At 68.8% G+C, this 40,966-nt stretch carries 44 protein-coding genes and 4 pseudogenes; 29 read left to right on the top strand and 19 right to left on the bottom strand.

All coding sequences use genetic code 11. The annotated features are described in order from the left end of the window. The 7 genes from ASF60_RS15765 to ASF60_RS15740 all read right to left on the bottom strand — a co-directional run. On the bottom strand, nucleotides 1–1,070 hold a 1,070-nt coding region (locus ASF60_RS15765; RefSeq protein WP_056186864.1), incomplete at its 3' end, for an IS91 family transposase. Nucleotides 1,071–1,074: 4 nt separating this feature from the next. Then, entirely contained in the window at nucleotides 1,075–1,983 is a 909-nt protein-coding gene (locus tag ASF60_RS15760) for a tyrosine-type recombinase/integrase (protein ID WP_056186845.1), read from the bottom strand. A 497-nt stretch (nucleotides 1,984–2,480) separates the two neighbouring features. Further along, a complete protein-coding gene (locus ASF60_RS26250; RefSeq protein WP_056186859.1) occupies nucleotides 2,481–2,708 on the bottom strand; it encodes a DUF6894 family protein in 228 nt (75 codons plus the stop codon). A gap of 373 nt (nucleotides 2,709–3,081) precedes the next feature. Next, the coding region (locus ASF60_RS26245; protein ID WP_443136768.1) for a helix-turn-helix domain-containing protein at nucleotides 3,082–3,365 on the bottom strand (284 nt) is incomplete at its 3' end. Between the two features lie 259 nt (nucleotides 3,366–3,624). Beyond that, nucleotides 3,625–3,959: Crp/Fnr family transcriptional regulator (locus tag ASF60_RS25350; RefSeq protein WP_210168781.1), on the bottom strand; the 335-nt coding region annotated here is incomplete at its 3' end. Between the two features lie 146 nt (nucleotides 3,960–4,105). Continuing rightward, entirely contained in the window at nucleotides 4,106–4,351 is a 246-nt protein-coding gene (locus ASF60_RS15745; protein ID WP_056186839.1) for a DUF6894 family protein, read from the bottom strand. 293 nt (nucleotides 4,352–4,644) lie between these two features. Then, nucleotides 4,645–4,902, bottom strand: a complete 258-nt coding sequence (locus ASF60_RS15740; protein WP_056186835.1) for an alpha/beta fold hydrolase — start codon at nucleotides 4,900–4,902, stop codon at nucleotides 4,645–4,647. Nucleotides 4,903–4,980: 78 nt separating this feature from the next. Between ASF60_RS15740 and ASF60_RS15735 the strand changes: the two genes are divergently transcribed. Next, a complete protein-coding gene (locus tag ASF60_RS15735) occupies nucleotides 4,981–6,261 on the top strand; it encodes a flavin monoamine oxidase family protein (protein ID WP_056186832.1) in 1,281 nt (426 codons plus the stop codon). A gap of 17 nt (nucleotides 6,262–6,278) precedes the next feature. Here ASF60_RS15735 and ASF60_RS15730 read toward each other — a convergent pair whose 3' ends face one another. Continuing rightward, the gene (locus ASF60_RS15730; RefSeq protein WP_056186829.1) at nucleotides 6,279–7,172 is read right to left on the bottom strand and encodes a LysR family transcriptional regulator; all 894 of its coding nucleotides are present in this window, start codon (nucleotides 7,170–7,172) and stop codon (nucleotides 6,279–6,281) included. A gap of 130 nt (nucleotides 7,173–7,302) precedes the next feature. Here ASF60_RS15730 and ASF60_RS15725 point away from each other — a divergent pair, with 130 nt between their 5' ends. From ASF60_RS15725 to ASF60_RS15695, 7 genes are all read left to right on the top strand, one after another. Further along, nucleotides 7,303–7,698 (top strand): (R)-mandelonitrile lyase, encoded by a 396-nt coding sequence (locus tag ASF60_RS15725; protein WP_056186826.1) that lies wholly within the window; start codon nucleotides 7,303–7,305, stop codon nucleotides 7,696–7,698. 44 nt (nucleotides 7,699–7,742) lie between these two features. Then, entirely contained in the window at nucleotides 7,743–8,945 is a 1,203-nt protein-coding gene (locus ASF60_RS15720; protein WP_056186824.1) for an MFS transporter, read from the top strand. 39 nt (nucleotides 8,946–8,984) lie between these two features. Beyond that, a complete protein-coding gene (locus ASF60_RS15715; protein ID WP_056186821.1) occupies nucleotides 8,985–9,746 on the top strand; it encodes an SDR family NAD(P)-dependent oxidoreductase in 762 nt (253 codons plus the stop codon). A 10-nt stretch (nucleotides 9,747–9,756) separates the two neighbouring features. Next, the gene (locus ASF60_RS15710) at nucleotides 9,757–10,251 is read left to right on the top strand and encodes a cyclophilin-like fold protein (RefSeq protein WP_244478452.1); all 495 of its coding nucleotides are present in this window, start codon (nucleotides 9,757–9,759) and stop codon (nucleotides 10,249–10,251) included. Nucleotides 10,252–10,325: 74 nt separating this feature from the next. Next, nucleotides 10,326–11,291: an SMP-30/gluconolactonase/LRE family protein gene (locus tag ASF60_RS15705; RefSeq protein WP_244478451.1), complete on the top strand. Its 966-nt coding sequence runs from the start codon at nucleotides 10,326–10,328 to the stop codon at nucleotides 11,289–11,291. 35 nt (nucleotides 11,292–11,326) lie between these two features. Further along, the gene (locus ASF60_RS15700) at nucleotides 11,327–13,744 is read left to right on the top strand and encodes a membrane-bound PQQ-dependent dehydrogenase, glucose/quinate/shikimate family (protein WP_082507992.1); all 2,418 of its coding nucleotides are present in this window, start codon (nucleotides 11,327–11,329) and stop codon (nucleotides 13,742–13,744) included. Nucleotides 13,745–13,823: 79 nt separating this feature from the next. Continuing rightward, on the top strand, nucleotides 13,824–14,570 hold the full coding sequence (locus ASF60_RS15695; RefSeq protein ID WP_156634141.1) for an SDR family oxidoreductase: 747 nt from the start codon (nucleotides 13,824–13,826) through the stop codon (nucleotides 14,568–14,570). A 10-nt stretch (nucleotides 14,571–14,580) separates the two neighbouring features. Here the strand turns inward: ASF60_RS15695 and ASF60_RS15690 are convergent, their stop codons facing one another. Then, a complete protein-coding gene (locus ASF60_RS15690) occupies nucleotides 14,581–15,474 on the bottom strand; it encodes a LysR family transcriptional regulator (RefSeq protein WP_056186815.1) in 894 nt (297 codons plus the stop codon). A gap of 271 nt (nucleotides 15,475–15,745) precedes the next feature. Here ASF60_RS15690 and paoA point away from each other — a divergent pair, with 271 nt between their 5' ends. The 6 genes from paoA (at nucleotide 15,746) to ASF60_RS15660 (ending at nucleotide 23,038) form a co-directional block, all read left to right on the top strand. Next, on the top strand, nucleotides 15,746–16,339 hold the full coding sequence (gene paoA / locus ASF60_RS15685) for an aldehyde dehydrogenase iron-sulfur subunit PaoA (RefSeq protein WP_056186812.1): 594 nt from the start codon (nucleotides 15,746–15,748) through the stop codon (nucleotides 16,337–16,339). Beyond that, nucleotides 16,336–17,286, top strand: coding sequence for an FAD binding domain-containing protein (locus tag ASF60_RS15680; protein WP_056186804.1), 951 nt, complete (start codon nucleotides 16,336–16,338; stop codon nucleotides 17,284–17,286). The genes paoA and ASF60_RS15680 overlap by 4 nt, the downstream gene beginning before the upstream one ends. Before the next feature lie 3 nt (nucleotides 17,287–17,289). Beyond that, a complete protein-coding gene (gene paoC, locus ASF60_RS15675; RefSeq protein ID WP_056186798.1) occupies nucleotides 17,290–19,509 on the top strand; it encodes an aldehyde oxidoreductase molybdenum-binding subunit PaoC in 2,220 nt (739 codons plus the stop codon). Between the two features lie 48 nt (nucleotides 19,510–19,557). Next, nucleotides 19,558–21,768, top strand: coding sequence for an aldehyde oxidoreductase molybdenum-binding subunit PaoC (gene paoC / locus ASF60_RS15670; RefSeq protein ID WP_056186796.1), 2,211 nt, complete (start codon nucleotides 19,558–19,560; stop codon nucleotides 21,766–21,768). Nucleotides 21,769–21,884: 116 nt separating this feature from the next. After that, complete coding sequence (locus ASF60_RS15665) at nucleotides 21,885–22,283, top strand: (R)-mandelonitrile lyase (RefSeq protein WP_244478453.1); 399 nt, start codon at nucleotides 21,885–21,887, stop codon at nucleotides 22,281–22,283. 35 nt (nucleotides 22,284–22,318) lie between these two features. After that, nucleotides 22,319–23,038, top strand: coding sequence for a RibD family protein (locus ASF60_RS15660; protein WP_082507990.1), 720 nt, complete (start codon nucleotides 22,319–22,321; stop codon nucleotides 23,036–23,038). A 576-nt stretch (nucleotides 23,039–23,614) separates the two neighbouring features. On the opposite strand, the gene ASF60_RS25750 is transcribed toward ASF60_RS15660, so the two are convergent. Continuing rightward, nucleotides 23,615–23,755 (bottom strand): helix-turn-helix domain-containing protein, encoded by a 141-nt coding sequence (locus tag ASF60_RS25750; RefSeq protein ID WP_274533561.1) that lies wholly within the window; start codon nucleotides 23,753–23,755, stop codon nucleotides 23,615–23,617. Between the two features lie 199 nt (nucleotides 23,756–23,954). Between ASF60_RS25750 and ASF60_RS15655 the strand changes: the two genes are divergently transcribed. From ASF60_RS15655 to ASF60_RS15645, 3 genes are read left to right on the top strand one after another with little or no spacing between them, the layout of a single operon-like run. Continuing rightward, nucleotides 23,955–26,105, top strand: a complete 2,151-nt coding sequence (locus ASF60_RS15655) for a M48 family metalloprotease (protein ID WP_056186788.1) — start codon at nucleotides 23,955–23,957, stop codon at nucleotides 26,103–26,105. Between the two features lie 10 nt (nucleotides 26,106–26,115). Continuing rightward, nucleotides 26,116–26,619 (top strand): hypothetical protein, encoded by a 504-nt coding sequence (locus tag ASF60_RS15650; protein WP_056186785.1) that lies wholly within the window; start codon nucleotides 26,116–26,118, stop codon nucleotides 26,617–26,619. Nucleotides 26,620–26,673: 54 nt separating this feature from the next. Next, nucleotides 26,674–27,024, top strand: coding sequence for a hypothetical protein (locus ASF60_RS15645; RefSeq protein ID WP_056186781.1), 351 nt, complete (start codon nucleotides 26,674–26,676; stop codon nucleotides 27,022–27,024). A gap of 3 nt (nucleotides 27,025–27,027) precedes the next feature. Here ASF60_RS15645 and ASF60_RS15640 read toward each other — a convergent pair whose 3' ends face one another. The 3 genes from ASF60_RS15640 to ASF60_RS15630 are packed head-to-tail and all read right to left on the bottom strand — an operon-like array spanning nucleotide 27,028 to nucleotide 28,604. Continuing rightward, entirely contained in the window at nucleotides 27,028–27,720 is a 693-nt protein-coding gene (locus ASF60_RS15640) for a hypothetical protein (RefSeq protein WP_056186778.1), read from the bottom strand. Between the two features lie 52 nt (nucleotides 27,721–27,772). Next, entirely contained in the window at nucleotides 27,773–28,291 is a 519-nt protein-coding gene (locus ASF60_RS15635) for a hypothetical protein (protein ID WP_056186775.1), read from the bottom strand. Beyond that, nucleotides 28,278–28,604: a hypothetical protein gene (locus ASF60_RS15630; protein ID WP_056186772.1), complete on the bottom strand. Its 327-nt coding sequence runs from the start codon at nucleotides 28,602–28,604 to the stop codon at nucleotides 28,278–28,280. The genes ASF60_RS15635 and ASF60_RS15630 overlap by 14 nt, the downstream gene beginning before the upstream one ends. Before the next feature lie 361 nt (nucleotides 28,605–28,965). On the opposite strand from ASF60_RS15630, the gene ASF60_RS15625 reads away from it, so the two are divergent. The 6 genes and pseudogenes from ASF60_RS15625 to ASF60_RS24560 all read left to right on the top strand — a co-directional run bounded on the left by ASF60_RS15625 (nucleotide 28,966) and on the right by ASF60_RS24560 (nucleotide 32,372). Beyond that, the gene (locus ASF60_RS15625) at nucleotides 28,966–29,424 is read left to right on the top strand and encodes a hypothetical protein (protein ID WP_244478449.1); all 459 of its coding nucleotides are present in this window, start codon (nucleotides 28,966–28,968) and stop codon (nucleotides 29,422–29,424) included. A 109-nt stretch (nucleotides 29,425–29,533) separates the two neighbouring features. Next, a pseudogene (locus ASF60_RS26095) lies at nucleotides 29,534–30,034 on the top strand (hypothetical protein). Nucleotides 30,035–30,036: 2 nt separating this feature from the next. Beyond that, complete coding sequence (locus tag ASF60_RS23830; protein ID WP_082507989.1) at nucleotides 30,037–30,645, top strand: hypothetical protein; 609 nt, start codon at nucleotides 30,037–30,039, stop codon at nucleotides 30,643–30,645. Nucleotides 30,646–30,698: 53 nt separating this feature from the next. Then, nucleotides 30,699–30,977, top strand: a complete 279-nt coding sequence (locus ASF60_RS15610) for a hypothetical protein (protein WP_056186769.1) — start codon at nucleotides 30,699–30,701, stop codon at nucleotides 30,975–30,977. A gap of 10 nt (nucleotides 30,978–30,987) precedes the next feature. Further along, nucleotides 30,988–31,641, top strand: a complete 654-nt coding sequence (locus ASF60_RS15605) for a hypothetical protein (RefSeq protein ID WP_056186766.1) — start codon at nucleotides 30,988–30,990, stop codon at nucleotides 31,639–31,641. 11 nt (nucleotides 31,642–31,652) lie between these two features. Then, a complete protein-coding gene (locus tag ASF60_RS24560; protein WP_056186763.1) occupies nucleotides 31,653–32,372 on the top strand; it encodes a hypothetical protein in 720 nt (239 codons plus the stop codon). 423 nt (nucleotides 32,373–32,795) lie between these two features. On the opposite strand, the gene ASF60_RS15590 is transcribed toward ASF60_RS24560, so the two are convergent. Next, entirely contained in the window at nucleotides 32,796–33,194 is a 399-nt protein-coding gene (locus ASF60_RS15590; protein WP_056186758.1) for a hypothetical protein, read from the bottom strand. 144 nt (nucleotides 33,195–33,338) lie between these two features. On the opposite strand from ASF60_RS15590, the gene ASF60_RS15585 reads away from it, so the two are divergent. Both ASF60_RS15585 and ASF60_RS15580 read left to right on the top strand, forming a co-directional pair. After that, nucleotides 33,339–33,605, top strand: a complete 267-nt coding sequence (locus tag ASF60_RS15585; protein WP_056186754.1) for a hypothetical protein — start codon at nucleotides 33,339–33,341, stop codon at nucleotides 33,603–33,605. Further along, nucleotides 33,602–34,195, top strand: a complete 594-nt coding sequence (locus tag ASF60_RS15580; protein ID WP_056186752.1) for a hypothetical protein — start codon at nucleotides 33,602–33,604, stop codon at nucleotides 34,193–34,195. The genes ASF60_RS15585 and ASF60_RS15580 overlap by 4 nt, the downstream gene beginning before the upstream one ends. A 205-nt stretch (nucleotides 34,196–34,400) precedes the next feature. Here ASF60_RS15580 and ASF60_RS15575 read toward each other — a convergent pair whose 3' ends face one another. Continuing rightward, nucleotides 34,401–35,654, bottom strand: coding sequence for a DUF3829 domain-containing protein (locus tag ASF60_RS15575; protein WP_056186749.1), 1,254 nt, complete (start codon nucleotides 35,652–35,654; stop codon nucleotides 34,401–34,403). Between ASF60_RS15575 and ASF60_RS26035 the strand changes: the two genes are divergently transcribed. After that, on the top strand, nucleotides 35,653–35,787 hold the full coding sequence (locus ASF60_RS26035; protein ID WP_274533560.1) for a hypothetical protein: 135 nt from the start codon (nucleotides 35,653–35,655) through the stop codon (nucleotides 35,785–35,787). The genes ASF60_RS15575 and ASF60_RS26035 overlap by 2 nt on opposite strands. A gap of 455 nt (nucleotides 35,788–36,242) precedes the next feature. On the opposite strand, the pseudogene ASF60_RS26240 reads toward ASF60_RS26035, so the two are convergent. Both ASF60_RS26240 and ASF60_RS24555 read right to left on the bottom strand, forming a co-directional pair. Beyond that, nucleotides 36,243–36,480, bottom strand: a pseudogene (locus tag ASF60_RS26240) (IS91 family transposase); the annotation flags it as partial. 1 nt (nucleotide 36,481) lies between these two features. Continuing rightward, a pseudogene (locus ASF60_RS24555) lies at nucleotides 36,482–36,657 on the bottom strand (transposase); the annotation flags it as partial. Here ASF60_RS24555 and ASF60_RS24550 point away from each other — a divergent pair. After that, on the top strand, nucleotides 36,638–37,030 hold the full coding sequence (locus ASF60_RS24550) for an MBL fold metallo-hydrolase (protein WP_056186747.1): 393 nt from the start codon (nucleotides 36,638–36,640) through the stop codon (nucleotides 37,028–37,030). The pseudogene ASF60_RS24555 and the gene ASF60_RS24550 sit on opposite strands and share 20 nt — an antisense overlap. A 578-nt stretch (nucleotides 37,031–37,608) precedes the next feature. On the opposite strand, the gene ASF60_RS15565 is transcribed toward ASF60_RS24550, so the two are convergent. Next, nucleotides 37,609–37,989: a hypothetical protein gene (locus tag ASF60_RS15565; RefSeq protein WP_056186744.1), complete on the bottom strand. Its 381-nt coding sequence runs from the start codon at nucleotides 37,987–37,989 to the stop codon at nucleotides 37,609–37,611. 506 nt (nucleotides 37,990–38,495) lie between these two features. On the opposite strand from ASF60_RS15565, the gene ASF60_RS15560 reads away from it, so the two are divergent. Then, nucleotides 38,496–40,253 (top strand): hypothetical protein, encoded by a 1,758-nt coding sequence (locus ASF60_RS15560; RefSeq protein WP_056186741.1) that lies wholly within the window; start codon nucleotides 38,496–38,498, stop codon nucleotides 40,251–40,253. Between the two features lie 2 nt (nucleotides 40,254–40,255). After that, complete coding sequence (locus ASF60_RS15555; RefSeq protein WP_056186738.1) at nucleotides 40,256–40,705, top strand: hypothetical protein; 450 nt, start codon at nucleotides 40,256–40,258, stop codon at nucleotides 40,703–40,705. A gap of 172 nt (nucleotides 40,706–40,877) precedes the next feature. Here the strand turns inward: ASF60_RS15555 and ASF60_RS24545 are convergent. Beyond that, nucleotides 40,878–40,966, bottom strand: a pseudogene (locus ASF60_RS24545) (IS5/IS1182 family transposase); the annotation flags it as partial.

The following is a 40,966-nucleotide window of genomic DNA, read 5'->3' as shown; positions in this document are numbered from 1 at the left end:
GTGTCCGGTTCAGGGTCGGTGGATCGCGGCGGGGCCGGTGTGCCGAGGATTGCGCGGATGTGGGCCAGACCAGCCTTCCGGTTCGAGCCGGAGAGGAAGCCGTAGTGCCGGATGCGGTGGAAGCCGCGCGGCAGGACATGGAGGAGGAAGCGCCGGATGAACTCCGTGGCGGACAGGGTCATGATCCGCGCCTGCCCGCCCTCGGCGCGCCGATAGTCCTTGACGCCAAAGCTGACGTTTTCCCCGTCGAAGGCGAGGATGCGCCGGCTGGAGATGGCGACGCGGTGGGTGTAGCGCGACAGATAGGCGAGCACGGCCTTCGGTCCGGCGAAGGGCGGCTTGGCGTAGACGACCCAGCGCTTACCGCGCACCGGGGCGAGCGCGCGGACGAAGGCCTTGGCGTCGGAGAGCGGGGCCAGGGTGCCGAAGAAGGCGAGCGTCCCGGCCTCGTGGAGGGCGGCGAGCCCTTCGAGGAACAGGCGGCGGAACAGCATGCCCAGCACCCGCACCGGCAGGAGGAAGGCCGGGCGCGACGCGACCCATCGGGTCCCGTCCGGCGAGAGGCCACCGCCGGGCACGATCATGTGGAGATGGGGATGGTGGGTCATGGCCGAGCCCCAAGTGTGGAGCACGGCGGTGAGGCCGATGCGGGCACCGAGATGCTTTGGGTCGGCGGCGATTCGCGTCATGGTCGCGCTCGCTGCCCGGAACAGCAGGTCGTAGACGGCGGCCTTGTTCTGGAAAGCGATGGCGGCGATCTCGGCGGGCAGGGTGAAGACGACGTGGAAGTAGCCGACCGGGAGCAGGTCGGCCTCGCGCGCGGCGAGCCAGTCGCGCGCCGCCGCGCCCTGGCATCTCGGGCAGTGCCGGTTGCGGCAGGAGTTGTAGGCCACCCGCAGATGGCCGCACGCGTCGCAGCCCTCGACATGGCCGCCGAGGCTGGCCGTGCGGCACTGCTCGACCGCCGCCATCACCTTCCGCGCGGCCAGGTTCAGGTGCCCGGCCCCATCGGCGCGATAGGCGGGACCTGCGGCACGGAAGACGTCGGCCAGCTCGATCGCGGCTTGCATCGCCTCAACCTGGCGCGGGTCCCTCCCCATGGAACAGGGCGAGCCTGTCGAGCGGGCTCGTCACGGCCCGCACCGTCCGGGTGGCGACCTTGGCGTAGAGCGCCGTGGTGTCGAGCCGGGCGTGTCCGAGCAGCACCTGGATGACGCGGATATCGACGCCGTCCTCCAGGAGGTGGGTGGCGAAGGAGTGGCGCAGGGTGTGAGGACCGACGCGCTTGGGGATCCCGGCCGACCGGGCCGCCTCCACCACGATGCGGTGAAGCTGGCGCGTGCTGATCGACCGGGCCCAGTCCTGTCCGGGAAACAGCCAGCCCTCGCGATGCAGGACGCCCTGCCGGTGTCCCTCGGTCCACCAGCGCCGCAGGAGACTCAGAAGATCGGCGGACAGCATCGCGTTGCGGTTGCGGCCGCCTTTGCCACGCTCGACCCGCAGGAGCATGCGCGTCGAGTCGACGTCGGCGACCTTGAGCGCCGCGACTTCGGCCACGCGCAATCCCGCGCCATAGGCGACCGACAGGGCCGCCAGATGCTTGAGGCAGACCGTGGCGCCGAGCAACCGCCCCACCTCCTCGGGGCTCAGGACGTCGGGCAGCGGGCGCGGATGGTTGAGGCGGACCAGCCTGCGAGCGAGATCGGGCCGCTCGATCGTATGGACGAAGAAGAACCGCAGGGCCGAGACGATGGCATTCATCGTCGGCACCCCGAGGCCGACCTCCTGCTGCGCGATCTGGAAACGGCGCAGGTCATCGACGGTCGCCGTGTCGGGCGAGCGCCGCAGGAACGTCGCCAGACGCCCGACATCACGAAGGTAGTTGCGCTGTGTCTGACGAGAGAACCGACGCAGGGTCATGTCGTCGACGAGGCGCTGGCGCAGCGAGCCCATGGCAGCGGCGGGAACGGCAAGGATGGTCATCGGATGGCTCCACTCGGATGAAGGGAGCCTCGATCGTCCGCCCAGGCCGGGCGACGCTCAATCAGCGCAGGGCGCTCGTCTCAATCCGAAAACCTCGAAGCTGCCACCAATCCCGCGCGAGCGGGTTCGTTCACCCACCCGACCCGGTCGTAATACGGACCGGCGGGTCCCGACCCTACTCAGACCTTCGAGGTCGTAGGCTTTAACGACTGGAGATTACGCTAAGCGGACCATCAATCGTGACTTTCAGGATGCCGCGATGGTCTCAGTTCGCGGAAGAGGACGAGGCGGTTCGAACCGATCGATGAACCGCATGCCATCCCAGAGGTCGACGGCATGCCCATCAACAAGGGCTCGTGCCTTATCCATAGCTTCGCTGTCGTCCGAGGCTGAAATCGGCGTGTTCAGCATCCTGCCTCCGCCGGCGTTGATCATCACGGCTCGATAGCACGGTCCCCCATCCGGCTCGGCAGATGGGGGCCCTGTCACCGGATCAGCTACGTGCCCGTGTAGGTCACAGCGGCCGAGTAGATGGGATGCCCATCTTCGTCCGTCACCAGAACCGAGAAGGCTTGGTGTTCGCCGTCCTTGGGCACCTCGTGCGCTGCGATCTGAGGCAGGACCGACTTTGCTTGACGAGCAGCTTCTTCAGGACCGGTTAGGTCCATGCCCTCGTCGTCGCGAAGCGTTTGGCCGTCATGGATATCGAAGAAGTAGCGAGGCACAGGGCTCTCCGCGCGCAGCAGGCGGGAGCACACNTGGCCGTCATGGATATCGAAGAAGTAGCGAGGCACAGGGCTCTCCGCGCGCAGCAGGCGGGAGCACACGAGGTCTCACAGGCGCGGAAAGCCGAGAGTGTGGCCGCGATAACTTTTGATATAGGCGCTGTGTCGACCAAAAAACTAATAAATGGGTGTTTTTCCCTTGGTTCCAAAGAACGGTCGGGTACCTCACATAGCGTGGTATGGGGGAGCCTTGGGATGCAGGTGGAGGTAGTTCGGATTGAACCCGGCATAGGCCTTGATGGCAGCGACATCGGGTAGGGTGACACGCCTCTCCTTGAACACCACCAGCCCCAAACGTCGTAACTCCTGGAGNGGATGCAGGTGGAGGTAGTTCGGATTGAACCCGGCATAGGCCTTGATGGCAGCGACATCGGGTAGGGTGACACGCCTCTCCTTGAACACCACCAGCCCCAAACGTCGTAACTCCTGGAGCACCCGGTTGATGTGAACATTCGACAGCCCAGTTGCATCGCCGAGGTCGAGTTGGATGAGGGGAAACGGGTAGCTGTTCTCTGTCGCGAGATCGACCATCTGGAGGCGGATCAGGAACTCGCAGAACAGGTGTGCGACCTGCTCGTCGGCCGAACGACGGCCCATGCACACCAGCCATTCCCGCAAGATTGCTTCATCGACGAGGCCAGCCCACTGCAAGGCACGGTTCAGGCCCGGATGTTTCCCGCTGAGGTCATTCATCACTGAACGCGGGATACGCACCACGTCGCAGGAGCTGATCGTTCCGATGCTGTGATCCATCTCGCCGAGGATCGACACGTTCAGGTCGCAGAAGTCTCCCGGGATGAGGAAGGCGACAATCGACCGTCCACCGCCTGGAAGCACCTTATAGCGGCAGGGGAANTCATTCATCACCGAACGCGGGATACGCACCACGTCGCAGGAGCTGATCGTTCCGATGCTGTGATCCATCTCGCCGAGGATCGACACGTTCAGGTCGCAGAAGTCTCCCGGGATGAGGAAGGCGACAATCGACCGTCCACCGCCTGGAAGCACCTTATAGCGGCAGGCGAACCCTTTCTGGATCAGGTGGACGTGATCGGGCACGTCTCCTTCCGAGATGAGTGCGGTTCGGGATGGGACATCGCGAACGCGCGCACTCGCATCGGTGAGAGCCTTCTCTTCGGACCCAGAGAGGATGAAACGGCGACTGAGCTTTTGGATGAACGGATTGAGCATGCACCCTCCCGGGCCATGCCCTTCGACCAATATGTCGACCCAAACAATTGTAATAAAAAAGGTTTCAAAAAATCGGAATCTCTAAGGCTTTGTGTTGTTCCGTACAGAACCGTACGGAAATCAGCGCCGGCGATAAACGAGGAACTTCACGTACGGGATGGTTCGTGCTGCTCGCCGGAAATTGTGACCTTTGCGCTGTAGACGACATCCCCGGAGGCGTTACGAACCGTGGCCCTGAACGCCTGTTGATCGCTTTTTGGCAGAGCGTCTTTAGCGATTTCTCCGAGTGTCTTCAGAACTTCCGTCCGTGCAGTTTCTACGTCGGGAAGGTCGATGCCTTCCTCATCCCTGAGCTGGGTACGGCCGTCATCAAAGTCGAAATAAAGCTTCAACAGCCATGCTTTCGATGAGGTTGAATTTTTCTAACGATAATTGCATCGTATTAAACCGTACTGCGCTTGTCGACATCGGTTGTTAATCAATTTTTTTCGGTCGGGTATCTCACATTTACCTGATCGCGGCAGGTCAAGTCACGTCCGCTTCAGACTTGATGCGGACGTTCGGTAGGCCATCGACGAACGTCTGCATTCCACCCGACCCGGTCATAGAGCGGACCAGCGGCAGTCGACCCAACATGGTCGTTCGGCCGGACGCTTCCGTCGCCCGTAAGCGGACATAACCCTTCCTACAGGAAATCCGTGATGGCGCTGACGAGCGCCTTGGCGTTCTCCTCCGGCACCCAATGGTTGGCCCGTTCGATGGTCCGGAAGGTCACATTCTTCGCCACCTCGCGCATCATTCCTTCGGTGAAAGGTGCGAACGCGCTGGTCGCTCCGGGGAGTGCAAGTACCGGCATCGTCAGCTTTCCGTCCCGCTTGAGGTCGTCCCTGTTGCGTTCCACGTCCACCGGGAAGGCGCAATAGAGCTCGAAATCCGCCCGCATCGCGCCGGGTCGGAAAAGGGCCCGGACATAGCGCTCACGAACCTTGGAAGCTGTGTCGGCCGACCTCACTTTTATCCCATGGGCAGCGCGTTCGACGTCATCATCGTAGGGGGAGGTGCCGCGGGCATCAGTGCCGCCCGGCAGCTTGCGGCCCACGGGTCATCAACTCTGCTGCTTGAGGCGTCGTCGCGCCTTGGCGGCCGCGCGCACACGCAGGAAATCGACGGGTACCCGCTCGACCTCGGGTGCGAATGGCTCCATTCGGGCGACCGCAATGCCTGGGTCGGCATAGCCGAAACGTTGGGCTTCCCGGTCGACCGAGGAGAGCCGCCTTGGGCGAAGGCTCACCCCGGCATCCCCCAGGACGAGGGCGCCCAGGAGGCAGCGCAAAAGGCGTACGGCGATTGGGAGGAGCGGCTCCGCCTGGTCGCGGCAGACAGTGACCAAGCCAGCGATGCGCTTGAGCCCGGCGGCACCTGGAACGCCTACGTGCGAGCCATCGCCGGCTTCATGAGCGGCGTTGGTCCCGAGTCGATCTCCGCAGCCGACTACCTGGCCTACGACGATGCCTCGACGGGCCGGAACTGGCACCTGCCGCTCGGCTACGGCACGTTGGTCGCCGCCAGCCTACCAACCTCGACGACGCTGAGCCTCGCCACCCCCGCCGAGCGGATCGACCTGACGGCGGACGGCGTCGCGGTCACCACCCGCGCCGGCACCGTCCGCGCCGGGGCCGCCATCCTTACCGTCTCGACCGCGGTTTTGGCAGGCGAGGCGATCCGCCTTCCCTCCGGGGTCGACCCCTGGCGCGAGGCCGCCGCCGCCCTGCCGCTCGGCCGCAACGAAAAGCTGTTCCTGAAGATCGAGCGCGATGCCGCGTTCGAGCCGGATACGCATGCCTACGGCAACCTGCGCGATCCGAGATCGGCCGCCTATTCCATCCGCCCGAACGGGTGGCCGGTGATCGAGGCGTTCCTCGGGGGCGACGGAGCCCGCATCGTCGAGGAGGAGGGCCCGGCCGCCGGCTTCGCCCACGTGTCCACCGAATTGGCCGCCCTGTTCGGCAGCGGTGTAGCCTCGGGGATCCGGCCGCTCGCGGCGACGTCGTGGAGCCGGATGGCCTCCATCGGCGGAGCGTATAGCTGCGCCCTGCCGGGCCGATCCGGTGCGCGGGTACAGCTGGCCCGCCCCTACCAGGACCGGCTTTTCTTCGCGGGCGAGGCGACCCACGCCTTCGACTTCACGACCGCCCACGGGGCCCACGATAGCGGGCAAAGGGCTGCCGACGAGGCGATGGCGGCGCTTCGGGACAAGCGCGGCCTGGGGCTGCGAGGCCCTCTCGCCGCTACGGGAACGTGAACGGCCCTACGGCGACCTCATCCCCGGTAGCGCAGCGCCTCGACCAGCACGACGAACGCCGGAGAGGGTCGGCACAGCGTCGGGTAGTACAAGTGATAGCCTGAGAATGGCGGGCACCAGTCGTCCAGCACCCGAGTGAGCCGACCGTTGTCCAGGCCGGCCTGCACCTGGTCCTGCGGCAGGTAGGCGATCCCGAACCCGTCGAGCGCCGCCTCCAGGATCAGGGTGACCGTGTTGAAGACGAGTTGCCCCTCGACCCAGACGCGGACGTCCCGCCCGCCCTTCTCGAACTCCCAGGCATAGAGCCCCCCGAGGGTGGGCAGGCGCAGGTTGATGCAGGAATGGCCCGTGAGATCCTCCGGCCGCTCGGGCCCCGGACGGCCCACGAGGTAGGAGGGCGCCGCCACGGCGGCCATGCGCATGTCGGGCGCGATCCGCACCGCGGCCATGTCCTTTGCCACCGTCCCCCCTAGGCGGATGCCCGCGTCAATGCCCTCGGCGACGATGTCGGTCAGGCCGTAATCGACAATGGTCTCCACCTTGATGTCCGGGTGGTCCGGCAGGACCTTGCGCAGGGTGGGCCAAAGTACGGTTCGTGCCGCATGCTCGTCCGCGGTGATGCGAATGGTCCCGCCAGGCTTCCCGCGTATTTCGGCCAGGTCGATCAGGCCGGCCTCGATCTCGTCGAAGCGTGGTCCGACCGCCTTGAGCAGGCGCTCGCCGGCCTCGGTCGCCGACACGCTCCGCGTTGTACGCGCGAGAAGCCGTATGCCAAGGCGCGCCTCAAGGGCCCGTACGGTCTGGCTCAGCGCGGATTGCGACACCCCAAGCTGCGCGGCGGCCTTCGTGAAGCTACCCGCCCGCGCAACGGCGACGAAGGCACTCAGGTCGTTCAGGCTCTCGCGCAGCATCCATAAGCTCTGCTCATGACCCCATGTTCATTCGAGCACCTAATCGGGTTCGCGCCCAAACGCTAGTTTCCTGTCCAGCGCCGCCGGGGGCCTTCGCGCGCCCGGACCCATCGATCACACGGAGCATGCCATGGACATCAAGCGCGCGGGCTCGCAGCCCTCCGGCAAGGGCCCGGACGAATGGTTCACCGGCACGGTCCGCGTCGACCCGCTCTTCGGCGCGACCGAACCGGCCCGCACCAGCGGAGTCCTGGTGACCTTCGAGCACGGCGCCCGCACGGCCTGGCACACCCATCCGCTCGGCCAGACCCTTGTCGTCACGGCGGGTTGCGGCCGGGTCCAGCGCGAGGGCGGTCCCATCGAGGAGATCCGCCCCGGCGACGTGATCTGGTTCCCGCCCGGCGAACGGCACTGGCACGGCGCCGGCCCGACCACCGCCATGAGCCACATGGCCATCCAGGAGGCGCTGAACGGCAGCCCCGTCGACTGGCTGGAGAAGGTCTCCGACCAGCAGTACGGCGCCTGAAGCCCGCCCTCGACCTCGAACATTTAGGAAGGGGCGGCCTGCCCATGAACCCGAACCAAGTCTGCGCGGACGATGCCACCTTCAGTCGCGAGACGGCGGCCCGCGGATGGGGCGCGGTGTTCGCCATGACCCTCTGCGTCGCGACGCTGATCGCTTCCGAGTTCATGCCGGTCAGCCTGCTGACGCCGCTCGCGGCCGACCTGCACATGACCGAGGGACATGCCGGCCAAGCCATCGCCGTCTCTGGCCTGTTCGCGGTGCTGACGAGCCTTGTCATCTCGACGGCCACGCGCGGGATCGACCGCCGCACCGTCCTGCTCGTGCTCACCGTCCTGATGATCGCCTCGGGCCTGATGGTGGCCTTTGCGCCGAACACCGCGGTCTTCATGGCCGGGCGTGCCCTGGTGGGCGTCGTCATCGGCGGCTTCTGGTCGATGTCGACCGCGACGGTCATGCGTCTCGTGCCGGAGTTCGAGCTTCCCCGCGCCATCGGCCTGCTCAACGGCGGCAACGCCCTCGCGACAACGGTTGCGGCGCCGCTGGGCAGCTTCCTCGGGGCGTATATCGGATGGCGCGGGGCCTTCTTCTGCGTCGTCCCGCTGGGGGCCGTGACGCTGGCCTGGCTCTTCATGAGCCTGCCCGCGATGCCGTCCGACCGGACGGCCAATTCCGGCACGGTGTTCCGGGTCCTGCGCCGGCGCCAGGTGCCCCTGGGGATGCTCTCGGTCTCGCTGTTCTTCCTCGGGCAGTTCGCGCTCTACACCTACCTGCGCCCGTTCCTGGAGACGGTTCCGCACGTGGACGTGGCCACGCTGTCGCTGATCCTGTTCGGCACCGGCGCGGCAGGTCTCGCCGGAAGCTACCTGATCGGGTTCCTCCTCAAGACACGCCTGTTCAGCCTTCTGGTCGCCATGCCACTCGTGATGGCGGCCATCGCCGTTTCCCTGACGGTGGTCGGCGGGTCATCGGTTGCGTCGGCGACGCTGCTCGCCGGATGGGGCCTGGTCGCCACGGCGGCACCCGTGGCGTGGTGGACCTGGCTGAGCCGGGCGCTGCCCGACGAGGCCGAGGCCGGCGGCGGGTTGCTTGTCGCCGTGGTGCAGCTCGCCATCGCCCTCGGGGCCACCCTTGGCGGCCTCGCCTACGACGCGAGCGGCTACCGCGCCACCTTCGCGGTCAGCGCCGCCGCGCTCTGCGCCTCGGCCCTGGTCGCGGCCCTCGCCTGGCGCCAGCGGCCGAACGCCTGAACCCCGAATCCCGCCGAAACCGATACCGAGGAACCTCCCATGCAGATCACCTTCGAGAACAAGGTCGCCCTCGTCACCGGCGCCGCCATGGGCGTGGGTCTGGCGACCGCCCGGATGTTCGCCGAGGCCGGCGCCGCCGTCGTACTGTCCGACCAGAACGAGGAGGCTTTGCGGGCCGCCACGGATCGGCTGGAGGCGGAGGGCCATCGGGTGCTCGGCGTTCGCTGCGACGTCAGCAAGGCTGACGAGGTGGCCGCGATGGTCCTGCGTACGGTCGATACCTACGGCCGGCTCGACGCCGCCTTCAACAACGCCGGCATCCAGATCCCGGCCAACGACGTCGTGGACGTGCCGGACGCGGACTATGACCGGGTCATGGCGGTGAACTTGCGCGGCGTCTGGAACTGCATGCAGGCCGAACTGCGCCAGATGCAGGCCCAGGGCAGCGGCGCCATCGTCAACTGCTCGTCCATCGGAGGGCTCATCGGCAATCCCGGCCTCGCCGCCTATCACGCCACCAAGTACGGCGTGATCGGGATGACCCAGAGCGCCGCCCTGGAGAACGCTCCGCGCGGCATCCGGCTGAACGCCGTCTGCCCCGGAACCATCGACACCCCGATGGTCGCCAAGATGCTCAAGGAGCAGCCCAAGGCGATGGACGTCATCATGGGCAAGCAGCCCAACAAGCGGCTTGGCCGGCCCGAGGAGGTCGCCGCAGCCGTGCTCTTCCTCTGCAGCGACGCGGCGAGCTTCGTCCTCGGCGTCGCCCTGCCCGTCGACGGCGGCTACACCGCGACTTGAGGCGCCGACCATGCGACGCACCCTGTCCTCGTCGGCGATCCTCGCGGTCGGTCTGACCCTTCTTTCCGGCCTGCAGGCGCTTCACGCCGAACCCGGCCAGGAGCGCCGGATCCCCAGCCCCAAGCCCGAGAAGGCACCCGCCATGAGCACGGTGCGGATACGACTGAACTCCCCAAATGGTGACAGCGTCACCGCGACCCTCGGCGATGGCGAAAGCGCCCGCGCCTTTCGCGCGCTCCTGCCCCTCACGCTGACCCTGAAGGATTTTAACGGCACCGAGAAGATTGGCGACCTGCCCAAGCGCCTGTCAGTCCAGGGGGAGCCCTTGGGCGCCGACCCGGAGCCGGGCGACATCGCCTACTATGCCCCCTGGGGTAATCTCGCCATCTACTACAAGGACTTCAAATATTCGGACGGGCTCGTCCGCCTCGGTCGCCTGAGCCACATCCCCGACGCGTTCAAGCGATCCGGCCCGGTCAAGGTCACCATCGAGGCTGTCCCATGACCAACGGGACGCCGGGGCGACATACATTGGCTCACACGCTTCTCGTCGTGGCCTGCCTTTCGGGGATAGCCGGCGTGACCTCGGCAGATGAGGCCCCGGGCGCGCTCGCCTACGGCGCACGGACACGCGGACCGGTGCCGATCCCGCCCGGCGAGCGCGACCTGCAGAGCGTGGTCGCCCAGCCCTGGTTCAAGGTTTCCGACGAGGGGATCCCCCTGGAGGGGCCGTCCTTCGACCGGGGCGGCGACCTGCTGTTCACCGATGCCGGTACCGGCCGCGTGCTTCGCCTGACGCCGGACAGGCGACTGACCACGGTCGTTCCGTCGAACGCCCTGAACTTGGGTGGTCTCGCGATCCACAGGGACGGCCGTATCTTCGCCGCCGGCACCGGTGGCTTCAAGCGCGGCTCCATCGTCTCGGTCCGACCGGACGGCACGGACATGCGGACCGTCATCCCGTCGGAGGCGGGATACGTCGTCAACGACCTCGTCTTCGATGCCGAGGGCGGTTTCTACTTCACCGATTTCCGGGGCACCTCCACCGATCCGAAGGGGGGCGCCTACTACGTGGCGCGGGACCTCAAGACCGTCACCCCGATCCTGCCGAACCTCGCGCTGGCCAACGGCGTGGCGTTGAGCCCGGACGGCAAGACCCTGTGGGTCACCGAGTTCGGTCGCAACCTGCTGCACCGGGTCGACCTCGCGGACGCGACCACGCCGACGCCGCTCGGGATCACGGTGGCCTACCATTTCACCGGTCCGGCGCCCGACTCGATGCGCACGGACTCCGACGGCAACCTCTACGTCGCCCTTTACGGGCAGGGCCGCGTCCTCGCGTTCAACCGCAACGGCATTCCCATCGGGCAGGTGCTGCTGCCGGGGCGCGACGACGGCCACATCCTGCGCTCCACCAGCATGGCGCTGCGGCCCGGCACCGACGAGCTCCTCATCGTCACGAACGACGGCACCGGCGGCCAGGGCTCCACGATCTTCCACGCCCGGGCCTTCGCGAAGGCGCTGCCGCTCTTCTCGCATCGATGACGCCCGCCACCGCTCCTGCAACGGAACCCACCATCATGAAAACCAACGAACCGGTGCCCCTGTCCGGGGCCGCGGCAATCGGGGACAGCCCCGTGACGGTGTGGACGCGGCGTGCGGTCGCCGGTCTTCTCGTCCTCGTCGGCCTCACCCTCGGCGCCGGGGGCGCGGCCTTGGCTTGGTACGGTGGCTTACCGTACTACCTGCTGACTGGAGCCATTGTCCTCGCGAGCGGCGTCCTCGTCTGGCGACGCAATCCGATGGGCGTACCGCTCTTCGCCGCGATGCTGGTGTGGACGACCGCCTGGGCCGTCTGGGAGGTGGGCTTCGACCCCTGGCAGCTCCTGCCACGGCTGCTCGCGCCTTTCGTCCTCGGACTGGCGCTCCTGTTGCCACCCGTCCGGATCGCCGGCCCCCGCAGGCTCACCGGGGCATGGGGATGGCCGGCCTTCGCCGGGGCCCTGATCCTCGCCGTGGTCGCGGGCGGTGCCTTGCACCCGGTGGCACCGGCCGAGCCCATCCTGCGCCGCGGCGTCGCCGAGCGTGCGCCCGGTACCCTGCCGCAGCCGCTGGCCCGGATCACGGGCGAGGACTGGCCGAGCTTCGGAAACGATCAAGGCGGCACGCGCTTCAGCCCGCTCGCCGACCTGACCCCGCAGAACGTCGGGAAGCTGGAGCTCGCGTGGGAGGCCGAGACCGGTCCTGACACGCCCGGACCGGCGACCGCCCTGGAGGCGACGCCGGTCATGGTCGGCGACGCACTCTACCTGTGCGACGGCCACAACCGCGTCATGGCCCTCGACGCCGAGACTGGGCGGGAGCGCTGGCGCCACGACATGTCGAACGGCACCCCGCCCTCCGGCAAGCCGTGCCGCGGCGTCGCCCATTACCGCGTGCCCGACGCGACAGGCCTGTGCGCCACCCGCATCATCGCGGCGAGCCAGACCCCCGAGCTGATCGCCCTCGAAGCCGCCACCGGCAAGCCCTGCACCGACTTCGGCAAGGACGGACGCGTCGACCTGCGCGAAGGGATCAGCACCTACCCCGCAGGTCAGTATTACGTGAGTTCGGCCCCGCAGATCATCCGCGGCAAGGCGGTGGTCGGCGGCGGCATCCCCGACGGCCAGTTCTGGGGCGGCCCGTCCGGCGTGATCCGCGCCTTCGACGCCCGCACCGGCGAACTGTCCTGGGCCTTCGATCCCGGCCATCCCCACCGCATCGGTGCACCGCCGCCGGGCGAGACCTACACGCCGTCCTCGCCCAACAGCTGGGCGCCGATCAGCGCCGACGAGGCGCTCGGGCTGGTCTACCTGCCGATGGGCAACGCCACGCCGGACAACTTCGGCGGCCTGCGCCGGCCCTTCGACGAGGAGGTCTCCAGCGCCGTCATCGCCCTCGACGCCGAGACAGGCCGCCTGCGTTGGCGCTTCCAGACGACCCTTCACGACATCTGGGACTACGACACCCCCTCGCAGCCGACCCTGGTCGACATGCCCACGGCGGCCGGAATGCGGCCCGCCCTTATCCAGCCGACCAAGCGCGGAGAGATCTTCGTGCTCGACCGCGAGACCGGGCAGCCGATCAAGCCGGTCATCGAGGTGCCGGCGCCGCAGGGAGACCTCGGCCCGGGCGAGCGCTTGTCGCCGACCCAGCCCGCCTCCCTCGACCTTCCGGCCTTCCGGGGGGCGACCCTGCGGGAGTCCGACATGTGGGGTGCGACCCCCGTCGACCAGATGCTCTGCCGCATCCTGTTCCGGCAATCGCGCTACGAGGGGCACCTGACGCCGATCACGCTGGGCAAGCCGGTCCTGATCGATCCGGGCTCGGTCGGCGGCGTCAACTGGGGCAGCGCCTCCATCGACGTCGACCGCGGCATCATGATCGCCAACTGGATGCGGTTCCCCGACCGGGTCGAGCTCGTGACCCGCGAGGTGGCGAACCAGCGCAAGCTGAAGCTGTCGGACGGGCAAAGCCCCGGTAGCGACGCCGACCGGCCGATGCTGAACACGCCCTACGGCGCCTATGGCGGGCTGTTCATGTCGCCGCTCGGCGTGCCCTGCACCGCGCCGCCCTGGGGGCTCATCGCCGCCGTCGACCTGTCGAGTGGGCGCCTGCTCTGGTCCAAGCCCCTCGGGACCGCCCGTGACACCGGGCCGTTCAACATCCCGTCGATGCTACCCCTTACGGTGGGGACGCCGGTCTCGGGCGGCGCCGTCACAACGCGCGGCGGCCTCGTCTTCGTCGGCGCCAGCATGGATCGCACCTTCCGGGCGCTCGATGCCGCGACCGGGCGGGAGCTTTGGCAGGCCCGGCTTCCGGGCGGCGGCAACGCCACCCCGATGACCTACCGCAGCCCGGTCAGCGGCCGCCAGTTCGTGGTGGTGGCGGCCGGCGGCAAGCCCCCGCTCACCATCAGCCTCGGCACCAAGCTCGTGGCCTACGCGCTGCCGCGCTGAACCCTTCCGCAGGGCCTTCCGAAGCCGAGCGGTGATCCCACAGATTCCGGGGATACCGATGACCTAGACCCATGACTTCATCGGCAAGGTCGCCTTCGTGACGGGCGCCACGAGCGGCATCGGGCGCGCCACCGCCCTGGCGTTCGCCAAGGCCGGCGCCGCCGTGACGGTCGCCGACGTGTCCGAGGAGGGCAACCTTGAGACCGCCCGCCTGATCGAGGAGGCCGGTGGCCGCGTGCTTGCGGTGCGTTGCGACGTCAGCAAGTCCGAGGACGTGAAGGCCGCGCTCGAACGGACGATCCAGACCTTCGGGAAGCTCGACTTCGCCTTCAACAACGCCGGCATCGAGCAGCCGGTGGTCCCGGTGTCCGAAATCGAAGACGAGGACTTCGACCGCCTCGTCGCGATCAACCTGCGGGGGATGTTCCTGTGCCTGAAGCATCAGGTGCCGCTGATGCTGAGGAACGGTGGCGGCGCCATCGTCAACACCTCCTCGGGCGCGGGCGTGAAGGGCATCGCGGGGCAAGCCGCCTACGCGGCGACCAAGCACGCCGTGATCGGCATGACTAAGAGTGCCGCCCTGGATTATGCGAAGGACGGCATTCGCATCAACGCGGTCTGCCCCGGCATCATCGACACCCCGATGATGCAGCGGTTCACCGGCGGGACCCCGGAGCGCTTGGCACGGGTGATCGCGCAGGAGCCGGTCGGGCGAATGGGGAAGTCCGAGGAGATCGCGGCGGCGGTGCTCTACCTGTGCTCGGACATGGCGGCCTTCGTGATCGGGCACGCCATGGTGGTGGATGGCGGTCAAACCGTCGCCTGATCCTGACTTCTCACCCTCTATGTCGGAGCGCCTCCAGCAGGACCGTGAAGGCCGGGGCGGGCTGGCGGCGGCTCGGGTAGTACAGGTGGTAGCCCGGGAACGGCTCGCACCAGTCCTTCAGCAGGCGCACCAACTGACCCTCGGCCACGTCCTGCGCCACGTGGTACTCCGGCAGGTAGGCCAACCCGAGCCCGGCGAGGGCCGCCTCCCGGATCAGGGGCAGGCTGGTGAACACAAGTTGGCCCTCGACGCGGACATTCAGGGCGTGTCCCCTCCGCTCGAATTCCCATGGGTAGAACCCGCCACGGGTCGGCCGGCGCAGGTTGATGCACCGGTGGGCGGTGAGATCCTCGGGGTGCTTGGGTCTCGCACGTTTCCTGAAGTAGGCCGGCGTCCCGACCACGGCCATGCGCATGTCGGGACCGATGCGGACCGCGACCATGTCCTTCTCCACGTGCTCACCGATGCGTACGCCGGCGTCGAAGCGTTCGGCCACGATGTTGGTCAAGGCCTGCTCGGTGACGATCTCGACGGTGATGTCGGGGTAGTCCGGGAGCAGGCGGGCCAGGACCGGCCACAGGACGGTCGCCGCCGCGTCCTCCGGCGCCGTGATGCGCACGGTGCCGGCGGGCTTGTCCCTGAGTTCCGTCAGGGCGGAGAGCTCGACCTCCATCTGCTCGAACTGCGGGGCCACAACCCGCAGCAGGCGCTCCCCCGCGTCGGTCGGGATGGCGCCGCGGGTTGAGCGTGCCAGCAGGGGTACGCCCAGCCGTGCCTCCAATCCCTTGAGGGCGTGGCTGAGGGCCGACTGCGTGACACCCAGGCGCGTCGCGGCGCGGGTGAAGCTGCCTTCCTGCGCCACCGTCGCGAAGGAAAGAAGGTCGGTCAGGTCCGTACGCGCCAACGAAGGGGTCCTCGATGCATTCCGAACGGTGGCGCGGGATCGCCCAAGGCTCCGCCCTGCGTCGATCCATAAGCCTTGCTCATGACCCTATGTGGCAGGAAGGCACTAATCAACAGGACGTGACGCGGTACCTTGGACCTAATCAAAGGTGTCCGTGTTGACTCGGGCATCCCGCCTTCGATGGACGGCCGTTGCGCCATCGCCACCTGCAACTGGCTCGGAGACCGAAATGGGACGACCTGGAGATTACGATTTGAACCGGAGAGACCTGATGGTCGGAGCATCCGCCACGGCTGCCTTTGCGGCCGTACCCTCGACGGCGGGCGCCGCGCCCGCGGGCACCGACAAGCCCGTGCTGGCGAGGGTGTCGCTGACGGTGAACGGCCAGCGCCACGATCTCGAACTCGACACCCGCACCAGCCTGCTCGATGCTGCGCGCGAGCACCTGCACCTGACCGGCTCCAAGAAGGGCTGCGACCACGGACAGTGCGGCGCCTGCACCATGATCGTCGACGGACGGCGCATCAATTCCTGCCTGACCCTCGCGGTCATGCACCAGGGCTCAGAGATCACCACCATCGAGGGCCTAGGCCAGCCAGAGAACCTGCACCCGATGCAGGCTGCCTTCATCAAGCACGACGGCTACCAGTGCGGCTACTGCACGCCCGGCCAGATCTGCTCCGGCGTCGCGGTGCTCGCCGAGATCAAGGCCGGCATCCCGAGCCATGTTACCGCCGATCTCAACGCACCGATGCAGGTCACGGACGCCGAGATCCGCGAGCGCATGAGCGGCAACATCTGCCGTTGCGGCGCCTATTCCAACATCGTCGAGGCGATGACCGAAGTGTCCGGGAGGCCCGCATGAAATCCTTCACCTACGAGCGCCCGGGTTCGCCCGCCGAGGCGGCCGCCACCGTTGCCCGCACCCCGAACGCCAAGTTCATTGCCGGCGGTACCAATCTCCTCGACCTGATGAAGTTGCAGATCGAGACCCCGACCCACCTCGTGGACGTCAACGGCCTCGGCCTCGACAAGATTGAAGCGACGCCGGAGGGCGGCCTTCGCATCGGTGCTCTCGTGCGCAACACGGATCTGGCCTCCGACGCCCGCGTCCGTAAAGACTACGCCGTGCTCTCTCGTGCCCTGCTCGCCGGCGCTTCGGGCCAGCTGCGCAACAAGGCCACCACCGCCGGCAACCTTCTGCAGCGCACCCGCTGCCCGTATTTCTACGACACCGCCCAGGCCTGCAATAAGCGCCAGCCGGGATCCGGGTGCTCGGCCCTCGACGGGGTCAGCCGGCAGCTCGCCGTGATCGGCGCGAGCGACGCCTGCATCGCCACGCATCCCGGTGACATGGCGGTGGCCATGCGGGTGCTCGACGCCACCGTCGAGACCGTGGACGCCAAAGGCGCATCGCGAAAAATTCCGATTGCCGAGTTCCACCGCCTGCCGGGCGACCGGCCGGAGGTCGACACCACGCTTGCGCCGGGCGAGCTCATCACGGCGGTGACGCTGCCGAAGCCCCTCGGCGGCGCCCACATCTACCGCAAGGTTCGCGACCGGGCCTCCTACGCCTACGCCCTGGTCTCGGTGGCGGCGGTGGTGCAGCCGGACGGCTCGGGCCGCGCGGCCTTCGGCGGCGTCGCTCACAAGCCCTGGCGCGTGGAAGCCGCCGAGGGCGAGATGGCCCGAGGTGCCAAGGTTGTGACGGCGAGGGTCTTCGATGGCGCCAAGCCGACGCACGAGAATGCCTACAAGCTGAAGCTGGCCGAGCGCACGCTCAATGCGGCGCTGAACGAAGCGAGGGCCTGAGCCATGAAGTTCGACACCCCCGCCGGCCAGAACCCCATCGATCAGCTGAAGGTCGTTGGCAAGGCCACCGACCGCATCGACGGCAAGTACAAGACCACCGGCACGGCAGCCTATGCCTACGAGCGCCACGACGTCGCGGCGAACCAGGCCTACGGCTATGTGCTCGGCGCCAGCATCGCCAAGGGCCGCATCCGTGCCATCGATACGGCGTCGGCCAAGAAGGCGCCTGGCGTCCTCGGCATCGTAACGACTCTTGAGCACCCCCGGATGGAGCGTGGCATGATGAACGCCGCGTACCTGTTTGGCGGCGACCAGGTGCAGCACTACCATCAGGCCATCGCCGTGGTCGTGGCAGAAACCTTCGAGCAGGCCCGCGCCGCCGCCTTCCTCGTGAAGGTCAGCTACGCTCCCGAGGCCGGCAAGTTCGATCTCGCTGCCGAGGCGAAAGGCGCCAAGCCAGTTCCCGGCGACAGCGGCGAGGGTAGCGGCGGCAACGGCGAGGAACGTGTCGGCGACTTTGAGGGTGCCTTCGCGGAGGCCCAAGTAAAGCTCGACGAGACCTACGTCACCGCTGACGAGAGCCACGCGATGATGGAGCCCCATGCCACCATTGCGGCATGGGACGGCGACAAGGTCACCCTGTGGACCTCGAACCAGATGATCGCCTGGGGTCAGGAAAGCATGGCTAAGATCCTAGGCATCCCCAAGGAGAACGTCCGCCTCGATTCCCCCTACGTAGGCGGCGGCTTCGGCGGCAAGCTGTTCGTACGTGCCGACGCGGTACTCGCGGCACTTGGCGCCAAGGCTGCCAAGCGCCCGGTGAAGGTAGCCCTGACGCGTCCGATTATCGCCAACAACACCACCCACCGCCCGGCGACCATCCAGCGGGTGCGCATCGGCGCGACGAAGGACGGCACGATCACGGCCATCGCCCACGAGAGCACGTCCGGGAACTTGGCGGAGGGCGATCCCGAGACGGCGGTGAGCCAGACCAAGCTGCTCTACGCGGGCGCCAACCGCCTCACCGCAATGAAGCTCGCCCATCTCGACCTGCCCGAGGGCAACGCCATGCGCGCGCCCGGCGAGGCCCCCGGCCTGATGGTCCTGGAGGCTGCCATGGACGAAATGGCGGACAAGCTCGGGATCGACCCCGTGGAGTTCCGGGTCCGCAACGACACCCAGGTCGACCCGCATGCGCCGGATCGGCCGTTCTCGCAGCGTGACCTCGTCGGCTGTCTCAAGCTCGGCGCCGAGAAGTTCGGTTGGTCCAAGCGCAGCGCCAAACCCGGTCAGGTTCGCGACGGGCGCTGGCTGGTCGGCCTTGGCGTGGCCGCGGCCTTCCGGAATAACCTCACGATGAAGTCGGGCGCCCGCGTGCACTTGGACGGCGCCGGCATCGTGACGGTCGAGACCGACATGACCGACATCGGCACGGGCACTTACACCGTCATTGCCCAGACCGCCGCCGAGATGATGGGCGTCCCCCTCGACAGAGTGGTGGTGCGCCTCGGCGACTCGTCGTTCCCGGCCTCGGCGGGATCGGGTGGCCAGTGGGGCGCGAACTCCTCCACGTCCGGCGTCTACGCGGCGTGCGTGAAGCTGCGTGAGGCGGTGGCGCAGCGTCTCGGCATCAACTCGGCGGACGCCGTTTTTGCCGACGGGCAGGTCCGTTCCGGCAACCGGGCGGTATCGCTGGGTGACGCCGCAGCGAAAGGGAACCTCACGGTCGAGGACACCATCGAGTTCGGTGACATCTCGAAGAAGCAACAGCAATCGACCTTCGGCGCCCACTTCGTCGAGGTCGGCGTCGACATCGACACGGCGGAGATCCGTGTCCGGCGCATGCTGGCCGTGTGCGCGGCCGGTCGCATCCTCAACCCGAAATCGGCGCGCAGCCAGGTCATCGGTGGCATGACCATGGGCACCGGCGCGGCCCTGATGGAGGAACTCGCGGTCGACACCAAGCGAGGCTTTTTCGCCAATCACGACCTTGCCGGGTACGAGGTTCCGGTCCACGCCGACATCCCGCATCAGGAGGTGATCTTCCTGGACGAGGTCGATCCGATGTCCTCGCCGATGAAGGCCAAGGGCGTCGGCGAGCTCGGAATCTGCGGGGTCGGCGCGGCGGTGGCGAATGCGGTCCACAACGCCACCGGCATCCGCGTGCGGAGCTATCCCATCACCCTCGACAAGCTTCTCGACCAGATGCCGGACGCGGCCTGAGCGCCACGTCCAGGCAACATCGGAAAGGCGTAGGGTCAAGGTTAGAGCATGAAGTTCGAGACACCGGCAGGTATCAACCCCATCGACCGGCTTAAGGTCGTAGGGAAGCCAACGGATCGGATCGATGGCCCCCTCAAGACGACGGGGACCGCACCCTACGCCAATGACTGGCACGACCCGGAGGTGAAGCTCGCGCACGGCTATGTGGTCGGCGCGGGCATCGCCATGGGCCGGATCGTCTCCGTCGACACCTCCCGTGCGGAAGCTGCCAGCGGCGTGCTGGCGGTCGTCACGGCGGCGAATGCGGGCAAGCTCGACAAGGGCGAGTTCTACGTGGCACGAGCGCTCGCCGGGCCGGACATCGACCATTATCATCAGGCGGTCGCTGTGGTCGTCGCCGAGACCTTCGAGCAGGCCCGTGCCGCCGCGGCCCTGATCAAGGTCGACGCGGTCGCGACTGACGGGGCCTTCGATTTGTCCGCAGCCAAGGACACCGCCCCGGTGCCCAAGCCCGGCCAGTTCGGCGGTCCTACCGAGACCCATGTCGGGGACTTCGAGGGCGCTTTCGCCTCGGCGCCGTTCCAGCTGGATGCGGCCTACACGACACCCGACCAGACCCACGCGATGATGGAACCGCACGCCACCGTGGCCTCCTGGGAGGGCGACCGCCTAACGGTATGGACCTCGATACAGCAGATGAACTGGGGCGTGCGGGACCTCGCCAGGACGTTGGGCATCCCGAAGGACAGGGTCCGGATGATCTCGCCCTACATCGGCGGAAGCTTTGGCGGGAAGGGCACGATCCTCTCCGACGCGGTCTTGGCCTCGCTTGGGGCCCGTGCATCCGGACGCCCGGTCAAGGTCGCCCTGCCGCGGCCCTTGATGGCCAATAACCTGACACACCGCCCGGCCACGATCCAGCGGGTTCGCATCGGCGCGACCAAGGATGGACGCATCACCGCCATCGGCCACGAGAGCTGGTCGGGGAACCTCGCGGGCGGCCGGCCCGAGAGCGCCGTCCTTCCGACCCGCTTGCTCTACGCCGGCGCCAATCGGATGACGCGCCTTCGCCTGGCGCATCTCGACCTTCCGGAAGGGAGCGCCATGCGTGCGCCCGGCGAGGCGCCCGGCATGATGGCGCTTGAGGTCGCCATGGACGAGATGGCGGAGAAGCTCGGGATCGACCCCGTGGCCTTCCGCATCCTGAACGACACCCAGGTCGATCCTGAGAAACCGGAGCGTGCCTTCTCGCAGCGCCAATTGGTCGAGTGCCTGCGCCAGGGGGCCGAGCGCTTCGGCTGGGACAGGCGGGTTGCGAAGCCTGGCCAGGTCCGCGACGGGCGTTGGCTCGTCGGCATGGGGATGGCGTCTGCGATCCGAGGCGCACCGGTGACGAAGTCGGCCGCGCGCGTTCGGCTCGATGCCAGGGGCGTGGTGACGGTCGAGAGCGACATGACCGATATCGGTACCGGCACCTATACCATCATCGCCCAGACGGCGGCTGAGATGATGGGTTTACCCCTGGACCGCGTCGTCGTGCGACTGGGGGATTCGAGCTTTCCTGAGAGTTCCGGGTCGGGGGGACAGTGGGGCGCCGCGTCCTCGACCGCTGGCGTCTACGCTGCCTGCATGCGCTTGCGGGAGGCGGTTTCGCAGCGTCTCGGCATCAACTCCGCCGATGCTGTGTTCGAGGACGGGCTCGTACGGTCCGGCAATCGCGAGGTCGCCCTGGCCGAAGCCGCGAAGGCGGGGTCCATCGTCGCGGAGGATGCCATGGAGTTCGGCGACCTGACCAAGCGGTTCGCGATCCAAACCTTCGGCGCCCACTTCGTCGAGGTCGGAGTGGACGTCGACACGGCGGAGATCCGGGTCCGCCGCATGCTCGCGGTCTGCGCGGCCGGCCGTATCCTCAACCCGAAGGCGGCGCGAAGCCAGATCATCGGGGGCATGACCATGGGCGTCGGCGCGGCCCTGATGGAGGAGCTCGCGGTCGACACGAAACGCGGCTTCTTCGCCAACCACGATCTCGCAGGTTACGAGGTCCCGGTCCACGCCGATATCCCCCACCTGGACGCGGTCTTCCTCGACGAGGTCGATGCCGCCGCGACGCCCCTGAAAGCCAAAGGGGTCGGGGAGCTCGGAATTTCCGGGGCCGCCGCGGCGGTGGCCAACGCCATTCACAATGCCACCGGCGTGCGGGTCCGGGACTATCCCATCACCCTCGACAAGCTGCTCGAACGGATGCCCGACGCGGCCTGAGAAAATTCAAGGAAACCGACATGCGTATTCCCGTCGGAGCGGCCTCTCTCACCCTGGCCGCCGTTCTTGCCAGCGGCGTAGGCTGGCCCTGCACCGCCAGTCCCACTCAGGAGACGCTGGCCATCCAGCGTAGCGGTTCAGAGGCTTCCACGAAAGGAGCGGCCGAGAACTTCACGGGGGCCGTCCGGGTCGACCCGCTCGTCAAGGAAAGGCCGCCCTCGCGGTTGTCGGGCGGTCTCGTCACTTTCGAGCCGGGTGCTCGGACGGCGTGGCATACCCACCCGCTCGGCCAGACCCTGATCGTCACGGCCGGGGTGGGCCTGGTCCGGCAAGCGGGCGGTCCGGTGACGGAGATCCGCCCAGGCGACGTGGTTCGCATCCCGCCAGGGGTGCGGCACTGGCATGGGGCTTCGCCCACCGCCGGCATGAGCCACATCGCGCTGTCGGAAGCGCTCGACGGCAAGGTCGTCGATTGGATGGAGCAGGTCACGGACGCCGAGTACCGCGGCGACTGACGCGACGCTAACCCGAGGAAGAGTGAGTTCGCGAGATGCGTCCGAAGATCATCTGCCACATGGGAAGCTCCATCGACGGCCGGCTCCACCCGAGCCGCTGGACCCCTCCCGCCGCCGGCATCCAGAAGGGACTTGTCCATCGATACTACGACGAGACAGCCGCGCGCCTTGATGCGGAAGGGTGGATCGTCGGGCGTACGACCATGGCCGAGATCGCGAAGGGGCATCCCCGTTCCCCGAAGGTCCCCCCCGGCGATCTTCGCAGGACCCATGTCGGCGACCGTAAGGGCCGCGACCTCGCGGTCGCCATCGACCCCCACGGGAAGGTTAACTACGGCCGGGACGACGCCGGCGGGGACCATATCGTGGCTGTCCTCGGAGAAAGCGTCACCGACGCCTACCTCGCGGAGCTTCGCGAGGACGGGGTCTCCTACATCTTCGCCGGTCCGGACGGCCGTGACCTCGTCGGCGCGATGGCGACCCTGGGCGAGACCTTCGGCGTGAGGACCCTGCTGCTGGAAGGGGGAGGCATCATCAATGGTGCCTTCCTGAAAGTCGGGTTGATCGACGAGGTCAGCCTGCTTGTCTCGCCCGCCCTTGATGGCCTTGCGGGCGTACCAACCATCTTCGAGTACCATGGTGAGCCCGACGAGCGGCCGGCGGCGGGCAAGGCGCTTCGGCATCTCCACACCGAGACTTTGGAAGGCGGCACCGTCTGGCTCAGGTATGCCGTCGAGGACGCTCCCAGCCTCTGAGCGCCTCGTGAGCATGACCCGCCGCTGATTAAAGGCCGCCCAACCCGATTTCGTAAGCTGAAAAGGACAGGGTCGCAGGAAATTTCCGTGCGACCCTGCCATAACTCTAGATTGTTTTAGAAGGTAACTTTGATGCGCTGAAACGGATCATTGGTTCGGCTATCATCAAGCGGGCGTATCAGCACTGCCGTAGTGCAGGACGACCATGATGTTGGTGATATTAATCGCCGGGTTCGCGCCATGTGTAGTAGCGCCCCTGTATCGGTCGCTAGTTCCTGCAGCGTCGTAGTATTCTCGGCTTTGACGATGAGAGCGGCTGAGCGGAGGGGTAGGCCTCTGTCGATAGGACCTATGTCTGCTTGAAGACATTAGCCACCGAAAGCAGCCAGACCGCTACCCACCCAACCCAGCCGTTTAGTGGACCGGCGGGTCCCGACCCAACACAGTCATAAGGACCGCCATCAGCGCTTCCCGAAAGCGGCCATTCGTCGGCCGTCCGGCAATTTCGGCTCGGGATGGGTAACGGACCTTGACCTTCTGCCCCGAAGCGGACACCGAACCATTGGAGTGCAGCAGTCACCGTCTACCGGCAGAGGCCAAGCTGCCTCTGTCAATGATCTCGACCGCGCCACGACGTAGCTCGACCAGACCAGCCTCTGCCCATTGCGCCAGAATGCGACTCACCACCTCGCGGACGCTGCCGATGTCAGTGGCTATTTCCTGGTCAATCGAAAGACTGGCGCCATGGACCTGATCAAGGGTGAGAGCCGCAAGGTCGATAGGATCTCGTGCCGCAAGCACGACAGCCTCATCCCGATTCCAGTGGACGAGCGTCCGGCGAACAAATTCTGAGTGACCCGTTCTGGCTCCGAACGCATCTGAGGAGGCGGGTATCCCTGACGTAGCTAATTCGCGCATGCCCTTGCGCTTGCGTTCCGTCACGCACCTGATCGCCGCCACCGTCCTCCTGCCCTTGGGCATCCTGCTCCTCGGCCTGTGGGAGCAGGAGCGGGCCGGCGCCGATTGGGCCGACCTCGCCGCCGAGCGGGAGCACCTGACCCGGATCGTCGCGGATCTGGAGGCGCGGGCGCCGCCGGACGGGCGCCCCGATTTCCGGATGCAGTTCCGCCGCAACGGCAAGGGTTATGGCGGTCCACTCGCCCTGGTTCAGGCCCGGGCGGCTCGGGACGAGGTCGCGACCCTGACGACGATCATGGACTGGCGCCGCCTGCTCCCGCCCGTGGTCGTCGCGGCCGGGGGGGGCGCCGCACTCCTGTCAATCCTCGTGCTCCTCACCGGCGCCGCTCTCGGGCGGCTGGGGCGGGCCTCGCGCGACGCGCTGGTGGCCGGTTTCTCGTGGATGCGCCGCCTGCTGCCGCCGGTGCTCACCCTCCAGGTGCTCTTTACCACGGCGGGCTTTGTCGCCGCCGTGGTCTTCGAGGCCGGGTTGCTGGCACGGCCCGGGCTGGGCGGCGGCGAGATCAAGATGCTGTTCGTGGCCGTCGTCGCCATCGGGGCGGTCCTGGTCGCGGCGGGCGCCACAGTGCTCGGCCTGCGCCGGGCGCTCTCCGCCTTCGAGCCCGACCCCCTGTCGATCTTCGGCCGGGTCGTCTCGCCCGCCGAGGCGCCGGGCCTGTGGCGGCTCACCGAGGGGCTGGCCGACCGGCTCGGGGCGCTGAAGCCGGAGGCCGTGGTGGTCGGCCTTACCGGAGGCTTCTTCGTCAGCGCCGGCCCGGCCGTGGTCGAGCCCGGCGGAGCGCCGCTGACGGGCCGGATCTTCTACCTGCCGCTGCCCTACCTCGCCCTGCTGCGGGGCGACGAGGTGGCGGCGATTATCGGCCACGAACTCGCCCACTATGCCGGCGGCGACACCGTTTACAGCCAGCGCTTCCTGCCGATCTACGCCGGCGTCGGCCGCTCCCTCGACGCGGTGGCGCAGGGGCATGCCGGGTCCTTCGGGCTCCTCGGCCCGTCCTTGCGCCTCGGCGTCTTCGTCATGGAGAACTTCCACCTCGCCGTGCGTCACTGGAGCCGGACCCGCGAGTTCGCGGCCGATGCGGCAGGCGCTGGCCCGGCCTCCGTGGACGCCGCCGCGCGGGCGCTCCTGCGCACGGGGGCGGTGGCCCCCCGCATCGCCGAGACCTTGGACGCCGCCGCCGAGGCGCCCGCGTCCGCCCCCGCCGACCTCGTGGCGGCGAGCCTCGACCACGCCATCGCGCGCGGCCTCGACGATCCGGCGACGCATCTCGAAGCAGAGCAGGCCCACCCCACCGACACCCATCCGCCGACCCGCGAGCGCGTGGCGGCCCTCGGCCGGACCCTCAACGCCGAACTCCTGGCCGCCGCCGCCGCCGTGCCGCCCCCGCACGCGCTCGGCCAGCTCGCGGCCTACTTCGCCGATCCCGCCGGCCTTTGCTGCGCGGCGACGCACGACTTCCTCGACGCCGTGCGGGCCCACGACGCGGCGTTCCGCGCGCACCTGGAGGCGACGGTGGCGGAGATCGGCACCGAGGCGCGGGTGCTGCGCGAAAGCACCCGCCCGGGGGCCATCGCCCTCCTGGTGGCCAGCGGCTTCTTCATCGGGGTCGCCCTCCTGTGGCTCGCCGCCGGCCTGCCCGGCCTGTCCGCCAGCCAGGCGGGGGCCGTTATGGGGGTGGCGCTGGCCTGCGGGGCGGTCCTCGGCGGCATCGGCGGTTTCCGGCTGTGGCGGGGCGAGCGCACGACGATGATCCTGAGCCCCGATTACGTGGCGGTGCCCGGCCTCGACCGGCCGATCCCCTGGGACAGCATCGCCGACCTCGACATGACGACCCGGCAGAACGGCGTCGTCACCCGCCTGCTGCTGCCGCCGGAGGCGCCGTTCCCGCAACGGGTGCCGGGCGGCCGCAAGGTGAAGCTCGATGCGGGCCGGCGTATCGTCACCATCACGGCGGGCCTGCCGTACCGGATGTCGGTACAGGACTTCGCCGGCCTCATCGGCCGTTACCGGCAGGCGGCGCAGGCGCGCCGTGTCCTGGCCGAGACCGCGGCGGCCTCCGAATCCTCCCAGACTCCCGCGATCCCGTGAGGTTCCGAGCATGAACACCGCCGCCGACCGCCCCGAGCCCCTGCGCCTGCCGCCGCCCCGCCAGGGCTGGGGCAACATCTTCTGGACCCTGTTCGGCCTCGTGGCGCTAGCGGCCCTCCTCGTCGCCTGCGCCGTCTACACGGCCCCGCCGGTGATCTCGGATTGGCAAATCCGGGACACGGCGCGTCCCGTCGCCGCCGCGCGGGTGAGCGACGGCAAGTGCAGCGCGAAGATCGTGCTCCATCTCTGCGACATGACCCTCACTCTGCCCACGCCGACGGGCACGGTGGTGCGCCGGATCAATACCGTGTTCACGGGCATGCACGTGGGCGATTACAGCGTCCGGGTGCTGGCTGATCCGGCCCGGCCCGACCTCGTCACCACCGATCTCGCCCTCGACCGCCTGTGGAACCGCACCGTCACGCTTCTAGTCATCGCCGGGGCGCTGGCGGTCATCATCGTCGCGGCCCTCGCCGCGATGGTGCGCAACCGGCGCGCCGGCGCGATGGGCTAACGCGGTCACGGCCCGGGCGGATCGCTCCGAAACACGAGGGATAAGGACCAGTACATGATCATCTTCTGGACCGGGCGCGGCTACTGGGTCGTCCTCTTCGTGGCGCTGGCGATGTTCCTGCCCCTGATCGTCCTGCGGCAGGTCGACGGGCCGGAAGTTGACAGGGCGGTCTGCCTCACCATGAGTCTCGCGGCGCTCGCTGTCCTCGGTCTCGGATGGCGCTGGAACCACGGCACGACCTTCGGGCCGGCCGGGCGCGACCACGCCTTTTGGGGGCTGCCGATGCAGGTCTGGGCCGTGCCGATGCTCGTGTTCGCGGCCCTGCTCGGGACCGGCACCATCACCACGGCGGAGGCCTCGCTCGCCCGCCCTTCCCTCCAAGAACCCGGCGGCGTTGTTCGGTAAATCTCAGCCCCGCGACACGAAAAACCAGTTCGGCGCGAGGCGGCGGTCGCTCTCGGCCTCGGAGGCGGCCGGAAACATGTCGTCCGGCCGGTACAAGAACGACGTGCCCCAGGGCGTGCCCCCCGGGATCGGTTCGTCCAGGCCGATCTCGCCGCCGGGACCGCGGGTGAACCCCGCGAGCCCGAGGCGTTCGAGGGCGTCGCAGAGGGCGCGGTAGCGGTCGTAGGGAACCCCGAGTTCCCGCAGGACGTCGATCTCCCGCAGGCTGTCCGTGTCGCGCGCGCCTTGCGGGCGGTACGGGGTGACGCGCTGGCCGTTGACGAGGCGGGTGCTCTCCCACCACGCCGTTCGCTCCGCCTCCGCCGGAGGATCGTCCCGCCTGCGTTCGAAGGACACCAGGGTGGGCATGGCCGCGATCTGCGCCACCACGGCGTCGAGCCGCGATCGGTTCAGAACGAAGTAGCCCGTCGTCGTTCCGAACGCCGCCCAGATCACGGCAGCAGAGAAGACCGCCAGGGCCAGGAAGGCCGCGACCCGGCGCTTCGCCGCGCGGGCGAACGCCGGCACCGCGACGACGGCCGCGGCGATCCCCGGGGCCGGCGCGTAGGCGACGAGGGCCCAGCCGAACACGACGACACCGCAGCCGCCGACGATGAGGGCCGCCCTTCGCGTCCCGTCGGACCGAGGGGCAATCATGGCGGGACGATCATCGCCGAGAATCCCCGACCAGAATCCTCGAACGGCGCCGTCATCGAACGGCCGCACGGTCGCTGCGGGCGCGTCGCGCCGGGAGGTGCCGGCCCAGGAGCATGAGGCCGAGCCAAGCCAAAACCCAAGCCAAAACCCAGGCCGAAAACCACGCCGCTAGCCAGATCTCGTACAGGTGGGCGTCGAGGGCGGCTTCCCCATCGAGGCCGAGCCAGCGCGCGAGCCCGTGCGGGACCGGAAGGTCGGTCCAGAGGAAGACGCGCAGGACCGGGATCGAGAGCAGGCCGACGGCGAGGACGAGGCCGGCCGCCCGGTAGAGGGGCCGCGCCGCGCCTTCCACGGTGCCGACGAGGCCGCCGACGAGGGCCGTGCCGAGCCAGAGTTCGACGGGCCGCAAGGTCGGATCGGTTCCGGGTTCGGCGGGCAGGAGGGGAAACAGCAGGAAGACCGGGGCGAGGCCGAGCGCCAGCAGCAGCCCGAGGAGCGGAACGTGCAGCAGCCGCAGGACGCAGCGTCGGACCGGATCGCCGGCGTCGGGGCCCCGCTCAGCCGTCCGCATCGCGCGCCCGGTCGAGGGCCTTCAGGATGGTGGGGTCGCCCCGGTGGCGCCGTCGCAGGGTCCGCTCGTCCGCCCCGGCGGCGTCGCAGCGCAGGCGCTTCACGGCCGCCGCGATGGCCCGGCCGCGCGCCGCGTCCGTGGCATCCTCCCCGCCCCAATGGTTGCAGTCTCGCAGCCGCGTCACGTACGCCGTCACGTCGCCCGGCAGAGCGGGCTCGGCCCGGACGGCGAGCGGTCCGAGGAGCGGCACGGCGAGAAGCGTTGCGAGCGGCCCGGCAGAACCCTTGGCAACCTTGGCGAGAACGGTCCGCATGGCTCTCCATCCTGCCTTTCCTCGGGCGTCCCGCGCCGTATACAGGGAACCCGCATGAGACGCAGCCTTCTCCCCGCCGCCCGCTTCGCCGCCGCCCACTTCGCGCTCCTCGCAGCGTGCCTCCCCGCCTCGTCAATGGCGGTGGGATGGGAGGCGGCGCGGTTCGAGCCGCCCGCAAAGACCGAGACCGCGACGTCTGGAGAGGGCAAGATGTCGGGGGAGGGCAAGCAGATCACCTGCACCACCTACCGCGATCTCATGGTGCGCGAGAGCGACACCGACACGCCGGACCCCGAAGACGCGACCCTCGTGCCCCTTGCGAACGGCGCCGCTCCCGCCTGCGCCGCCGCGCCGGGGACGGGTGCGCGCATCCTGGCGACCGCCGGCCAGCGCTTCCTCGGCCGCGCGGGCGGGTTCCTCGTCTATCGAGCAGGCGAGCACCAACGGCACCGTCTCGCTCGCGGTGCTCGACGCAGGCACGGGCCGTATCCTGATCCGGGACACGACCGCCGAAGCCGGCATCGACTCCTTCGCGGTCGCGGACGGGACCGTGCGGCTCGGTTTCCAGCGCGGCGTGCAGGGGGCCTGCTCGATCCCGAAGCATGGGGCCGCGTGCTGGATGCGGATCGCCCGCGACGGGGTGCTTCCCTCCGCCGTCGCGGCTCTGCCGGCGCCCGTAAAGGCCTGCGCTGAGACCTATCGGGCCGGAAGGGCCCCGAAGGACACGCTCAGCATCGTCTCATTTCCCGTACGCCTCACGGGGACCGCCCCGCCCACCGTCGAGGCGAGCGGCCCGGTGCGCTGCGTCCCGACACCGTGAGGGCGATCTCACCGTGAGGGCGGGTTTCGCCCTGAAGGCAAATCTCACCCCGTCATCGAAACGTCACGCCAAGCCCGCATCCGGGTCCGCCCATCCGAGGAAACACCGCATGATCTCACGCCGCCACGCCTTCGCCGCCGCCCTGGCGGTGCTGTCCGCGACCGCTGCGCAAGCCGAGCCGACCATCGGCCTCGCCGAGCGCCGGGCCATCGCAGCCTACCGACAGGACCGCTACCCCGCGCAGGAGAAGGCGATCCAGGAGGCAGCGGGCTTTGCCGTACCGGTGGAGGTAGCGTGGGACCAGCTCACGATTCCGGGCGACGCCAAGTATTATTCCGACCCGGGCTACTTTGAGAAAACGATCTTCGAGCCCCTCGCCACCGGTCTGAAGGAGGTGGCCAAGGACACCATGGGCCGCGAGGCTCTGGCCTAGAAGCTCAAGACCATCCGCGTCCGCTTCGACGAGAAGACCGCCCCCGCTTCGAACTACCCCAACGGCCTCACGTTCATCGGCGGGGTCCTCGACGTGAACTGGCGGCCGTTCTCCAACGTCGCCGACAGCAAGGACCGGGTCGAGGCCGTGGTGAAAGTGCTGGAGAAGGGCCTCTGACGGTGCGTGGCACCGCCCTGGGCCTCGCCGCCCTGCTCGCCGCCTGCGGCGCGGCGGCGGCCGAGCCGGCCGCCCGGTCCGGCACCTACGACAGCCTGACCCTGGCGGTTTCCGGCGATGCGGTGACGGGAGTCTTCGCCGAGCAGCGGGGGGCGGCAGATGCCGGGAGCCCGCAATTCGCCTGCGTGTTCCTCCTGCGCGGGACCCTCGCGGGCGACCGAGCCAAGGTCGAGACGTGGTTTCCCGACGAGCCGGAGCGCATTCCGGGAGACCTCGCCTTCACCCCGGACGGCGCCGCCCTGACCCTCGCGGAAGATCACGGCGGTTGTTCGATGACCACTGGCGCGATGGTGGGCACCCCCTACGCGCTTTCGCGGCGTGCGGCGGCGGCCCCGGACGGATGGATCGGCGTCGGCCTCGTGACGGCCGAGCGCACGGCCTTCCGGCCGGAGCCCGGGCCGGTTCCGGCCCGTGCGCCCTACCTCGTCCAGCTCGATCCCGTCGCGGTGCTGGAGCGGCGGGACGCCTGGGTGCGCGTACGCTACCGGGGGAAGAAGGCCCCGGTCATCGGCTGGCTGCCGGCGGCCGACCTCGCCGTGGTGATGCCCTAATCCCCCTCATCGCCCCAAGGGGCCGGAGGCCGGCCCCCCATACAGGATACCCAATGCGTCGATCGCTGCCCCTCACCCTCGCCCTGATCGTCTTCGCGGCCGGGCCCGCCCTCGCCCAGGCGCCCGCCGGGCCGCCGCGCCCCGCCACGACCTGGATCACAATCGAGGAGCCCATGAGCACGCTCCTCAACGGAGGCCACCGCATCGTCTCCGCCTCTGGTCCGAGCTTCACCCTGGAGCGGGGCGGCAAGTACGTGGTCTGCGAGGTGCGGCCGGCGGGCGGGATGCGCGGCGCGGCCGAGACCACCTCGACCTGCCACCGCGTGAACTAAGGCCGGCGCGTTGGAAGCCAGGGACTCGTCCCTCCACGCGCGGTTCGACGCCCTGTGGATACGGACCGTTGGCACGCCCGGCGCGGCGGCGTGGCGGGCCCTCGACGCGGGCTACGGCGCGGCGGACCGGCACTATCACGGCTGGCCCCACGTCGCGGCGCTGCTCGCGGGGCACGATTCCGTGCGGGCGCATCCCGATTTCGCCGGCCTCGACGGTGACGCCATCGACCTTGCCATCGTCTTCCACGGCGCCGTCTACGACACCGCCCGCGCCGACAACGAAACCCGCAGCGCCGACCTGCTGCGTGCCGAGGCGGGGCCGGCGTCCGGGGATGCGCTCGTCCGGGCCTCGATCGCGATGATCCACGCGACGGCGGCGCACGGCCCGAGCGCGGACCTGGCGACACGGCTCCTCCTTGACCTCGATCTCGCCGTGCTCGGTGCGCCGCGCGCCGTCTATGCGGCCTACGCGGCGGCGATCCGCCGGGAATACGCCGCCGTTTCCGAGGCGGCGTGGCGGCTCGGGCGCGCCCAGGTCCTCGACCGTTTCCTCGCCCGGCCGCGCCTCTACCAGACCGACCTCTTCCACGACCGCTTGGAGGCAGCCGCCCGCGCCAACCTCGCGGCGGAAGCGGCCGGGCTCCGTGCCGGCCCCCCGGAATAGGGACGTCCCGCATGCGTCCCTCGCGCCGCGTCGCGCTCCTCGTTGCGCTCCTGGGCCTGCCCCTCGTGATTGCGGCCTTCGCGGCGGAGGGCCGGTTCGGCACCACGCGGTACCGCCTCGCCGGGACCGCGTACGCCGTGCCCCACACCTACGAGTTTTCCCGAAACTTCCGCCTACCCTGGCTCGACGCGCTCCCGGGGCTCGGCCGGGAGCCGGCGGACGCGCTCTGGCTGATGCTGCCCGCCGCCGAGGTCGCGGCGGGCCTCCCCGGCTACAGCCCCCTCAGCCACGGCCATGCCGGCCCGTTCGCCACCGACCTCGTGGTCCACGTCGTGGGCGACCCGGACGGTCGCCACTTCGCATTCCTCCACGCCCGGCAATGGGGCACTTTCGATGCGCGGCTGGCCAAGGGCGCACCGTGGCGGCCCGACCCGTCCGGCGGCGAGCGCCTCGTCCATTCCGAAGGCGTCGACCACCGGCGCTTCTACCGCCTCCCGTCCCGGCAAGCGGCACGGCCGGCCGACCAGACGCCGCCCAGCTGCCTCGCCTCGGACACCTCGGACGGGCGCGAGGTCTCCACCTGCACCTACCTCGTCCACCGCGATGGCCTGACCTACGATTTCTCTCTGCGCCCGGAGAATCTCGCCGTGGCCGACCGCGTGCCGGCCTACGTCCTGGCGCGCCTCGCGGCCTGGAAGCGTCCGGCACCGGCCCGGGAGAGAGTTCCCTGATCCGCCGCGACCCGGCCTACTGGCAGCGCCTGCGTAAGGACCGTCCCTCGAACGTGGCGGCCGGGCTCGCCGTCGTGGCGGGCCTCGCCGCCGCCGTCTCGGTCACCGCCTGCCTCGTGCCGGGACCGCACGGCGCCGCCCGTGCCCAGCCGCTCTACTGGCTGTCGATGCTGCCCCTGGTCTGGTGGGCGAACGGCCTGGTGCGGTTCGAGCCGCGCGCGGTGCGGTGCTGGCGGGCCGCCCTGTCCCTGGCCTGCCTCGGCGCCGGCGCGGGCCTCGCGGCGGCCCTGTGGCGGGCGGAGGATTGGACGCTGCCCCCCTCGGCTGCGCCGTCACCCTCGCGAGCGCGTGTGCGAGCCTCGCGGTCCACCGCGACAGCCTGGTCGCCCGCGAGAGGCCGGCGCGCTGAGCGCCACGGACCCGTCAGCGCCGGCGGATCGGCCGCAGGGGGCCGTGGAAGAAGCCAGGCTCCATCCCGATGGCAGCGGCGCGCTCACCGATCACGGCGAGGCCGCCCAGCAGCCCGGCGACAGGGGAATCGAGCAGGTCCGGATGGTTGAGGGCCTTGCCGATCTGGCGGCCCTCCCACCAGAATTCCGCGAAGAGCAGGGCGAGGAGGCCGAGTAGCCCCCAGGTCACCAGGCCCTGCCCGAGGAAGTAGACGCCGTAGGGCGGCGACAGGATCGTGCTGAGTTTGGCCAGACCGATCACCCCGGCAAAGCCCAGGACGAGGATCAGAAGCAGGCGGACCAGCAGGCGCCGATACAGGCGCAGGGCCAAGTCGAGTTCCTCCACGGAGGAGTGGTCGAGCTTCAGGGACATCCAGGTTCCTCACATGCGGTTCTTCCGCCTGATACGGTCCGGGAGGTGTGGCTGACAGGAGGCCGCTCCGCAACCTGCACCGGGGCGGGTGACATCTCGGGGCCGGACGCCCATGCTCGTTCGCCGATGCGAGGAGCCCGAACCGTGCTGGCTATCTTAGACCGCCTGTTCTCCCGATCCGCCAGGCCTGCCCCCGCGACGGGCCGCCTCACGCCCGAGCAGGCGGCGGCGATCGCGGCGCGCGCCGCGGCGGGAACGGGCACCGCCACCACCGGCACGGCCGTGCCGACCCGGACGGACACCGGCCTCGTCTGGGATGTCTGCGAGGCCGCCTACGGCAGCGGCTGGCGCGTGTTCGTAGACGACGCCACGGGCGCGCCCGGCCCGCTCGGGCGCTGGGGCCTCAGGTGAGCCCGACGGCACGGGGAAGAGCGCTCAGTGCGCTCGCCCTCCTGGGGCTTGCGTCCGGCTTCGCGCCACAGGCCGTGCAGGCGCGCGACGGGGGCGCCTACCCGCTGGCCTGCCGTGACGTCCACGCGGATTTCGCCCGCCATGAGGGGTGTGCCCGCCGCGCGGGGGACTTCGTCCGCATCGATCCCGCCCGCCTCGCGCGCATGCCGTTCCGGGGCGGGGTGACGGAGATCGTCGTCGACGGAATCGGCTGGCTCTGGGCGCGCCGCGACGGGCTGGCGCTGGCGGTGTTCCCCCTCGACAACGGGCCGGACCCGTTCGCGCAGGGGTTGGTGCGCGCGCGTCACGCCGGCAAGGTTGCGTTCCACGATCGGCGCCTGCGCCGGGTCCTGGCCACGGATTTCGACTGGTCGTTCCCGTTCAACGCCCACGGCGAGGCCCTGGTTTGCCAGGGCTGCCGCTCGGACGGGCGCCAGCCATCCGCCATGATCGGGGGCCGATGGGGGTTGATCGACCGGCGCGGCCGGCTGACGAGGCCGTTGGCGGAAGGCCGAGGCGCCGCCCGGCGCTACTTCGACTGGCCCCGATGAGGAGCGGACGACGCGATCGCGATCCCGCGCAAAGGTTCAGCGATCGCTCTCCGTCCGTCCTCATCAAGAGACGCCGATGCTACCCGTGGAACGCACGCTCCTTGACATCGGCCTGCTCGTCTCCCCGCAGACTTGCGGAGGCGTAAGGACGAGCATTTACATTGAAGGAGACATCAGTCCTGTCTTCAGCGATCTTCAGCTGACCTCAGCCTGGACGCACCCGACTCTCATTCTTATGGCAAGATTCTAGATCGCGTACCGAGCGGTTGTAGGTCTCGTTGAAGCGTTGCGCCGGTTGGCTCGGATCACTCTTGGCGCGAATGTCCCGGGCGACGTCCCGGCCGTGCCCAATCACGCTTGCAACCGTGTCGGTGTAGCCGGTGCAGGATGAGTTCGCCTTCGGGCTCATGCCGTCGAAGACCGTGCCGAGGTGGCGGTTGGCGTTCGAGACCTCGCCGAGTGCGGCCAGGAAGGGAGCGACATCCGCCTTCGGTCCCAGTGCCTCAAACCGCCGGACCGCGCGGCGCAGGGTGAGGCTGGTGGAGAGGAGGCGCCGTGCCGGCGCATCCTCCGGCAGAGTTGCCAGGCGGCGCTCATCCCGGGCGATCTCGCGCTCAAACAGGGCCGTGCCATACGCGTCCATCGCCTTGGCGGCCGCCTCGACGCGGGGGACGAGGATCGCGTGCTGCTCGCGGGCGAACTTGAAGCCATCCTCCTTGAATTCGCGCGTGGTCTGATAGCGCGTGAGCGCCTTCAGGATGGGATTGACCTCGCGCAGGGCTGCCAGCAGCTGGGAGGCCTGAGCATCCACCTCTGGCACGACGCCCGGCAAGGCAACGGCCTTCTCCAACTCGTCGATGACCCCATCGAAATCCACGATGCCGAAGTGGTACCAGGCGTTGGCGCCGAGTTTCGTTCCGAGCTTGAGCACCCGCTCGTTGTCGCGCCGGTAGTCGGCCAACTGCTGCTCCAGGGGATGCGATCGGACGAGGTGGTTCTGGGCCTCGGTGTAGGCATTGGCCTTCGCCAGCGCCTGAGCCTCGGGCGTCTGCGCCGGCGCCGGGCGGGCGGTCGCCCGAGCCGAGCCCGGCGGTGGCGGCGGGCTCTGCAACAGGGCCTGTGAGGCCGCGGGTGCGGCGGGAAAATCGCATTTGAATGCGTCGACCAAGCTTTTGCGCACGGCCTCATGAGCCTGGGCGCACTGATAGGCCACGGTCGGACGCGCCGCCTCGTTGCGCAGGACCGAGTCGCGGAAGCTCTCGCGCATCGTGTTGATGCCCTGGCGGATGCCGGGGCGAGCGGCTTCCGGTACGCCGGGGCTGGCGGCGCACTGGGCATAAGCCTCCAGGAAGGCGTCGCAGCTCTCGACGCCCACCGGTGTCACCTGCGTGACCGCCACCACGGGGGTGGCCGAGATCCCCCACAGGAGGGCCAGCGCACAGGCCGAGCGGTGAGACATGCCGAGCTTTCTCGTGGAGGCTGTGCTGCGCATTCTGGTCCTCGAAGTTGAAGCGTCTGGTCATGGAACGACGACGCTGGAGATTGCGGAGGGCGACGTGGACCTCGTTGCATCGACTAAGTCGGGATTGTAGCCGAGGAGATAGTCCGAACCCTCCTCGGTGATGCCTTTCCTCATAATTACGTGGACCTGGCTGGTCTCCGCCGGGGTTCTTCATCCTGGGGCAGATCGGCAATGCTGGATGACCGCTTTGTCGATCCGCCGCCAGTTAGCGGACAGACCGCAATCCTGAAGAGTTTCGGGCGCCGCGAGGCGTACGAAAGTCGTGGAAGAACGAACCTGCGGGATGGCAGGCACAGAGCTATGGGGATTTTGGCAGACCGTCGTCCCCAGCGAGGGACGGAAGGCGCGTGATTACCGGCGCCTGGGTACCTGAGCGCTCCCGGATTGCCCGGTCTCCGGCGTTTGGCGGAGCGCGACAGGGTCGGGCGACAGCGTTTGTGAAGACCATTCCGGCGTTCGGCACGCGGAGAGACGTGCCCCGAGGTGCGCCTCCTCGGATGTGTGGTGGTGTTAGGCCATGCCGGGTCATGGCGTACACGCCCGGTTCGGTGCGGCGCTGAACGGCGGCCCGCGCGGCTGGTACCAGCCTGCGAAGGAGCCGACGGTTCTCATGGGACCGCCGCAGCGGGGGCAAGGCGGTCGAACGTCGGTCGCAGCGACTCGGGTGTCCGGTTCAGGGTCGGTGGATCGCGGCGGGGCCGGTGTGCCGAGGATTGCGCGGATGTGGGCCAGACCAGCCTTCCGGTTCGAGCCGGAGAGGAAGNGTGTCCGGTTCAGGGTCGGTGGATCGCGGCGGGGCCGGTGTGCCGAGGATTGCGCGGATGTGGGCCAGACCAGCCTTCCGGTTCGAGCCGGAGAGGAAACCGTAGTGCCGGATGCGGTGGAAGCCGCGCGGCAGGACATGGAGGAGGAAGCGCCGGATGAACTCCCCGGCGGACACCTACAGGGATCGGCTGCACACGTTCGAGGGCGGCCCCGTCGCACCCGGGATCACGGCCGAGCCGTTGCCGGGCCATACGCCGGGACACACGGGATTCCACATCTCGTCGGGGCGGGACGGCCTGCTGATGTGGACCGACATCGTCCATCTGCCGGTGCTGCAGTCGCGCCATCCGGAGGCGTCAGTCGCCTTCGATGTCGATCCGACGCAGGCCATCGCTCAGCGGCGACGCATGTTCGACCGAGTCGCGACCGACAGGTTGCTGATCGCGGGCTCCCACCTCGATTTCCCGACGTTCTCGCACCTGGAGGCATTGAGTGGAGGTGGTTATAATTTCATCCCGGAGGTCTGGCGTTCAAAACTGACTAACTAAACATAAGCTGGTCAACGTGGCGGGTCGAACATATCACGGCTGAACCGTATGTTCTATAGGTGCCTTATCTCGACCTAGTTACTTTCCGCACGGGCGACAGTCTTAGCTGGTGGAAATGGGTTGCAAGTAAGCGGAACGGGTTGTTCGCTTCAGTGTCTGGGCCACTCGGAAATAGATCTTCGCATATCCACCTTACCCGGTCGTGGAGCTGACGGACGGGTCCCGACCCATCTATGCCGTGGAATCTGAACTCCGTCGTTTCCGGAAGGGGACCTTCGTAGCCCAAAGGTAAGGGGAAGCGTTCGTGTTCCAAGAGTTTGGTGGTTAGCGCCATCGATAATGACTTTGTTCTGGGCGTACTGGACCGCCCGGAGGAACGCCTTCTCCCCAAACTCGTCGAAGGCCGCCACCGCGTCGACGGCTTCCTCGACACTTAGGTTTAATGCCATGCCGGCATTGGGTGGGGGCCTTAAAGGAAGGCCCTAGCGGCGAGTGCGGGCATGGGGCCCGAGGGGCCCAAGGTACGGATCGGGAAATCCCACGATTCGCAGGATACCACGATGGAATCGGCGACGGCGTCACGTCGCCCGGGCGCGCCGGCGACGCAGGATCTCGGTGAGGGCGACCTGGAGGCGCTCGCCGACAAGCCTCTTGCCCTCGTCGTAGTCGCCGCCGCCGTTCCTTAAGGCCTTGGCCGCGTGGTCGAGGACCTTCTTCAGGGGCACGGCGTCGCCGCGTAGCGGAACGGGGCCCTCCACGTAATCTACGCCGTCGGGAAGGAACGCGCGCGCCAAGCCTGCGATGAGGGCGGCATCGACGGCGGCCGCCGAGCGCTGTTCCTCGCGCCACCGGCGGGCCCGCTCCTTGGCGGTCTCCCGCTCCCTGGCAACGCGGGCCGCCCGGGACACGTGCGTCTCGGGCTGCGGGAACTCTTCGAGGGCGTCGAGGGGCGTGCTCATGGCGGGTAGGATGCCACCCCAGCCGGAAAGGCACCAACGGGGTGCCCGCAGGCGTCAAGGATGACGGTCGCGCACACGTTGCGGCGGCCTGGGAATGCCCCTCGGAAGGATGCGGCACACACAGAGTGTTACGGAGTATGCTCCCCCTGGCCGCAGGCCAATGGCGGGGCAGGAAGATTATTTTCGCTCCGGCCCATCCCTAAGGACGGGTTCCGCGATCCTCCCTTCCTGAGGGAGCCTCGCCAGACACCCTTCCTGGCCCCGGTGACCCTGGATACCGCCCACCCCCGGCACACCCCCGTGGCGGCCATGCCGGGAACCGTGGCGGGCCTGTCTTCCATCCCTGCACCGTGGATTATCGATCCCGTCCTTCAAGTATATGGCAAGGATAGGGCCGACTCCTTCCGGGTTTGACCTTGCTGGAGTCCGGTGTACCCTGCCTGCATCGAAGTCGGTTCAAGTCGTGGCAGAGGTGCCCCGCGGCTTAGCCCAGCACAGGGACCGTCGTGACCCCCCGCAACATCTCCGGAGGCCAGGCCTCCATCCCCGCGGCGCCCGAGGGCCGTCGTTGGTCCTTCCAGGTCGACCAGCTTACGTATGCCCGCCTCCTCCACCCCAAGGGCGGAACGGGCCAGGTGGCTTTCGGCGGTCCCAAGCCCGGCCGCAAGCTGGGGCCCGATGGCAAGCCGGTCTTCACGTGGACCGACCAGCGCTGGTCTCCCCACTCCCTCGCGACCCGGACCCCCGACCTCCGCGGAGCCCGGTTCATGGCCATGGCGTCGTACCGCTACCACCAGCGGGGCGAGCCCAAGCCCTCGAAGAACGAAGCGAACATCGTCGGAATCGGCTCGTCCTGGCTTGACCTCGATACCTACGCGACCCCGGAATGGCGCGACGTCGCCCCGGAGGAGATCCGCGAGGTCATCCTCAACGCCATCGAGGATCTCGGTCTCCCCACCCCGTCCTGGATCGTGTTCTCGGGACGCGGGCACCAGGTGGTCTGGCAGTACCCGGCGCAGGCGTGGCATCTCATCGGAACCCGCTGGAAGGCCTTGCAGCGGACCCTGCACGAGAAGTTCCTGTTCCTGGGGAGCGACCCATCGGGCAGGACGGCGACCAAGTGGTTCAGGCTGCCTCAGACCAAGAACGAGAAGAGCGGCCTGCAGGTGTCGTTCGCCTGGCCGCACAGCCTCGCCGAAATCCAGCGCACGACCTTCGACACCCTCGCGGCCGCCGTCCTCCCGCACGCCCGCCAGTCCAAGGACGCCAAGGCCAAGGCCAAGGCCGACCGGATCGCGAAGGCCGCCGCCCGCGCCGCCCGTCCCCGCCGGGAAGGCCAGCATGGCGCCAAGCTGGGCTGGAGGTCGTACTGGGGGACGCTCAGGGGCGACCTGGAGAAGCTGTTCGCCCTCCGTCACGGCACCGGTCCCGTCCCGGATGGAGGTGGCCGCAACGCCTGGATCAAGGCCCTCGCCTACGCCGCCGCCTGGGACATGCCCGCGAGCGACCTGGAGGGCTACGTCCGGTCCGAGGCGGCCCGCTGCGGCCTGTCGGAGGCCGAGGCCCTGGCCAAGACGGTGACGATCCGGAAGCGGGCCAAGGACGCCGCCGAGGGCATCCGCGTCCTCTATCGGGGACGGAAGGTCGACCCCCGCTACCGCCCGGCGCCCCGGACGTTCTGCGAGGATCTCTCCATCACGACGATGGAGATGCGGAAGGCGGATTTGCGCATGCTCGTCGATTCCACCAGGAGGAAGGCCAACGCCGTCGGTCGGGTCATCACCGCCCGACGCCTTGCCGGCGTCACCGGCCGGGACGTCCAGCAGGCCACCCGGCTCGCCGTCGGCAAGGCCGCCATCGACATGCGCGATCTCGGCCTGACGAACGCCGAGATCCGCGACGTCTTCGACCTCCCGACCCAGCGCTACCTCGACACCTGCCTCCGGGACGCGCGGGCGGTCGCCGCCATCAGCGCCGTCACCCCTAAGCCCAAGGCGAAGCGCGCCCCGAAGCCCGTCCCGGCGCCCGAGCCCGTCGTCGAATCCGTGACCGTCGACGCCGAGCCTGAGGAGGTCTCGCGCGCACACGAAGTGTTACGGGGTACTAGGGAGACTGCGGTCATCGGTGACGGCGTAGTTGTGGCGCGCATCAACAGGTCCTATGATCTCAACGTCACGACGGTTGGCACCTACCTACCTCGCGCACGGACGCCCGCTGAGAGCCCACCGGCCCGGCGGGCGTCTTCGCGTCTGGTGGAGGCGTGACCATGCCGACGATGCTAGAGAACCGTCTGATCCAGCGCCAGCGCCTGGCCATCCAGGAGGGCTGGTACGGGGGCCGGCCCCGGGTCTCCCCCCATGGCCGGCGCAAATACTCGCCGTACGGCCACGTCCAGCACCTGACGTTGCATCACGAGCCCCGTCCGGCCCCGCCCGGCCATGACGAAGGCCGGGCCTATCTCCGACGCGTCCTCCAGGAATGGCGCACGACATACGCCGCCCTGTCCGCCGCCGACGATGCCGACGGGGGGCCGATCCGCCGCGCCCTCGTGGCCGCCGGGCTGGCGCTGGCCGACCCCGGCGTCGACGGGCAGGAACGCGCGGACGTCTACGTGACCATGTCGGCCATGACCCCGCCCCGGCACATCGACCGGGCCATCGCGATGATCGCCCGGCTTCCCACGGAGCCGTGGGACATCGCCAAGGACGGCCACTGAGGTCGGCGCCGGTCTCGAATCGTCTGGTTCGCGCTACGCTTCCTGATCGAGGACCAGGGGCGGACATGGGCACGGTGGGTTCGGGCACGGCGGGGTGGATGGCTGGATGGCTTCAGGTCATCGCCCGCGCGCAGGATGCCGAGGTCCGGCGGATGCTAGGGTCTGGACTCGATCAGCACCAGAAGGCGATGACGGCAGCGAGTGCGACGGCCGAGGCGTAGTTTCGGGCCAGCTTGTCGTAGCGGGTGGCGATGCGACGGA

Origin of the sequence: Methylobacterium sp. Leaf113, from assembly GCF_001423325.1 — a bacterium.
Lineage (GTDB): Bacteria > Pseudomonadota > Alphaproteobacteria > Rhizobiales > Beijerinckiaceae > Methylobacterium.
The sequence above is the reverse complement of the archived record's forward strand: the minus strand, read 5'-3'. Positions and strand labels throughout refer to the sequence as shown.

Bases quoted from the DNA above. Each gene is read 5' to 3' on its own strand.
- ASF60_RS15760 (WP_056186845.1), bottom strand. From the start codon at position 1,983: ATGACCATCCTTGCCGTTCCCGCCGCTGCCATGGGCTCGCTGCGCCAG.
- ASF60_RS15740 (WP_056186835.1), bottom strand. From the start codon at position 4,902: ATGCGGGCGGATTTCGAGCTCTATTGCGCCTTCCCGGTGGACGTGGAA.
- ASF60_RS15735 (WP_056186832.1), top strand. From the start codon at position 4,981: ATGGGCAGCGCGTTCGACGTCATCATCGTAGGGGGAGGTGCCGCGGGC.
- ASF60_RS15730 (WP_056186829.1), bottom strand. From the start codon at position 7,172: ATGCTGCGCGAGAGCCTGAACGACCTGAGTGCCTTCGTCGCCGTTGCG.
- ASF60_RS15725 (WP_056186826.1), top strand. From the start codon at position 7,303: ATGGACATCAAGCGCGCGGGCTCGCAGCCCTCCGGCAAGGGCCCGGAC.
- ASF60_RS15720 (WP_056186824.1), top strand. From the start codon at position 7,743: ATGAACCCGAACCAAGTCTGCGCGGACGATGCCACCTTCAGTCGCGAG.
- ASF60_RS15715 (WP_056186821.1), top strand. From the start codon at position 8,985: ATGCAGATCACCTTCGAGAACAAGGTCGCCCTCGTCACCGGCGCCGCC.
- ASF60_RS15710 (WP_244478452.1), top strand. From the start codon at position 9,757: ATGCGACGCACCCTGTCCTCGTCGGCGATCCTCGCGGTCGGTCTGACC.
- ASF60_RS15700 (WP_082507992.1), top strand. From the start codon at position 11,327: ATGAAAACCAACGAACCGGTGCCCCTGTCCGGGGCCGCGGCAATCGGG.
- paoA (WP_056186812.1), top strand. From the start codon at position 15,746: ATGGTCGGAGCATCCGCCACGGCTGCCTTTGCGGCCGTACCCTCGACG.
- ASF60_RS15680 (WP_056186804.1), top strand. From the start codon at position 16,336: ATGAAATCCTTCACCTACGAGCGCCCGGGTTCGCCCGCCGAGGCGGCC.
- paoC (WP_056186798.1), top strand. From the start codon at position 17,290: ATGAAGTTCGACACCCCCGCCGGCCAGAACCCCATCGATCAGCTGAAG.
- paoC (WP_056186796.1), top strand. From the start codon at position 19,558: ATGAAGTTCGAGACACCGGCAGGTATCAACCCCATCGACCGGCTTAAG.
- ASF60_RS15660 (WP_082507990.1), top strand. From the start codon at position 22,319: ATGCGTCCGAAGATCATCTGCCACATGGGAAGCTCCATCGACGGCCGG.
- ASF60_RS15655 (WP_056186788.1), top strand. From the start codon at position 23,955: ATGCCCTTGCGCTTGCGTTCCGTCACGCACCTGATCGCCGCCACCGTC.
- ASF60_RS15650 (WP_056186785.1), top strand. From the start codon at position 26,116: ATGAACACCGCCGCCGACCGCCCCGAGCCCCTGCGCCTGCCGCCGCCC.
- ASF60_RS15645 (WP_056186781.1), top strand. From the start codon at position 26,674: ATGATCATCTTCTGGACCGGGCGCGGCTACTGGGTCGTCCTCTTCGTG.
- ASF60_RS15640 (WP_056186778.1), bottom strand. From the start codon at position 27,720: ATGATTGCCCCTCGGTCCGACGGGACGCGAAGGGCGGCCCTCATCGTC.
- ASF60_RS15635 (WP_056186775.1), bottom strand. From the start codon at position 28,291: ATGCGGACGGCTGAGCGGGGCCCCGACGCCGGCGATCCGGTCCGACGC.
- ASF60_RS15630 (WP_056186772.1), bottom strand. From the start codon at position 28,604: ATGCGGACCGTTCTCGCCAAGGTTGCCAAGGGTTCTGCCGGGCCGCTC.
- ASF60_RS15610 (WP_056186769.1), top strand. From the start codon at position 30,699: ATGCGTCGATCGCTGCCCCTCACCCTCGCCCTGATCGTCTTCGCGGCC.
- ASF60_RS24560 (WP_056186763.1), top strand. From the start codon at position 31,653: ATGCGTCCCTCGCGCCGCGTCGCGCTCCTCGTTGCGCTCCTGGGCCTG.
- ASF60_RS15590 (WP_056186758.1), bottom strand. From the start codon at position 33,194: ATGTCCCTGAAGCTCGACCACTCCTCCGTGGAGGAACTCGACTTGGCC.
- ASF60_RS26035 (WP_274533560.1), top strand. From the start codon at position 35,653: ATGCCGAGCTTTCTCGTGGAGGCTGTGCTGCGCATTCTGGTCCTCGAA.
- ASF60_RS15575 (WP_056186749.1), bottom strand. From the start codon at position 35,654: ATGTCTCACCGCTCGGCCTGTGCGCTGGCCCTCCTGTGGGGGATCTCG.
- ASF60_RS24550 (WP_056186747.1), top strand. From the start codon at position 36,638: ATGAACTCCCCGGCGGACACCTACAGGGATCGGCTGCACACGTTCGAG.
- ASF60_RS15565 (WP_056186744.1), bottom strand. From the start codon at position 37,989: ATGAGCACGCCCCTCGACGCCCTCGAAGAGTTCCCGCAGCCCGAGACG.
- ASF60_RS15555 (WP_056186738.1), top strand. From the start codon at position 40,256: ATGCCGACGATGCTAGAGAACCGTCTGATCCAGCGCCAGCGCCTGGCC.